Raw genomic sequence first — 57671 nt, 5'->3', positions numbered from 1 at the left:
GCCGCCGAGACGAAGCGGGTGCCGATGCCGGTGGCCAGTGTCCTCCACGATGCCTTGCTGGAATCGCTCAATCGCGGCGATGGCGATATCGACTGGGCGGGGCTGGCCCGCGTGGCCGCGGCGCGGGCCAACCTGAAGGATTGAAGCGTTAGGCCGTTTTTACGCACGTCTTCACAATCGCTTGGCCGCCGGGTTGGCGACAATCGGGAAGCACGCTGTTGTGCGGCTTCCCAGGCGAGAACAATGACCGCAAGCTGGAAAACGGTGTACGAAGGCCAGCACGAGGGCCGGGCGGTGACGGTACGCGAATCGCAGGATGGCACCTTCAAGGTGCTGACGAAGCAGACCGTCCACGATGAAGGCATCGCTTACCAGGACGGCCACCGCTTCGTCCATGTCTCGCCCGCCAGTGTGGGTGAGCAGGTGGAGAGCGAGGTGAATTCCCGTGATTCGCTCGAAGAGGCGCTGAAGGAGCTGCATTTCTCCTCGGCGACTGTCTCGGCGATCGTCGAGGGCATGCACTGAGCCCGCCCATGCGTTGACGGCCCCCGCCGTCTATCTGCCATGATGGGGGCTCGTTCCCCCATTCAGGCGTGCTCCGTCCATGGCAGAAACGACCCCGACCTTCGAGCGCACGGTGCCTCGCATCCTGATGTGCGCTCCCACGTATTTCGAGGTCAGCTACGTCATCAATCCCTGGATGACGGGCCATGTGCACGACACCACGTCAGAGCGCTCCCAGCGCCAGTGGGATGCGTTGCGGGAGACCGTCCAGCGGCACGCCGACGTGGTGATCCAGCCGCCGGCGGAGGGTCAGCCGGACATGGTCTTTGCCGCCAATGCCGGCCTGGTCTTCGGCAACAGCTTCGTACCCAGTCGCTTCCGTTATGACGAGCGCAAGGGCGAGGAGGCGCACAACCGCGCGTTCTTCACCCACCACGGTTTCGACATCGTCGAGCTGCCCGACGGGGTGTTCTTCGAAGGCGCAGGCGATGCGCTGTTCGACCGCGGCACCAGCCGCCGCCTCTGGATGGGCCATGGGCACCGCTCGGATCTGGAGGCTGCGCCGGCGCTGACCCGGCTGCTCGATATCGAGGTGTTGCCGCTCAAGCTCGCGGATCCGCGGTTCTATCACCTGGATACCTGCTTCTGCCCGCTGGTGAATGGCTACACCCTCTATTTCCCGGCGGCCTTCGATGCCGCCTCGCTGGCGCTGATCGAGCGCCATGTGCCGCCCGCGGAGCGCATTACCGTGGATGAGCACGATGCCGTGGCGTTTGCCTGCAATGCGGTGAATCTCGGCCGGGTCGTCATCCTCAACCGCGCCAGTCCCGGGTTGCGCTCACGGCTGGAGGCCGCCGGCTTCATGGTCATCGAGGTGGCCCTCGATGAGTACATGAAATCCGGCGGCGCGGCGAAGTGCCTTACCTTGCGCCTTGACGAAGCGATGGGCGCCTGAGCCCTCAGGCGTCGCGCCAGTCCACCACGCCATCAATGATGGTGTTGGTGCGGCCGCCGACCCAGACGTGCTCGCCGTCGATACGGATGATGATCCGGGCGTCGTGTCCGACCTCGCGGCCCTGGCTCACGATGTAGCCCTTGCTGAGTGTGCCGGTGGTGTCATGCGTGGCCACATAGGCGGCGATGAGGCCGTTCGCGGCGCCCGAGGCGGGGTCTTCGACGATGCCGACGCCAGCGGGGAAGGCACGCACGGCCAGGCCCTCGGCGGTGCGGGCGAACACGCACAGGCCCAGTGTGTCGGTGGCGAGGGCGAGGGCGCGGATCGCTGCGTGATCCGGGCGCCAGCCGCGCAGGGTGGCTTCATCCGCGAACTCCGCGACCCACCAGCGCCGGCCGCCTTCGACGCAGGCCGGCTTGAGGGCGCCGAGCGTGACGCCATAGAGCACGCTCGAAAGGCATTCGCCGCCCTTGGAGCCATCACCCACGACGCGAGCCTTCGGCGATTGCACGAAAAGTTCGCGATCGGGGCCGGTGCCTTCCACCAGGATCGGCAGTACGCCAGCGCCGCATTCCTGCCAGACCACGCCAGCGGCATCCGGGGTGATGAGCCCGGCATCGAGCGCCGCGTGGGCGCTGCCGATGGTCGGGTGGCCGGCAAACGGTATCTCCTTGCTCGGCGTGAAGATTCGCGCGCGGTAGTTCGCGCCTTCAGCGCGTGCCGGGAGCAGGAAGGTGGTTTCCACCAGATTGGTCCAGTGGGCGAAGCGCTGCATGCGTTCGTCCGACCAGCCCTCGGCGTCGATCACCACGCCAAGGGGGTTGCCGCCGCCGTGACGGGCGGCAAAAACGTCGAGCTGCTTATATCGGATGGGGGACATCGTCGGTCAGGAGCAGGGGGAGGTCGTGAATCATAGCCCTCCTTCGATGCCCGGCGGGGTTCACAATGCCGCACATTGCAGCCAAGATGCGCGCTGGCTCGCCGTTTCCAGGACGTAATCCCCGCGCATGACCACCACGATCCTCATTATCCTCGTGACCTGCGTGGTCTCGTTCCTCGCCCTGCAGAACCGAAAGCTCATGGATGACCTGGTGCTTTGGCCGCCAGCCATCAACCGCAGCCGTGAGTATTACCGGCTGATCAGCTATGGCCTGGTCCACGCCGATTTTGGCCACCTGCTCTTCAACATGCTCACGCTGTATTTCTTCGGCCGTGCGATCGAGGAGTTCTATACCTCGATCATGGGGCCGCTCGGCTTCGTCACGTTCTATATCGGCGGGCTGCTTTTTTCGATTTTGCCGACTTATGTCAAAAACCGGAAAAACGCGGGCTACACGAGCCTGGGTGCATCGGGCGCGGTCTCGGGCGTGCTGTTCGCCTTCGCCCTGTTTGCCCCGTGGCGGCGCATCCTGGTCATCATTGTCCCGATGCCGGTGATCCTCTACGCCATTCTTTTCGTGGTGTATTCGATCTACATGGATCGTCGTGGCGGCGATAACGTGAACCACGGCGCGCATCTGTGGGGCGCGGCCTACGGGGTCATTTTCACTATCGCCTTGCGCCCCGAAATTCTCCCGTACTTCCTCAGTGCGGTGACGCAGCCCGGACTTTCCTGATTCGGAACTGAACTTTTTCGACAAATTGATGTGACTTCCGCCAATACCTGTTACATCATCCACCTACCGGATCACTGACGATCATTCGATCATCCGGCATGCACGCGGGTTTCCCCGCTGGGGGGCGGTTCGCGTCGGCTACTACCGCAGGAGGAGTTAGCGCATGGCAACCACCCGTAAGTCTGCCGCGAAGAAATCCACGGCGAAGAAATCGGCGTCGAAGAAGTCGGCTGTGAAAAAGGCTGCCGTGAAGAAGGCGGTCGTCGCGAAGAAGGCGGCCCCGAAGAAGGCCGCGGCAAAGAAGGCTGCACCGAAGAAGGCTGCGCGCAAGGCCGCTCCGGCGGCCAAGAAGGCCGTGAAGAAGGCTGCGGCGAAGAAGGCGGCGCCGAAGAAGGCTGCTCGCAAGACGGTCGCCCGCAAGGCCGCCGTGAAGAAGTCGCCGGCGAAGAAGGCTGCCGCGCGCAAGGTCGCACGACCGGTAGCAAAGAAGGCCGCCGCCAAAAAGGCCGCGCCGAAGACGGCCGGCCGCAAGGCCGCCGCCAAGAAGGTTGTCGTGAAGGGTTCGCCGAAAACCGCGGCCGCCAAGACCGCGGCGAAGAAGGTAGCCGTTCGTCCGTCGCCGAAGACCGCTGCAGCGAAGACGGCGGCAAAGAAGGTCACGGTGAAGGCCTCGCCGAAGACGGCCGCCGCGAAGACTGCGGCAAGCAAGGCGCCGGCGAAGAAGGTCGCCACCCGTCCGGTGGCCGTGCCGAAGCCGGTAGCCGCGAAGCCGGCAGCAAAGCCCGCGTCGAAGCCGGTCGCACGTACAGCCCCGCGTCCGCGCCCCGCGCCGAAGCCGGCGGCGCCGGCCGATGAGCCGGTGCAGCACATCAGCCAGGAAGAAGCGGTGGCGCATATCCAGGCGCTGCTTGAAGCCAAGAAAGAACGTGATCGCCAGCCGCCGTCGTGGCCCGTCGGTGATCGCAGCGGTAATCCTGGGACGCAGGCGGGTAACGAGACGGCCGCTCCGAAGGTGCCGTCGCCGGAAGCCAGCTACGCCAACAATGCGCATGAGCGTGGTGATCAGCAGAAGAACAAAGGCTGATCCCATCGCCTGAATGGAGGGAAAGGGTCGCTTTCGCGGCCCTTTCTTTTTTAGCGCGCGTTCAAAGATGGCGGAGCAGTGTGGTGCTCACCTACACGAGGCCCACCATGCGCCGACTTTCGCTGTCATTGCTGGCTTTACCTGCCTGCCTTGCGCTTGGCGGGTGCTACTACGACCCGGGCTACGGCTACGTGCGTAATGGCACGGGCGGCGATGCCTATATCGGTACGGAAACGTCGACAACGGTCGTTTCCGGTGGCGGTTATTACGGCGGCCCTGCCTACGGTTACTACGACTACGGTCCGGGTTACTACGGACCAGGTTGCTGTTATGGCGGCACCACGGTGATCTATCGCGATGCGTATGGGCATCGCTATTACGGTGATCGTTATGGCCACGGGCGGCCGCCGCCGGGAGGCTGGAATAACCGGCCGCCGCCGCGCGGGGGCGATTGGCACGGTGGCCGTCCGCCGCCGGGTGGCGGGGGTGAATGGCATGGACGACCGCCACCGCCGGGTGGTGGTGACGGACACGGCAGGCCACCACCGCCGGGCGGCTGGGGTTCGCGTGGTGGCGATCATCGCCCGCCACCGGATCGGCCGATTCCGTCATCAGGCGGTTCGCGCTCGCCGTCCGACAACCGTGGCAACGGACGCGGCGGATACCACAACCGTAACGACTAGTGGTTGGTAAGCCCTACACAACGTCTTGGCTTTGCCTGACACGTTGCGTCGGGCCATTCCCTGGCATAGCCGACCTACGCTGACGGACCTCTTTCGTCGCTGCAGGTCGCCGTGTCGTTTCGCGCGCCCCCCATCACGTTATGCACGTTCGCCGTGGCCGCCCTGGTGGGCTGCGCGGTTGTGCAGGCATTCCCCGTGCTGCCCTCGTTACCGGTGCTCGGTGCCTCGGCATGCGGGGCGCTCGTCGTGTTCGCCATGCGTCGGTGGCCGTGGCTGAGGTTGCCAGCCATTGCCGTGCTGTTCGCATGCTGGGCATCGTTGCATGCGCTACATCGCATGGCGGCCCGTTTGCCGTCGGTATGGGAGGGCACCGATATGGTGCTCACCGGCCGCGTGGCTGACCTTCCCAGGCGTCGGGGCGCGGATGTTTCCTTCCTGTTCCAGCCGTTGCCGCGGGCGGGTGAGCCACGCCTGCGTGGGCCGGTGCGGCTCACGTGGTACCGCGCCCATGAGACCCCAGCCCCTTGCGAGACGTGGCGATTCAGCGCGCGTCTACGCCGCCCGCGCGGTGTCGTGAATCCGGGTGGCAACGATGCCGAGCGCGTCGCGCTCATGAAGAACATCGTGGCCACCGGCTACGTCCGCGCATCCGCCGAGAGCACGCGCGTCGCAAGCGGGCATTGCGTGGATGGCTGGCGCGATGCGATCGGCCAGCGCATGGACGGCATGCTCGGCGAGCGAGGGGCGCGGGTACTCAAGGCGCTGGCCATCGGTGATACGCGCGGGCTCGATGCGGCGGATTGGGATGTCGCCCGCGCGACGGGCACATCGCATCTGATCGCTATCTCCGGTTTTCACGTGGGCGTGGCGGCGGGTGGTGGCGTGCTGGTAGCGCGGGGCCTGTACCTGCTGCTGCCCTGGCTGGCGACGCGCTTGCCCCGGCGCATCGCGCAGGCGGTGCTCGCATGGGGCGTTGCGTGTGCTTACGGCATGCTCGCCGGCATGGGCTTGCCCACGGTGCGCACACTGCTCATGGTCGCCGTCCTGGTCATCGCGGCCGCCACGCGGCGGCGCGCGGGTGGTCTCTCGCTCCTGGCCCTGGCGCTTATGGCCGTGTTGGTGGTCGATCCGCTGGCTGTGCTGTCGGCGGGATTCTGGTTGTCCTTCGCGGGCGTCGCGTTCCTGATGGCCTGTACGGCGCCTGCCGCTGGCGGGTGGCGCGGATGGCTAGCGGCATTGCTGCGCACGCAGGCGGTGATGAGCCTGGCGCTGCTGCCGATGTCGCTGTGGCTGTTTGGTAGCGCGTCGCTCGTTTCGTTTGCAGCCAATCTCGTCGCCGCGCCGCTGGTGAGTTTCATGGTCATTCCGCTGACCCTCGTGGGTTGTGTCTGCCTGCCGGTGGCCGAGCTGGCCTCGCTGCCGTTGCGGGCGGCGTTATGGATCGTTGAGCGCCTGTGGGACATGCTCGCACCGATGGCGGCGTGGCCCGCCGCGCAACTGGCCCTGCCCGACGCAGGGCCGTTGCCCACGTTGTTCGCCACAGCGGGCGCCGCATGGGTTTTCGCGCCGCGCGGCGTGCCGTTGCGTGGCTTCGCCTTGCTCTGCTTCCTGCCGCTGCTATGTCCGCCACGTGTGGCGCCGGCGCACGGGGCGTTCCGCGCGTGGGTGCTCGACGTAGGGCAGGGGCTTGCCGTTGTCCTGCGTACGCGGACACACACACTGGTCTATGACACAGGGCCCGGGTTTGGCGCAGGCCACGATGCCGGGGCCGGCATCGTCCTGCCGTCGGTGACGGCGTTGGGCATCGCGCCGGTGGATGTGCTGGTGGTCAGCCATGGCGATAACGACCACGCAGGCGGTGCACGGGCCGTGCAGCGTCGCTATCCCTCGGCGCGCGTGTGGGCGGGCGAGCCTGGCCGCCTGCCGCTGCCATCCGCGGCTTGTGCCGGTGCACCACCGTGGTCCTGGGACGGTGTCCGCTTTCGGTTCATTCCGGTGCCACCTCCTGTGTCGGGCAAGATCAAGGCGAACGATCGCTCTTGCGTGCTCGCCGTGGAGGGGCAGGGCGGCCGCCTGCTGCTTACCGGTGATATCGGTGCGGCGGCGGAAGCGAGGATGGCCGCGGGTGATCTCGTGTCGCCGTTGCCTACGGTGACGACCCTGGCGCATCACGGCAGCCGGCATTCGTCGTCGGCCGCGTGGCTGCGCAAGGTGCGGCCAGCGTTCACTGTCGCGGGCGCCGGCTGGCGCAACCGGTTTGGCCACCCGCATCCGCTGGTCATCGATCGGCATGCTGCCATCGGCGCCCAGGTGTACGACACGGCGCGCAGTGGTGCGGTCCGCATCGATGTGCCGTCGCATGGGCCGCCTCAGGTAAGCCGCGAGTGGCGGCGTCCGCACGGGCGCTACTGGCGGGAGTAGCAAGGCCCTCCGCCTCCGGCCATGTGTTGCACTGCGGTTTGACAAGATCGATTTAGAACGATTTAAATCCACGATTCATACCAAATAGGGGAACAGCGCGTGACCGAACCGAAGCTGGGATGGAGCAGGGCGGCGCTTGCGCTCGCGATCGCATCGATGGTGGTGCCGGCCGGTGTGCTGGCCGCGACGCCGGGCTTCCACAGCTCGTTCGAAGCAGGTGATCCCGCGCTCGCCGCGGCGCCGTTTGGCGGCCTGGACGTCCGTATCGCCGGTGGCCCGCCGAAGGAGGCGGTACTCACGGCCAAGCCCGATGTTGGCTTCACCGGTATGCACTCACTGCATTACGCCGGCACGTCCACGGGCGCGCCCCTCACCGCAAAGCTGTTCGACACGGCCGTGGCCGTCGGCGACGACACCACGCTTTCGTGGCTCGTGTTCCCGCGATCCAACGGGAACGACCTGAGCAACCCCTCCAATTACGTCAGCGTCGATGTCGTCTTTGACGATGGCTCGAAGCTCTCCGCCACGGGTGCCGTGGACCAGCACCGTATCCCGGCCACGGCAAAGGGCCAGGGCCTCGGCCGCGTGCTCTATCCGGACCAGTGGAACTACGTCAGCGTCGACCTGGGCAAGGTGGCCAAGGGCCGCAAGGTCAAGTCGATCGAGCTGTCGGCCGATGCCCCGGCGGGCAAGGCGTTCGAGGGCTGGATCGACGATGTGCGCATCGCCGCGCAGCCGGCGTTCGAGAGCAGCCACCCCACGGATTACGTGGATACGCGCCGTGGTTCCAACGCCAACGCCAACTTCTCGCGCGGCAATAACTTCCCGGCCGCTGCCATGCCGCACGGCTTCAATTTCTGGACGCCGGTGACCAAGGCCGGTTCGAACTGGCTCTACCAGTACCAGGACAGCAACGGCGACGATAACCGCCCGCGCATCGAGGCCTTCCAGGTCTCGCATGAGCCGAGCCCCTGGATGGGCGAGCGACAGACCTTCCAGGTGATGCCGGCCCAGGTGGAAAGCGGCGCCCCGGCGCTGAAGCGCGAAACCCGCGCGCTCTCGTTCACCCATGCCGAGGAGACGGCGCACCCGGATTACTACGGTGTGCATTTCGATAACGGTATCCGTACCGAGATCACGCCGACGGATCACGCGGCGATGTTCCGGTTCACCTTCACCGGCAAGCGCGCCCAGCTGGTGTTCGACAACCTCAACGACAAGGCCTCGGTCACCCTCGACCCGGCCGGCCGCAGTATCCATGGCTGGTCCGATGTGAAGAGCGGCCTGTCCACGGGCGCGACCCGCCTGTTCTTCTACGCCGAGTTCGATAAGCCCGTGGCCGAGAGCGGCCGCCTCACCGGCGAGAAGCGCGATGCCGCTTCCGCGTGGTTCGGCTTCGACACAGCGAAGAAGGGCGGCAAGCAGGTGACGATGCGTATCGCCACCTCGCTCATCAGCGTCGACCAGGCCAAGGCCAACCTCGGCCAGGAAATCGCGGCGACTGACACCTTCGACAGCGTGCGCGAGCGTGCCCGCAAGGCCTGGGACGACCGCCTCGGCCGTTTCCAGGTGGAAGGCGCAAGCCGCGACGAGCGCACCATCCTCTATTCGAACCTCTACCGCCTGTTCCTTTACCCGAACCAGGCGTACGAGAACACCGGGACGAAGGACGCACCGAAGTGGCAGTACGCCAGCCCGTTCTCCGCGGCCGCCGGTGAGAACACCGATACGCACACGGGCGCGCGCATCGTCGATGGCAAGCCGTATGTGAACAACGGCCTGTGGGATACCTACCGCACGGCGTGGCCGGCCTACACGCTGTTCACCCCGACCGAAGCCGGCGAGATGATCGATGGCTTCGTCCAGCAGTACCGCGATGGCGGCTGGATCGCCCGCTGGACCTCGCCGGGTTATGCCGACCTCATGGTGGGCACGAGCTCGGATGTCGCCTTCGCCGATGCCTGGCTGAAGGGGGTGCATAACTTCGACGTCGCCAACTTCTACCTGTCGGCGATCCGCAATGCCTCCACCGTCAGCACCGACGTCAAGGGCGCGGGCCGCAAGGGCATCGAACGCTCGATCTTCAATGGCTATACCGACGACAAGGTGCACGAAGGCCTGTCGTGGTCGACCGCGGGCTACATCAACGACTTTGGTATCGCCAACCTCGCCGATGCACTGGCGAAGGACAGAGCGCATGGCGGTGGCTACAAGAGCTACGCCGATGACGCCCAGTGGTACCGCGGCCGCGCGGTGGGCTACACCAACCTGTTCAATCCGGAAGCCGGCTTCTTCATCGCCCGCGATCCGACGGGCAAGTGGCGCTGGACCGCGAAGGAGTTCAACCCCACCCGTTGGGGCGGCGACTACACCGAGACGAATGCCTGGAACATGGCGTTCGACGCCCCGCAGGATGGCGCCGGCCTGGCCGGGCTCTACGGCGGCCGCGAGCAGCTGGGTGCCAAGCTGGATGCGTTCTTCAATGCGCCGGGCAACTTCGACGTGGGCGACTACGGCGATGTGATCCACGAAATGCTCGAGGCGCGCGACGTGCGCATGGGCCAGTACGGCCACTCGAACCAGCCCTCGCACCACATCATCTGGATGTACGACGAAGCGGGCCAGCCGTGGAAGACCCAGGACAAGCTGCGCGATGCCATGTCGCGCCTCTATGTCGGCAGCGAGATCGGCCAGGGTTACCCGGGCGATGAAGACAACGGCGAGATGTCGGCGTGGTGGATCTTCGGTGCTGCGGGCTTCTATCCGCTGCGCATGGGTACGCCAGAATACGTGATCGGCGCGCCGTACTTCCCGCACATGAGCATCAAGCTCGAGAACGGCGCCACGCTCGATATCCGCGCGCCGGGCGTGAGCGATACCAACCGCTTCGTGCAGTCGCTGAAGGTCAACGGCCAGCCGTGGACCAAGCTCACGCTGCCGCACGAACTGCTGGCCAAGGGCGCGACGCTGGAGTTCACCATGGGCCCGGCGCCGTCGAACTGGGGCACGGGTGCGGAGAACCTGCCGGGCTCGATCACGCCGGAAGGCGCGAAGCCGGCGCCCTTCCACGATGTGCTGCAGGCGGCCGATCTCACGCTCGATGGGAAGAAGGGCACGGGCGCCTCGCTCGCCGCCGCGGTGGATAATGACTCCTCGACCGAACTGGCCCTGCCGACCGGCAAGGCGGTGATCGTCGATCGCCTGGCCAAGCCGGCCACGGTGGCGATGTACACCATCAGCTCGGGCGCCTCGGCCGCCGTGCCGGGGGCGTGGAAGCTGGAAGGTTCGGCGGATGGCAAGCACTGGCAGGTCCTCGACCAGCGCCAGGGCGAAACCTTCCCGTGGCACCGCCAGACCCGCGCGTTCGCCATCGCCACCCCGGGCAGCTATGCGCACTACCGCCTGACCCTCGACGGCAACGGCCCCGCCGCCGTGGCCGAACTGGAGCTGCTGGCCAGGTAATCGGCCGCACCCACCGTAGGAGCCCACCCTGTGGGCGACATCTTTCGCGAAAACGCCACGGGACCCGTGGCCGGATTGCGAACGGCGTCGCCCACAGGGTGGGCTCCTACGGTCTTGCGGACGGGGCTGTCCGCAAACCCCTACGTTCAGTCATTGTGAAGGCTGACTCAGTCCCCCAGCCGGGCCCTGCTATCATGCGGGCCTGACTGATAAGTACCCTTGGGGTTCACGTGCTCGAGATCCTTCTTGCCGGCGGTTGGGCGCTCCTGCCCATCCTCATCTGCTCGTTCGTCGCCCTCGCCATCGTGCTCGAGCGTTTCTGGGCCTTGCGCCGCGCGGCCGTGCTGCCGCCGGGCCTGGGTGCCGAAGTGCGCGAGTGGGCCCGCTCCTCGCAGCTGGATGCCTCGCATCTCGCCGCGCTCGAGAAGGGCTCGCCGCTGGGTGAGCTGTTCGCCGGTGCCCTTGCCGTGCGCGACCGCCCGCGTGACATCATCAAGGAGCGCATCGAGGACACCGGCCGCCATGTGGTCCACCGCATGGAGCGCTACCTCAATACGCTCGGCACCATCGCCCTGATCGGCCCGCTGCTCGGCCTGCTCGGCACGGTCATCGGCCTCATCCGCATGTTCATGAACGTCATGGCGGGTGGCATCGGCGATCCGACCAAGATGGCCGGCGGTATCGGTGAAGCCCTGATCTGCACCGCGTTCGGCCTGGTGGTGTCCATCCCGGCCTACGTGCTGCACCGTTACTTCCGCTCCAAGGTCGGCGGCTACGTCGTCCAGATGGAAAAGGAAGCCACCGCGCTGCTCGACGACCTCTCGGCCCGTGCCCCGGCACCGCGCCGCCGCGCCACCGATGCGCAAGCCCCGGCGCAGGTCGGCTGATCCATGCGTATTGGTGCACGCCGCGAGGACGATTTCGAGATCAACGTGATCTCGCTCATCGACGTCCTGCTTACCCTGCTCATGTTCTTCGTGCTCAGCACCACGTTCGTGGAGCATTCGCGCCTGAAGGTGAACCTGCCGAAGTCCGACGCCGAGGCGCGCGATTCCACGGATAACGCGCTCACCGTCGTCGTCGATCGCGATGGCCATTATTCCGTCGGCAGCGACGAAGTGATGGGCGAGGGTATCGAGCCGCTCAAGGCCGCCATCGAGCGTTCCGGCGGCGACAACCACGATCGCCTCGTGGTGATCCGTGCCGATGCCATGACCCCGCACCAGAACGTCGTGCGCGCCATGGATGCGCTGGGCCAGGTCGGTTACACGCGCCTGTCGATCGCCACCACCCCCACCGAGACGGCGGGCGCCCAGTGAGCGCCCAGCCCAAGAAAGTCTCGGTCTGGGATGCCCGGACCTGGGCGACCTATAAGCGCTTGCTGGGTTACACGAAGCGGTTCCGCTCGGCGGGTTACATCGCCATCATCGGCATGATCGTCGACCCGATCTGCCTGTCGGTGTTCACCGGCCTGCTGAAGCCGATGATCGACAACCTGTTTGTCGAGAAGAACCCCGAAACGATCTTCTGGATGCCGATCTGGATCATCTGCATCTTCCTCGTGCGCGGCGTGGCGTCGTACGTCACCGACTACGGCATTGCGTACGTCGGTCGCAACGTGGTCCAGGCCATGCGCATCGACGTGTTCGCGGCGTACCTGCGCCTGCCGTCGGCGTTCTTCGCCCGTGAGCCGTCCGGGCAACAGATTTCGCGCGTCACGTATACGAGCGAGCAGGTCGCGGCGGCTTCGGCGGATTCGCTGAAGGTCGCGATCACCGAGGGCTTCACCGTCATCGGCATGCTCGGCGTCATGCTGTTCTACAGCCCGTACCTGACGCTGGCGCTGCTGGTGCTGGTGCCGTGCGTGGTCGCGCTGGTCACGGTGATCAGCCGCCGCTACCGCAAGATCAGCAAGCGTATCCAGGGCAACATGGGCACGGTGACCAGCGCGGTGGAAGAAGCCGTCGCGGCCAACCGCGAGGTGCGCATCTATGGCGGGCAGGGCCGCGAGGCCGAACGCTTCGCCGAGATCGCCGAACGCCAGCGTCGACTCAACCTGAAGGTGTCTGCCACCAGCGCGGCCTCGGGCGCCACCATCCAGACGGTTGGCGCGATCGCGCTCTCCGTACTGGTGTTCCTGGCCACGCGCCCGGATGTGCTCTACACGATCTCGCCCGGTATCTTCACCTCGGTGCTCACCGCCATGGGCGCGATGATGCCCTCGCTGAAGCGCCTGGCTGGTATCCAGGCCAGCCTGCAGAAGGGCGTCACGGCGGCCGAGGATCTCTTCGAGATCATGGACCAGCCCGCCGAGACCGACACCGGCACCGAGGTGCTGGAGCGCACGAAGGGCGATATCCGCTTCGAAGACATCCACCTGGTGTACGAACGCAACCAGCACGTCGCGCTACGCGGGGTCGACCTCGCGTGTGCACCGGGCACGGTCACCGCATTGGTTGGCCGCTCGGGTAGCGGCAAGTCCAGCCTCGTGAGCCTGCTGCCCCGGTTCTATGAACCGACGAAGGGCCGGATCCTCATCGATGGCCGTGATTACACGCAGTACACGCTGCCGTCGCTGCGCAAGCAGATCGCGTGGGTCGGGCAGCACGTGGTGCTGTTTGACGACACCGTAGCGGCGAACATCGCCTATGGCGAAATGGCCGAAGCGTCGGAAGCCGACATCATCGCGGCGGCGCAGGCAGCGAACGCCATGGAATTCATCGAGCGCCTGCCCGACGGGTTGCAGACCCGCATCGGCCAGGGCGGCAACTCGCTGTCCGGTGGCCAGCGCCAGCGCATCGCCATTGCGCGCGCCATCCTCAAGAACGCGCCGATCCTGGTGCTCGATGAAGCCACGAGCGCACTGGATACGGAGTCGGAGCGCCTGATCCAGGACGCGCTCACGCGCCTCATGCGCGACCGCACGACACTGGTCATCGCCCACCGCCTGTCGACCATCGAACACGCCGACCAGATCGCCGTGATGGAGCAGGGCCGGGTGATCGAGCTCGGTACGCATCGTGAACTGCTCGACAAGGGCGGCCAGTACGCGGCCCTGCATCGCATGCAGTTCCACGAGCAGGCCGCGGCGGGCTAAGCGTGGCGCTGGGGGCGTCGTTACAGCGGCGGTGGTATGGCGTGGGGCGTCCCCCCTTGTGGACGCGCCCGCTGGAAGCCCTGTATGCCCGTGTGGTGCGCAAGCGTGCCGAGTCGTTCCGCAGCGATCCGTCCCAGGTAGTGCGGCTGTCGGTGCCGGTCGTTGTCGTCGGCAACATCACCATTGGCGGCACGGGTAAGACGCCGCTGATCGTGGCGCTGGCGCAGGCGATGACCGAGCGTGGTTTCCGCCCCGGCGTCGTGAGCCGTGGCTATGGCGGCAGCGAGCGTGGACCTTATCTGCTGACGGAAGACGACGCGCCTTCGAAGGTTGGCGATGAGCCGTCGCTGATCCGGCAGAGCGGGGTGCCTGTCGCGATCGGCCGCGAGCGTCCTGAAGCGGCGCAACTGTTGATCGATGCCGGTTGCGACCTGGTCCTGGCTGACGACGGCCTGCAGCATCACCGCCTCGGCCGTGATGTCGAAATCTGCGTGATCGACGGCGAGCGTCGTCTCGGTAACGGCCATCTTTTGCCGGCCGGGCCGTTGCGCGAACCGGCCTCGCGCCTGGGCAGCGTGGACGTCATCGTCGTGAACGGCGGCTCGCCGCAGGCGAATGAAGTGCTGATGCGTCTGGAAGGCGGTGTGGCGGTGAACATGGACGACCCGGCGCTTACGGCTCCGCTGTCAGATTTCGCAGGGCGTCCTGCGCATGCCGTGGCGGGTATCGGCAATCCTGCGCGTTTCTTCGCGAGCCTGGCGGCGCATGGCATCGCGGTCGATGGGCATCCTTTTGCGGACCATCACGCGTTCACCCGCGATGACTTCACCTTCGCCGACGGTTGTCCGGTGTTGATGACGGACAAGGATGCGGTGAAGTGCCGCGAGTTCGCGCGCGCGAACTGGTGGCGCGTGCCGGTGCGTGCGGTGATGCCGGAGTCGTTCTGGGATGCGGTGGCGGCCAAGGTCCGCCGTGTCCGGGACGGACGCTGAAAGTGTCCGCGGACACGTGCCCGGCACGCGCATGCCGCGCCAAGCCCCTGTGGCATGATCCCTGCTTCGATGCAGGCTAGTGCCACGGTGGGGACCGCGGCGGGAACCAGGGGAGAGACGGATGCTCGGCGGTTATTACTTGCGGCTCGCGTTGACGAGCATGCGGCACAAGCCTGTGCTCGTGGCCATGATGATGCTGGCGCTCGCCTTTGGCGTGGCGATGAGCATGTCGGCGTATACGATCCTGCATACGATGGCGCGGGATCCGATTCCCGAGAAGTCGGCGCGGCTTTATGCGGTGCAGATCGACAACGGCGGTCCGCGTAGCCGCAAGCCGGGCGATGACGAACCGCCGGTGCAGGTGAGCTGGCGTGATGCGTCGGCGCTGCTGGCGATGCATCGCGCCACGCATGAGGCGGCGATGTTGCAGGTGGGCTTCAGCATGAAGGGGCCGGCCGATGCCGCAAAACCTGAGCACGTCGCCGGTCGCGCGACCTCCGCGCCCTTCTTCAGTATGTTCGATGTGCCACTGCGCTATGGCCGTGGCTGGACCGATGCGGAAGAGGCGGACCGTGCGCGAGTCGCCGTGATTTCCGCCGGTCTCAATGACCGGGTATTCAATGGCGAGAACAGCGTGGGTCGCACGCTCGTGCTGAATGGCGACGCCTGGCGTGTCATCGGCGTGGCGGGCCCCTGGGATCCGCGGCCGCGCTTCTTCGATGTCGAGGGCGGGCAGGCTTTTGATGAGGGCGAGGACATTTATGTTCCGCTGAAGACCGCCGTGAGCCTGGAGATGTCCACGGCGGGCTATGAATACTGCGATGCGGGCCCGCGAGGCCAGACCTATGCAGATCTCCTCGCCTCCGAATGCGTGTGGCTGCAGTACTGGGCGGAACTGCCCACGGCGGCTGCGGCGACGTCGTATGCCGATGGCCTGACCGCGTATGCCGAGGGCCAGCGCCGTGCGGGCCGATTCGGCTGGCCGGCGAACGTGCGCCTGCGCAACGTGCCCGATTGGTTGGTGGCGCGGAAGATCGTAAGCGATGACGCCCGGCTTTCAGTGATCGTGGCCTTTGCGTTCCTCGGCATCTGCATGGTCTGCGCTCTGGCGCTCATGCTCGCCCGCTCGCTGGACCGCTCGGGTGAGTACAGCTTGCGTCGCGCCCTGGGCGCCACCCGGCGCACGGTGTTCTTCCAGGCCGCCACCGAAGCGGGCCTCATCGGTACCGGCGCCGGCGTGTTGGGACTGGTGTTCACTCTGGGCTCGCTCGCCGCCATGCGAAGCCTGTTTCCAGGCGACCTCGCGCGTGTCGCGTGGATCGACGGGCCGTTGCTCGCAGGCACGATCCTGCTGGCGGCGGCCTCCGCGGTCGTCGCCGGCGTTTATCCCGCCTGGCTCGCGATGCGCACCACCCCTGGCCTGCAGCTGAAGGGAGGCCTGTGATGTTCAACGATATCGCTCCGATTTTCGCCGCGCTGAAGCGTGGCCGCCTGGGCGCCGGTTTGCTGGTGCTGCAGATCGCGTTGACGCTCGCCGTGGTGGGTAACATCGTCTACATCATCGGCGTGCGTACCGCGCACCTCACGCGCTCCACCGGTATCGACGAGCGCGACATGTTCGCGATCGGGTATCGCCTCGATGCGCCCGACGGCGGGCGTGGCCAGCGCGAGACCGATCTGGCGGCCTTGCGGGCCTCCCCCGCGATCGCTGACGCCGTCAGCAGCAATAGCTACCCGTTGCGCGGCAGCGCCTGGACCGAAGGCGTCAGCCTGCATGCCGGTTCCACGGATATCCAGTCGCAGCAGGGCAACGTCGACGTATATGCGTTTGACGAGCGCGGCGTCAGCGGGTTGGGGCTGCGCATCGTCGAAGGTCGTGACTTCCAGCGTGATGACGTGGCCGATGGCAACTTCAATCGCGCGCCGTTGCCACCGGTGGTGCTCATCACCCGATCGCTTGCCGAACGGCTTTTCCCCGGCCGCTCTGCACTGGGGCAGGTCGTTTACCTCACTCCAGAGCCTGACCATCCGCTGCGCGTGATCGGCGTGCTGGATCGCCTCCAGACGGGCAATGCAGCGAGTACGGCAGACATGTCGGCAGCGGAAGATTCAGTGGTGCTCCCGATGGTGGATCACGGCCCACACGGGTTGTATCTCGTGCGTGGCCGGCCAGGCCAGATCGGTGCGGCCATGGCTGCCGCCAGCGAGGTGCTGCGCAAGGCGAACGCGGGGCGCCTCTTTGGCAAGCCCCGTCCCCTGAGCGAAGTGCGTGCCAGCGCATACGAGCGCGACCGCGCGATGGCGATCAGCCTGACGGCGATCTGCGCCATCCTGGTCTTCGTCACCGCGCTCGGTATCGTCGGCCTCACGGGCTTCTGGGTTGAACGGCGTAAACGCCAGATCGGCATCCGTCGTGCGCTGGGCGCGACGCGTATCGCGGTGATCCGTTATTTCCTCATCGAGAACGCGATGCTTTGCGGGGCCGGCGTGGTGTTCGGCGCCATCGCCGCCTGGGCCTTCAACGTGTGGCTCGGCGACCGCTACGGCGTGCCCGCCATGCCTGGTTGGCTAATCGCCACCAGTGCGGTGGTGATCCTGGCACTAGGCCAGGTGTCCGCGTCGTTCCCCTCAACACGGGCAGCGCGCGTCGATCCCGCCAAGGCGATCAGGGCCTGCTGAGGCAAGGATGACCCCTATGGCGACCGGGTGTGATAAACGTTCGTGGACGGAGAGCATCGCGAGCAAGCTCGCTCCTACAACTGCACATCGTCGCAGGGTATAGCGCGTTTGTAGGAGCGCGCTTGCGCGCGATGTACTTGCCTCACCAGGAAAGCAATGGACCAGGTCAAAGTGTTCTTCGCGCTGGAACAAGATGAAGACGGCTGGCCGGGCGTCGGCGCGGAGTCGGTATGGGCGTTCCCGACGGATGACCCCGATGAGTGCATCATCGACAACGTCCCGTTCTACACGTTCGACGCGACGGTCGAGGATACCGTTCGGGTGACGCGGGACGCGGATGGCGTCCGCTGGTTTGCCCAGGTAGTCCGTGAAGCAGAGCGTTCGCTGCTGCGCGTTATCGTGATGGATGCGCGCCATGGGGCAGCCACCCGGGCGGCACTAGAGGCGCTTGGCTGTGCCACGGAGGGCGCCAACGAGAAATTCTTCGCGCTCGACGTGCCGTTCTCAATTGATCTGGGTTCGATCCACGCCTGGCTGGATGAGCGGCTTGCCCAGGGCTTGCTTGAATACGAAGACGCTATCCTGCGGCATCCGGCGGTCTGAGCGCGCTCAGACCGCAAACACGAACAACAACCCCGCCATGATCTGAAGCCCGATCGGCAGCACGCACTGCCATGCGTAGCGGTACTGCCTGTTCTCCCGAGTCTCGCCGAAACGAACACAGGCCAGGTAAGCGATCAGGGCGATATAACCCACGCCACCCATCACCGCGCCGATGCCCATGGCGATGACGATCAGTCCGAGCGCGGCCCCGAAGTCGAGCTGGGCGTGGGGCGCGTAGAGTGCGAGAAGCATGATCTCGGCAGCCAAAACCCAAAGGCAGGTCAGGGCGATCCGGCCCAGTACGCGTTCGCGGGTGGTGTTCAAAGCATCTCCAGTTCATGGCCCACTTGAGCGGCCATAAAAAAGGCCGGGACAAGCCCGGCCTTTCCAAGCAAAGCAGAGTGCGGATATTACTGCACGCGCTGCACGTTGCCCTGGTCGTCGATCACCACGATATCGCCGGTGCGGATGGCCGAGGCATCCTTCACCGTGACGTTGGCGTAACCGCCGGTGCCCATCTTGACGCGCAGGGTGTAGCTCTCGCCGCCGCCGCCCTTGCCGATGGCATTACCGGCGAAGCCGCCGCCCACGGCGCCGCCGACGGTGGCCAGGGCCTTGCCCTTGCCCTTGCCGACCTGATTGCCGAGCACGCCGCCGGCGATGGCGCCGATGACCGCACCGGCCGTGCCATGGTCGCGGCCCTGGGTGATGTTGGTTTCAATGCTCTGCACCACGCCGCACTGCTCGCAGCGCACGTAGATGCCATCGCTGCGGGTAAGCGTGGCCGCTGCGGCCGGCGTGGCGACTGCCGTGGCGAGCAGGGCAGCCATGGGGATGCCGAGGATGGTCTTGATATTCATGGGTCTCTCCTTTCGTTCGCGAGGTCGGGCAGGGATAAGGACCGCGCGTGCGCACAGTCTCAAACATTCAGTCTGAATGGATGTAGATCGGCATCCGCTTTTCACCACACAACGTGGATACTACGCCGATGACTACCGCTATCGTCTGGTTCCGGCGCGACCTTCGTCTTGCAGATAATCCCGCCCTCGTCGCGGCCGCCGAGGCGCACGACAAGGTCATCCCCCTGTATATCCATGCCCCGGACGAGGAGGGGGAGTGGGCGCCGGGGGCGGCCAGCCGGTGGTGGTTGCATCATTCGCTGGAGGCGTTGGATCGGGGGCTTGGGCGGCATAAGGGGGGCTTGCAGGTGGCGGTCGCGCGCAAGCGCGCTCCTACGGGAGCGTCGTTGGATGTCTTGCGCGAGGTTATTGCCGAGACGGGCGCGAGTGCCGTCTATTTCAACCTGCTTTATGACCCGTTGATCCGGAAGCGGGACGCGAAGCTGCGCAAGGCGCTGGAGGCGGATGGCGTGGACGTGGCCTCGTTCAATGCCAACCTCTGGTGCGACCCCTGGGAGATCGCCACCCAGCAGGACGAGCCGTACCGGGTGTTTACCCCGTTCTGGCGGAACCTGCGCACACGGATCGACGAGCATGGCCCGCTGGACGAGCCTTCGTTGCACCTGGCCAAGCTCAAGCAATCAGCCTCCCTGGCTGACCTGGAATTGCTGCCCGAGCTGGACTGGGCTAAAGGGTTCCACGAATGGATCCCGGGCGAAGCCGGTGCGCTCGAGATGCTCAGCCTGTTCGCCGACGACGCCGTGGGCCATTACACCGAGGGCCGCGACCTGCCGGCACGGCATGGCACCTCGCGGCTTTCGCCGCACCTGCATTTTGGCGAGATTTCCCCACGCCAGGTGGCCCAGCAGCTCCGCGACCATTTCGCCGGGAAGAAGAACGCCCCCGATATCGAGCCGTACCTCCGCCAGCTCGGTTGGCGCGAATTCGGCCACCATTTGCTCTGGCATTTCCCGGATACGCCGAAGAAGAACTTCAACAAGAAGTTCGACGCCTTCAAATGGGAGAAGAAGGACGCCTACGCCCTGCGCCGCTGGAAGCAGGGCAAGACCGGCATCCCCATCGTGGACGCGGGCATGCGCGAACTATGGGCCACGGGCTGGATGCACAACCGCGTGCGCATGCTGGTCGCCAGCCTGCTCACCAAGAACCTCCGCCAGCACTGGCTGCTGGGGGAAAAGTGGTTCTGGGACACCCTGGTCGATGCCGACCTGGCGAACAACGCCATGGGCTGGCAGTGGGTAGCGGGCAGTGGCGCCGACGCCGCGCCATATTTCCGCATCTTCAACCCGGTGACCCAGTCGGAGAAGTTCGACGTCGATGGCGCGTACATCCGCCGCTGGGTACCCGAGCTGCGCGACGCCCCCGGAAAGCTGGTGCACGCGCCTTGGGAGGATCCGGCGTACCTGAAGCGCAGCGGGTATCCCAAGCCCATCGTCGACCTGAAAGCCAGCCGGGAAGATGCGCTGATGGCGTATCAGAAATCAAAAGCCTGACGGCTTTTCTTTCAGCAACAGTGCGAGGATCGGGGGCGTGACCATCGCGGTCAGCAGCGACATCGCCACGATCACAGCGTAGATGGTTTCATCGAACACCCCGGCGGCCAGGCCGAGGCTGGCGATGACCACGCCGACTTCGCCGCGCGGGACCATGCCGAAGCCCACGATGGTGGCGCCGCGCTTGCCGAGCTTCAGGGCGCCGAGGAAGCCGCCGGCCAGCTTCGACACGATGGCGATCAGGGTGACCACCAGCAAGGCCAGCAGCGCATCGCCCGAGGCCAGCGCGCCGAGGTTCACCTTCGCACCCGTCACCACGAAGAAGAATGGGGTGAGGAAGGCCAGCAACGGGGCGGTCTGTTCTTCCAGCTGATGCCGCTGGCGGGTTTCCGAGGCGATCATGCCGGCGAGGAACGCGCCGATGATCGCGGCCAGGTGGAAGCGCATCGAGAGATAGGCCAGGCCCAGACACAGGGCGAGCACGATGGTCAGTACGGACATGGGGTTCGAGGGCTTTTCCAGCCAGCCCGAACCACGCCGCATGACCCGCGTGCCACCCCAGCCGATGACCGCCACGAAGCCCACGGCGCCGAGCAGGGTGCCAACCAGGCTGCCCACGTCGACGTTGCCACCGCCCTGGAGCGAGGAGACGACGCCGAGCAGCAGCATGGCAAGAATGTCGTCGATCACAGCGGCGCCCAGGATGATCCGAGCCTCCTGGCGCTGCAGCACGCCCAGCTCCTGCAACACGCGCGCGGTGATGCCCGCCGAGGTCGCGACGAACGCCGCGGCCACGAACATCGAACGGATCCAGTCGAAGCCCGACCCATGCGCCCACAGCGCACCGAGCCCGAACGGGATGAAGACACCCAACACGCCGACCAGGAACGCGCTGGCGCCGACCTTCTTCAGATCGTCGAGCCGCGTTTCCAGGCCTACTGAGAAAAGGAGCAAGATCACGCCGATTTCGGCGAGCACATCGAGGGGTGTCCCGGTCGCGATATCGGGTAGGGAGACCCAGCCCAGGGCGCTCGGGCCGATCGCGCAGCCGGCGGCGATTTCGCCCACGACAGCCGGTAATTTCAGGCGTTGCGCGATCTCGCCACCGATCTGGGCGGCGACGAAAATCAGGAAGAGGGTGAGCAGGATGCCCGCGGAGTCGTGCATGGAGATCGGCCTTGATCAAACGCCGCCGGTAAGCGCGGCCTCCCGAGCGTAGCCGCTATGGGGTCGCGGTGGCGACCCTGGGTTCACGCGTCTCGCGCAGGCGGCTGAACACCCAGCTGGCCGCCAGGGTGATCAGGCCCATCACGATGACCGACCAGCGGAACGCCCACACGTAGGGGTGCCGGTCGGAGGAGCCGAGGAAACCGGCCATCAACAGGGTGGCCAGGGCGATGCCAAAGCTCATTGACAGGTACTGCGCGGTCGAGGCCATGGACGAGGCCATCGAGGCCTGCTTCACGTCCACGTCGACATAGGCCAGCGTGTTCATCGAGGTGTACTGCACCGACATCACCATGCCGTACACATAGACGAAGGCGGCGATGATCCAGGTGGGTGTATCGGTATCGAGTAACGCAAACGCGCACAGTACGATGCTGACCAGGATGGTGTTACCCAGTAGCAGGCGGCGGTAGCCGAAGTGGGCGAGCAGGCGGTGGATGAACGGCTTTACCGTGATCGAGCCGAGCGCCTGCGGGACCATCATCAGGCCGGCCACGAGGGGTGACCAGCCACAGCCGATCTGCAGGAACAGCACCAGCAGCAGGTACATGCCCGACACGCCGAGGCGCGTGAACAGGTTGCCCGCCAGCGAGACCCATACGCTGCGGATCTTCAGCAGCGAAAGATCGCTGACCGGAAAGGCCGTGCGCCGGCTGTGCCGCAGATAAAGCACGGCCAGCGCCACAGCGCCGGTCGCGGAGGCCACGACCCACAACGGGTTGCCGTGGCCGCCCAGGGTTTCCGCCACCAGCAGGGCCATGGCCGAAGCCCCCGCGAAGAGCAGGAATCCGAGCGTATCGAAGCGGTTGGCGCGGTCCAGCCGGTATTCGGGCATCTCGCGTCGGTTCAGCCACACGCCCACGAGGCTCACTGGCACGTTGATCAGGAAGATGAGGCGCCAGTGGGTGTACTCGACGATAGCTCCGCCCAGCAGGGGCCCGAATACCGAGCCGAGCAGGCCGAACGTGGCGACGGTGCTCATGGAGCTGACGAACTCGCGCCGGTCGATACTGCGCACCAGCACATAGCGGCCCACGGGCATGAGTGCGGCACCGCCCAGGCCCTGCACGATGCGCGCGGCGACCAGCTGGGGCAGGGACTGCGCGATACCGCAGAGCAACGAGCCCAGCGCGAAGACCAGGATGGCACCGCCATAGACCTTGCGCGTGCCAAAGCGGTCGCACAGCCAGGGGCTCATGGGAATGAAGATGGCCAGGGTGAGCACGTAGCTGGTGAGCGCCGTGCGCATGCTGAGCGGGGTGACATCCAGGGCGTTCGCGATCGACGGCACGGCCGTGTTCACGATGGTGGAATCCAGCGCCTGCATGAAAAAGCCGGCGGCCACGAGCCAGATGAGGCCGCGGTAACGGGCCTGGCTGGAGGGTGCCGCGGGGGCGAGGGCCGGGGTATCGGTGGGTAAGGCGTGGACGTCGGGGATCGTGGGGTTATCGATGACGTCGTCGGCGGGCATGGCCAAGCCATTATAGCGGAATGGGGATATCCTTTACGGTCGCGTTCGGCAACGCGTTCATCATCACGGATCCTGCACATGTCCCAAGCCATCGCCCCCATCGAAGCCGCCGCGCGTGCCAGCGAGCTTCGCCGCCTCATCGAGGATGCGAACTACAAGTACCACGTGCTCGATGATCCCGACCTTGCCGACGCCGAATACGACAAGCTCATGCGCGAGCTTGAAGCGCTGGAAAGCCAGTACGCCGACCTCGCCACCGATGACTCGCCGACCCGCCGCGTCGGCGCTCGCGCCCACGGTGGCTTCGCCGAAGTGACGCACGCTGTGCCCATGCTGTCGCTGGGCAATGCGTTCGAAACCGAAGGCGATACGGACCGCGAGAAGTATCGCGAAGTCGCTGATTTCGAGCGCCGCATCGAGCAGACGCTCGGCCGTGCCAAGCCGGTGTTCTCCGTGGAACCCAAGCTTGATGGCCTCGCCATCAGCCTCCGCTACGAGAACGGCGTGTTCGTGCAGGGCGCGACGCGTGGTGATGGCGCGGTGGGTGAGGATGTCACGGCCAACCTGCGTACGGTGAAGGCGATTCCGCTGCGCCTGCGTGGGGAAGGCTGGCCGCGTGTGCTCGAAGTGCGCGGTGAAGTGATCATGCCGCGCGCGGGGTTCGAGGCCTTCAACGAGCGCGCGCGTGCGACCGGCGAAAAGCCCCTGGCCAATCCGCGTAACGGCGCGGCGGGTTCGCTGCGTCAGCTGGATCCCGCCATCACGGCGAAGCGCCCGCTGGCATTCTTCGCTTACGCCGTGGGCCGCGTGGAAGGCGGTGAGCTGCCACAAACGCATTCGGCCACCCTGCAGCAGTTGCGTGCATGGGGTTTCCCGGTGTCGCCGGAAGTATCGACGGCATCCGGTTTCGACGGCCTGATCGCTTATTTCCGCAAGATCGGTGAGAAGCGCGACAGCCTGCCGTACGACATCGATGGCGTGGTCTACAAGCTCGATGACTACGCCGGTCAGGAAGAGATGGGTTTTGTTTCCCGTGCGCCTCGCTGGGCCATCGCGCACAAATACCCGGCGCAGGAACAGATGACGACGGTGGAGGCGATCGAGATCCAGATCGGCCGCACCGGCGCCGCCACGCCTGTCGCACGCCTCACGCCGGTCTCGGTCGGTGGTGTCACCGTCACCAACGCCACGCTGCATAACGCCGACCAGGTCGCGCGCCTCGACGTGCGCGTCGGCGATACGGTGATCGTGCGCCGCGCGGGCGATGTCATTCCCGAAGTGGCGCGTGTGGTCGAAGACCGCCGTCCCGAGGGCACGGTAGCCTGGCAGATGCCGACGCATTGCCCGGTGTGCAACTCCGAAATCATCCGGGAAGAGGGTGCCGCGGCGTATCGCTGCTCGGGCGGCCTGATCTGCGCCGCGCAGCGCAAGGAAGCCCTCATCCACTTCGCATCGCGCCGTGCCATGGATATCGACGGCCTTGGCGATCGCTTCGTCGATGCGTTGGTCGAATTCGACATGGTGAAGACGCCGGCCGATCTGTATGGCCTGACCGTGGAGAGCTTCATCGACATGAAGCGCCGCGCCGACGAGCGCGATGGCTCCACGCCAGAGACGGTGAAGCAGGGCAAGGTCGCCACGAAGTGGGCCGAGAACCTGGTCGAATCGATCGAAGCCAGCAAGCAGTCCACGCTGCCGCGGTTCCTGTTCGGCCTGGGCATCATGCACATCGGCGAAAGCACAGCGAAGACGCTGGCCTTGTGGCTCGGCTCGCTGGCAATGGTCCGGCGCACGCCGGCGCCGGTGCTGCGCGTGTTGCCCGATATCGGTGACGAAGTCGCGACCTCCATTGCCGCCTTCTTCGGGCAGGAAGGTAACGAGAAGGTCGTCGACGCGTTGCTGGATGCAGGCATCACCTTTGCGGACGAGGGGGCGCCGTCGCCGAAGCTGCGCGATCGCCTGGGCCTCGATGTGCTGCTCGATTCGGCCCGCGTGGCGAAACTCGGCCCCAAGAGCACCGCCTTGCTCAGCAAGCAGTACGGTTCGCTGGAAGCGCTGGTGAAGGCCAGCGAGCACCAGTGGATCGTGGCGGGCGTACCGCAGGCCGCCGCGTCCAATCTCACGGCCTACCTCGCCAATGAAAAGAACGCGGCCGAACTGGCGCGCACTGATTGGGCGATGCGGACGCTGCTGGAGGCGCTCCCGGCGAAGTCTGCGGCGGCGCTGCCGCTGGAAGGGCACACCTACGTGATCACCGGCACCATGGAGACGCTGAAACGCGACGATGCCACCGAGCGTCTTGAGTCGCTCGGCGCCAAGGTGGCGGGTTCGGTATCGAAGAAGACCACGGGCGTTTTCGCTGGCGAGGCGGCGGGCTCCAAACTCGACAAAGCCAACGAACTCGGCATCCCGGTGCATACCGAGGCCGACCTCATCGCGCTGCTGGAGACACACGGAGTCGCGCCGTGAGCGTCGACCTGAAACACCTGCGCCTGCGCGCAGCGACGTACGCCCGTATCCGGGCGTTCTTCGCCGAACGCGGCGTGCTCGAAGTGGAGACGCCGATCCTCTCGGCCGCAGGCAACACCGACCCGAACATCCAGAGCTTCCACACCCGCTTCAGCGGCCACGTCGACGCGGGCCCTGCACAGCGCTGGCTGCGCACCTCGCCCGAGTTTCCGCTAAAGCGCCTGCTCGCCGCCGGTCTTGGCGATTGCTATGAGCTGGGCCGGGTGTTTCGCGACGGCGAGGCGGGCGGCCGCCACAATCCCGAGTTCACGATGCTCGAGTGGTATCGGGTGGGTTGGGGCGACGCGAAGCTCGCCCGTGAGGTGATCGATCTGCTCGAGAAGCTGCTTCTCGAAGCCGGGCGTACGTTCGATATCGTTGAGACGACTTATCGCGGCTTGTTCCGCGATGCGCTGGGTATCGATGCACTGACCGATCCGGTCGAGGTGCTGCAAAGCGCGGCGGCCGACATCCACGTTAACGGTGAGGGCCTGACGCGCGACGACTGGCTCGACCTGCTGATGACCCACCGCATCCAGCCGACCTTCACCCGCGACCGTGTCACCGTGGTGTCGGATTTCCCGGCCTCGCAGTGCGCGCTGGCCCGTATCCGCCACGACGATCCGCCGGTGGCCGAGCGCTTCGAGGTGTACGTCGGCAAGTACGAAGTGGCCAACGGCTACCACGAACTCAACGACCCGGCCGAACAGCGCGCCCGCTTCGAGCGGGATAACACCGTGCGCGGCGAGCGCGGGCAGCATGACGTGCCGCTCGATGAAAACCTGCTCGCCGTGCTGGGCGGGATGCCGGATTGCGCAGGCGTGGCGCTGGGTGTTGAGCGCCTGCTGATGGTGCTGGCCGATACCGACCGGATCGCCGACGTGCTCGCTTATCCGTTCAACGAGGCGTGAGCGAAGGCATGCTGAAGTCTATTCACCACGTTGCGATCATCTGCTCGGACTACGCGCGGTCGAAGGCGTTTTACACCGAGGTGTTGGGGCTGAAGGTCATCCACGAGGCGTATCGTGAAGCGCGCGATTCGTGGAAGCTCGATCTCGAGGTGAGCCCAGGCGTGCAGATCGAGCTGTTTTCGTTTCCGTCGCCACCGCCGCGCGTTTCGCGCCCTGAGGCTCAGGGTCTGCGTCACATCGCGTTCGCTGTCGACGATATCGATGCAGCGGTGACGCGCATCACCTCACACGGCGTCGCGTGCGAGCCGATCCGCGTAGACGAATACACCGGCAAGCGCTTCACCTTCTTCGCCGACCCTGACGACCAGCCGATCGAGCTCTACGAGAGCTAACCGGTTCATTCGCTGTCGCGAATGCGTGTGACCAGCGGCTTACACCGCCTCGCGCTCGGGCGCCTCCGGAAAGAGGCCTTGGGGCCCACTCTCGCGGCCCAGACAGGTCCCCCGCCCCGACGCCGTTGTAGGAGCCCACCCTGTGGGCGACATCTTTCGCCTCGACGCCCAGGCCCTGGCTCGCATTACGACCGATCGAGGCGAGACGCCGCAAGATCTGTAGGGTGGCGCGAACGGCGTCGCCCACAGGGTGGGCTCCTACAGGGGGTGTTAGAACTCTAGTTCCTGGGCGGCGCAGAGGTAGTCGACCATCGGGGCCAGGCGCTTGAAGTTATCGATGACGAACGGCAGCAGTTCCGTCGAGCATGCCATGGCTTCGTCGAAATCCTGGCCCGCGGCGAAGTTCTTCCGTTTCAGATCCTCGATCAGTTCATGGTTCGGATCGAAACCGCGCGGCGGGCGGGTCAGGCTCTCGCCCCACCATGAGTAACGCTCTTCAAAGGCCTTCGTATGCGTGGCCTTCTTCCACGAACCCGGGTTATCCGCCAGGAACTCGCGCAGCTTCTTCAACACCGGCGGCTCCGGATGCCACATGCCACCACCGACGAAACACTCGCCCGGCTGGATGTGCAGGTAGAAGCCCGGCGCCTGGATTTCATGCCGGCGCTCATGGAAGAAGCGCGAGCCCTGCCAGTTCTTGTACGGCTGCTTGTCGTTCGCGAAGCGCGTATCGCGGTGGATGCGGTACAGCGAGCCACCGACCTTGCGCGGATCGGCGCGGAAGTGCGGGCTGATCTTTGCCAGCGGTGCCTGGATATCGGTAATCAGCGCAGTGAACGGCTCGCGCACGTGGCGCTCGTAGTCGTCCTTGTGTGCCTGGAACCATTCGCGGCTGTTGTTGCGGGCCAGCGCCTTGAAGAACTTGAACGTGGCAGGGGTGAAGTAGGCGGTATGCGGCATAAGGGGCTCAGAGCAGGGTTTCGCCCCATGCCTCCAGCTCATCGAGCAGGGGCAGGGGCGCGCCGGGCAGCAGGCGCAGGGTGGCGAGTTCGGTGGTGTAGTCGGCGAGGGTCAGCGTGGTGAGCGGGCCCTGGCGGGTGAGGCGGTCCACGCGGAACGCTTCCCAGCGCTCGTGTTCATCGATGGTCAGGGAGTCGGGCCAGTTGCGCGCGCGGTAGCGGAACAACAGCTCGGCGTAGCGCGGATCGCGGAAGTTGAATCGGCCGCTGCCCAGCTGTTCCGGCGGGGTGGCGCGCACTTCGGCCAGCAAACGGCGGTCGGCATCCGGCAGGAACCCGCCGTACAAGGCAAGCTCGGGATCCCCGGCCGGCGGCAGCTCGGCGGCCTGGCCGTAAACCTGGCGCAGCTTCTCGGCGAGCCCGGGGGCTTCGCGCAGGCGCAGAAGGTTCGCCTCGACCACGGCCATATCCAGCCCGAGCCGTCCGTGATCCACGCCCTTCAGCACGGACAGCGGGGCCAGCGCCGGGGCGTGGTTCGCGCGGATGGTGCGCAACGCGATCCGCTCCACGCCTTCCGGGAGGTCGGCGCGTGAGGTGAACACGCGATCGGCGATGTCGCCGGCTTCGAGGCTCAGCAGGTCGGTGGGGTCCACCGTGAGGTCGTACACGATGACCTCGCCCGCGCGAGACGGGTGCGCGGCCAACGGCACGACCACGGTCAGGCACTGCCGGCTGGCCGGGTAGCGCGACGAGACATGCACCACCGGCGTCATGGCCGCCACGTCGAGCAGTTCGAAGACGCGTTGCTTGCGGCGCAGGCCGAAGTACCAGTCCCACAGCTTCGGCTGGTGCGTGCGGATCAGCCGGGCCAGCCCGATCAGCGCCTCCACGTCGGAGAGGGCGTCGTGTGCGCGGTCCTGCTTCAGGTGGTTGGCGGTGGCCAGGTGCTCCAGCTTGAAGCTGGGCGTGCCGTCCTCGCGCAAGGGCCACTCGATGCCCTCGGGCCGTAGCGCCTGGCACAAGCGCACCAGATCGATCAGGTCCCAGCGCGAATTACCGTTTTCGTATTCGCGCCCATAGGGCTCGTAGAAATTGCGATACAGCAGGTGCCGGGTGAACTCGTCGTCGAAGCGCAGTGAGTTGTAGCCCACGCCACAGGTACCCGGCATCGCCAGCTGCTCATGCACGACGGCGGCAAACTCCGCTTCGCTCAGCCCCTCGCGCTCGGTGAGCTGCGGCGCGATACCGGTGATGAGGCAGGCGGCCGGTTGCGGGGGCATATCCCGCGGCGGCTTGCAGTACACCATGACCGGCTCGCCGACGATCTCGAGATTGGCGTCGGTGCGGATGCCGGCGAACTGGCTGGGGCGGTCCCGCCGCGGGTCGGCGCCGAAGGTTTCGTAGTCGTGCCAGAAGAAGGTCGGTTCGGCCATCTGGCCATGATCGCATGCGAGGGATGGGCGAGGTAGACTGGCCAATACACAAAGGAACCCCCATGACGGCAGCGCACGAAGACAACCTCATCTGGATCGACCTGGAAATGACCGGGCTGGACACGGACAACGACTCCATCCTGGAGATCGCCACCGTCGTCACGGACAAGGATCTCAACGTGCTTGCCGAGGGTCCGGTCTTCGCGATCAGCCACGCCGATGCCCGCCTCCAGCAGATGGACGCGTGGAACCGCAACCAGCATGGCCGCTCCGGCCTGTGGGGCCGGGCCGTCGAGTCCGATGTCAGCGCCGAACAGGCGGAGGAGGCGACCATCGCCTTCCTGCAGCGCTGGGTGCCGGCCGGCAAGTCGCCCATGTGTGGCAACTCGATCTGCCAGGATCGCCGCTTCCTGCATCGCGAGATGCCGAAGCTCGAGCGCTTCTTCCATTACCGCAACCTCGACGTCTCCACCTTGAAGGAGCTGTCGCGCCGCTGGTCCCCGGAAATCGCGAAGGGTTTCTCGAAGGATTCCGCGCACACCGCGCTGTCCGATATCCGCGATTCGATCGAGGAGCTGCGTTACTACCGCGGCTTCATGGGCCCCATCGGCGGCAAGCCGCAGGGCTAAGGCCATGGTCGCCAATCTCTTCGCCACCTCGCTCGATTGCAACGGCCGCGCGCTGGTGCTCGACCGCCCCCGCGTCGCGGGCATCGTCAATGTCACGCCGGATTCTTTCTCCGATGGCGGCAAGCACGACACGCTGGAAGCGGCCTACGCACACGCCATGCGCCTGGCGGAAGAGGGTGCCGACCTGTTCGATATCGGCGGTGAATCCACGCGCCCTGGCGCCGACGATGTGTCCGCCGAGGAAGAAATCCGCCGCGTCGTCCCGCTGATCGAGCGCCTCGCCGCGGCGACCACGCTACCCATTTCCATCGACACCTCGAAGCCCGAGGTGATGCGCGCCGCCGTCGGCGCGGGTGCGGGTCTCATTAATGATGTATTCGCGCTGCGCCGTGAAGGCGCGCTCGATGCCGCGGCCGACCTGCGCGTGCCGGTGTGCCTCATGCATATGCAGGGCGAGCCGCGCGGCATGCAGGATGATCCGCAGTACGACGACGTCGTCGGCGAAGTGCATCGCTTCCTCACTGATCGCCTGTTTGCCTGCGAGCTGGCTGGCATCGATCGCAAGCGCGTCCTGGTCGACCCGGGTTTCGGCTTCGGCAAGAACCTGGAACACAACCTGGCGCTGCTCCGTGCCACCGCGCGGTTCGCCGAACTGGGCGCGGGCGTGTTCATCGGGCTCTCGCGCAAGAGCATGATCGGCCAGCTCACCGGCCACGCCGAGCCGGCCGCCCGCGCGGCGGGTTCCGTCGCCGCGGCGCTGATCGCCGCCCAGCGCGGGGCGGTCATCGTCCGTGTCCACGACGTCGCCCCCACGGTCGATGCGCTGAAGGTCTGGGACGCCGTGAAGGCCGGCGACACCGCGCCCCGCGTAGACAAGCCCGCCATGCCCCGCTGGCCCGACGACGAATAAACCCGCCATGCCCCGCTGGCCCGGCGACGATTGACGCCCGTAGGAGCCCACCCTGTGGGCGACGCCTTTCGCCGCATGGCCACAGGCCCTGTGGCGGTCCCGCGAAAGATGTCGCCCACAGGGTGGGCTCCTACATCGTTCGGCGAGGGTTTCCGCGGGCCCCGGCGGGGGTATGATCCCCGTCCCAGGAAGGAGTTAGCCCCATGAGCGAACGTAAATACTTCGGAACCGACGGTATCCGCGGCCAGGTTGGGTCCTACCCGATCAGTGCCGACTTCATCCTCCGCCTGGGCCGCGCCGCCGGTGCCGTGCTGGCGCGCCGCCGCGCCGCCGACAAGCGCCCGTCGGGCACCGGTCCCGACCGCCGCGACCACTCGCGCAAGGTCGTAGTCGTTATCGGCAAGGACACCCGCGTTTCCGGGTACATGTTCGAAGCCGCCCTCGAAGCCGGCCTGGTCGCCTCGGGCGCCGACGTGCGCATGCTGGGTCCCATGCCTACCCCGGGCGTGGCCTACCTTACCCGTTCCCTGCGCGCCGATGCCGGCATCGTCATCAGCGCCTCGCACAACCCGCACCAGGACAACGGCATCAAGTTCTTCTCCGGCCAGGGCGAGAAGCTCGATGACGAGCTGGAAGCCGAGATCGAGGCGGAACTCGACGCTGATTTCGCCACCGTGCCGTCCGAGTCGCTGGGCAAGGCCAAGCGCGTCGACGATGCGGTGACCCGCTACGCCGAGTTCTGCAAATCCACGGTTTCCGACGAGTTCTCGCTCAACGGCATGCGCATCGTGCTCGATTGCGCCAATGGCGCCACCTACCAGGTCGCGCCGAAGGTATTCAGCGACCTCGGCGCGGAGGTCACGACGATCGGCGCCGAGCCCGATGGCCTGAATATCAACCGCGGTGTCGGTTCGACCTCGCCCGAGAAGCTGGCAGAGGCGGTGGTGGCACAGCATGCCGATCTTGGCATCGCCTTCGATGGCGACGGTGACCGCGTCCGCATCGTCGATAAGGACGGCACCGTCACCGATGGCGACGACATGCTCTATGTCATGGCCCGCCACTGGAAGCGGAAGGCTGCGCTACCGGGCCCGGTGGTCGGTACGCTCATGAGCAACTACGGCCTGCAGCGCGCCCTGAAGCAGATGGATATCCCGTTCATCCGCGCCAACGTGGGCGACCGCTACGTGCTGCAGCAATTGAAGGAGCATGGCGGCGTGCTCGGCGGCGAGACCTCAGGCCATGTCCTGTGCCTTGACCGTTTCACCACCGGCGACGGCATTGTCGCCGCGCTGGCCCTGCTCGAGGCGCTGACCGAAACGGGCGAAACCTTCGCCGAGGCCCGCGCCGGGCTGGTCAAATTGCCGCAGACGATGGTCAACGTCCGCGTCGAAGGCGCCAAGGCTGCACTGGGTTCTGACACGGTGAAGCAGGCCCTGGCCGAGGTGGAAGCGGCGCTGGAGGGCAGGGGCCGCGTGGTCCTGCGTGCTTCGGGCACCGAACCCCTGGTTCGCGTGACGATCGAAGCCGCTGACGCCGCCGAAGTCGAACGGCTGGCGGGACAGCTGGCAGACGCCGTAAAATCAGCAGCCCAGGCAGTCGCCTGAGCCCAAATCACGCCTCCGGCCGGCGCGGTCACCCCGCGCCGGCTTTTTCATGCCCGAAAGCAGGTCACACCGATGAAGAAGGTCCCCACCCTCGATATCCGCCGTTATGAGACGGACCGCGACGCGTTCGTTGCCGAACTCGGCGCCGCCTACCGCGAATTCGGTTTCTGCTGCATCAGCGGCCACGGCATCCCCAAGGAAGAGATCGACGCCGCCTACGAGGCCTTCCAGGCCTTCTTCGCCCTGCCGGACGACGTGAAGCGCAAGTACCACATCCCCGGCGGTGGCGGTGCGCGCGGCTACACCCCGTTCAAGGTCGAGACCGCCAAGGATTCGAAGTTCGCCGATCTCAAGGAGTTCTGGCACGTCGGCCGCGAGATCCCGCGTGATTCGAAGTACGCCGACGTGATGCCGCCCAACGTGTGGCCGGCCGAAGTGCCGACCTTCCACAAGACCGGCTACGGCCTGTACGAGGCGCTGGATAACCTGGGTTCGCGCGTGCTGCGCGCCCTGGCGCTGCACATCAACCTGCCGGAGCACTTCTTCGACGACAAGGTGAACAGCGGCAACTCGATCTTGCGCCCGATCCACTACCCGCCGATCACCCAGACCGACGTGCCGAACGTGCGCGCCGGCGCCCATGAAGACATCAACTTCATCACCTTGCTGGTCGGTGCCAGCACGGCGGGCCTCGAGGTGTTCAGCGAAGGCGAATGGCTGCCGATCACCAGCGAAGGCGATGCCATCGTCGTGAACATCGGCGATATGCTGCAGCGCCTGACCAACCACGTGTACCCGTCCACGACGCACCGCGTGACCAACCCGGCCGGCGACGCCGCCCGCAAGCCGCGCTACTCGGTGCCGTTCTTCCTGCACCCGAATCCGGATGTGGTCCTGGACGTGCTGCCCTCGTGCATCACCCCGGACAACCCCAAGCGTTACCCGGAGCCGATCACGGCGCATGAGTATCTGCAGGAACGCCTGCGCGAGATCAAGCTGATCTGACATCCCCTTAGCGGGTTTTTCACCGGGAGGGCCGCACAGTCGGCCTTCCCGGCAGTCGTTCCCCCGGAGATTCCCGCCATGCCTTCCCGCCCGCGTCCGCAGGCCAAGCGTTCGTCACCCCGAAAAAAAGCGTCGGGCCGCTCCGCTGCCCAGCGCGCCCGCCGCGCCCGCACCATGAAAGCCCGCGGCCGGGCGTAATCGCAAGCGGCCGTCTCATCGCACCGTGAATCGCGCGCAAGCGCGCTCCTACAGGGCCGCGTGGTCGTATCGCTCGTTCGCATTGCTCTTGTAGGAGCGCGCTTGCGCGCGATTCAAGGCACGACAATATCCGAGGGGGCGGCTGGCTCGCCCTTATGCAGGAACGGATGCGCAAACACCGCGCCCAGGATCACCGCGACACCCAGATAAAACGCCCAGCCCAACTCACGCTGCTCACCGAGCAACGGAATGGCCAGCACGATCGCGTACACAGGCTCAAGGTTCGTCACCATCTGCGTGGCGAACGCCGAGAGGTGGCGCAACGCCGACAAGGCCAGCGCGAATGGCAGCAGGGTGCAACCGAAGGCGAGCACCACCATCAGCACGGCATCGTGCGCATCCGGCACGACGAACGCGGCCCCCGGCATGAGTGGCGCCACCAGCGTAAGAAACAGCGTGCCCGCGCCCAGTTCCACGCAGGTCACGGTCAACGAATCCGCATGCTCGATGTAACGCTTGTTCAGCGCCCCAAAGAAGGCCACGAACAACGCCGAGAGTACGCCGATCGCCAGGCCAAGCCGCATATCCCCCGGCAACCCACCCGCGACCAGCGCCACGCCGGGCACCACGGCCGCGCCGAGGAGCAGCTCGCGCGCCTCAAACGGGCGCTTCGCGATCCAGGGCTCGACCACCGACAGGAAGGCCGGGCACATCGCGATGCACGTCGCAGCCACCGAGGCGTTCGCCAGCTTGATCGCGCCGTAGAAGGTCAGCCAGTGCAGCGCCACGACCACGCCGATCCCGGCGTAGATCAGTAGCAGTCGCGGTGGCATGGCCCGCAAGCCCCGCCACACGCGCGGTACGCAGAGCAGCGCCGCGGAGACAAGCAGCATGCGCCACCAGACCAGGGGCAGGGCGGGCAGGGTGATCAACTTGCCGAGGATGGCGGTGAAGCCCCACAGCAGGACACAGAAATGGATCTGATAGAGGGCTTTGCGGGTCGGCGACATGCGCGCACTTTACCCGAGCCGGGCCTTTGCGTCGGCTTCCACCGGGCGAGCCGGCTCGCCTCCGGCCCCGCGGCACCGCTGCCAACGCTAGAACGCGGCCGTAGGAGCCCACCCTGTGGGCGACATCTTTCGCCACGACGCACAGGACCGTTGGCGGTATGGCACTACCCATCGCGCGGCTGCGCGCGATGCTCTAGCCGGGCGTTAAAGACCCCGGGCGTTGTCGCGAACGGCGTCGCCCACAGGGTGGGCTCCTACGACAGCCTGCTCGACCTCATGAACCTTCAGTGCCTCAGAGCGCCGACGCGAAGGCTAAGGCGAGCCCTCTCGCTTACTTCGCGTTGGTCTTCCCGGGCGGCGGGGCTTTTGGCGGGGCGCTCTTCAGATCATCAAGCAGGGGCTGGCAGGTCACGGCGTTGGCCTTGCCGCTCTCCGGCACCATCAGCGGTGCAAGCGCGGCCACTGGTGCAGCGAAGAACAACGCCACCGCGCCACCGCCACGCAGGATCAGCGGGCCCGCATGCACGCCCGGCGACGGGTTGGCGAACGTGCCATGCACGTACAGCGGCGAACGCAGCGAGAAGATACGGAAGCCCTTCGTATGCGGCACGATATCCAGGTTGAGCTTCTCGTCCTTGAAGTTGATGTCGCCATTGACGTTGATCAGCGCCTTCTCGGTATCCAGCGCAAACACCTTCGATTCCATGACGCCGTTGGTCGAAACAAGGTCCGCCGCCATACAGTTGATCTTCACCACATCGTCGCCGAAGAACCTACCGACGACGTAGCTGCCGACATTGAGGCCCGCCAGCTCGAGCAGCGACGAACTCACCGCACCATCATTGATCAATAGCTTCAGCTCGCCGTTGGAACTGCCAAGCAGCGCGGCAGGTGAATTACCGACCGCCGTAAACGACGCATCACCATTCATCTCGCCGAAGCTCGTCTGCATCGGCGCGAACGTGGGGAAGAGTTCCTTCAGCTTGAGGTGGCGTGCACCGAGGTTGAGCCGGCCCTTCAGCGGCTCAGCCGAACCGTCCAGGCGGATGTTGCTGCCGACGGTGCCGCCGGCCACGCCAAACTTCAGCGGATCCAGCGTGAGCACCGCATCCTTCATGACCAGGTGCGTTTCCACGTTGCTGATCGGCAGGCGTTCGCCGTGCACGATCTTCGCGCCGACGAAATGCACGTCGGCATCCATCGCATTCCAGCGATCGGTCTTGAACGGTTCCACCGGCAGGACCTTTCCGTCGGGTTGCTTCTTCACGTCGCCGCGCTCGGCCTTCTCCGCATCGGAGCCGCCGCCCACCAGGGGGGCTAGGTCGCTGAAGAGCAGCTGGTTCGACTTCAGGTTACCGGTGAGGCTGGGCCGCGCGCCGCCCGTGTTGAAGGTGAGGGTGCCACCCAAGTCGCTACCACCCACCTTGCCGGTGAAGTTCTCATACACGAAGGTGCTGGCGTTCTTCTTCAGGTTCGCCTTGAGGTGGCCCTCGGTCGCGAACGGCGGCGTATCCGGGAGCGTCACGCCCGTCAGGTCGTACAGGTGCGACATGGTGGTGCCCGAGAACCACAGGCGGATATCCAGGGCGCCCAGGTTGATCGGGTCGGTCAGGGTGCCGACAAAAGCGATGTGGGTGTCACCGAAGCGGGCATCGGCCTGGACGGGGAAGGGCTGGTTGGCGTCACGCAGGGCAAGCACGCCGCCCGTGCGGGCCTTGGCCGCGACGGTGGACTTCTTATAGGTACCCTTGGCATCCCATGCGAAGTAGTAGACCTGCTTCGTCTTGGTCGCATCCTGGCGGTCGTTCTCGTCGGCCTTGCTCTTCGCCATCTGCTTTGTCGTGGCGCCCGTGGTCTTGCTGGCCTGCGCGCGGGAATCCTTCTCCTGCTGCGCCATGATCTCGTCGAACGGGATGCCCTTGCCGAGCGGGGTGACGTCGATGCCCATGTTGATCTGCATCTGCGCGTCGTTGAAATCGATGTGGCCCTTGTCGAACGCGATGGCATTGAGTTCCAGCTGCCATTCCGAGGGCCCGCTGCTCTCGGGCAGCTTGAAGGTCCAGGTGTTCGTGCCGTCCTTCTGCCGCTCCAATGCGATCGCCGGCTGGCCGAGGCGGATCTCGGGCACCACGATGCGGTGGGCGATGAGCGGGAAGGGCGCCAGGCGGAAGTCGATCGAATCCAGATGCGCGAAGCGGTTGTTCTTCGCCCAGCTCGGATTAGTCACCACGATGTCGCGGGCCGTGAAATGCGGCCAGGGGATCAAGCTCACCAGTCCGCCCTGGCCGGGCTCGCGCGCCCAGTGCGCACTGATGTCGCCCTGGATCGCGAAGGGACGGCCGATCGCCTCCGTGACCTTTTCATTGATGGTCGGCTTCAGCCGGTTCCAGTCGAAGAACGCGATGAAGAGGATCACGGCGACGATCAGCAGCACAAGGATGCCGAGTACCCACGCCAGGATTTTCCTGCCTCGCCGCATTGTCCCTCTCCGTATTAGTGCATCTGCGCCCTTGGTAACGCGATAAGCGCCAAGGTTATGTGTTCGCGGCACCCCACGATTAAGCAACGTATGTGCCGTGTGAGGACGGCGCATGCAAAAGCTTGCCTTATTGGCGCATAGCAATGCCTCTTTCGTGCACCGGTGTCGTGCTACCGCTGCCTAAGCTGCCCCCCAAACCACCATGGACATGGCAGGGGTGAATCCAATGAGCCAGCGCGCAGCGCACGTACGTCGTCTTCCACGCCACAAGGGGATCTACCTCGCACTGGCCGCCCTACTCGCCGCACCGATCCTGCCTGGCACCGCAATAGCTACCTGCACACTGGTATCACCCGCCGTCACTTGCTCGGGCGTATCCGCCACCAACTACGACTTCAGCTCGACCAATAACGTCGTGGTCACGATTGATAGTACCGCGCAGGTTACGGCGCCCCTGCTATCGGGTGGGCCGTTGCTGACGCTCGGCGGTAACGGCGTTACCGTGTCGAACTCAGGCACGATCGACCCGTCGTTGCTGGGCGCGCTGGCCTTCTCGTCGGGCGGCATCGTCGCGGGCAACGCGTCGTCGAACACGGTAAGCATCACCAACCAGAACATCGGCATCATCAAGGGCCAGTTCAATCTCGGTAACCTGCTCGGCGGGGTGACGGGCCAGGCCATCAAGGTCCAGAACGGTGCCACCGGCACCACCACCATCGTGAACAACGGCACCATCGACATGACGGCGCTGGGGCTGGGCGCGCTGACCCTTTCGGACACCACCGCCATTCTTTCGTACGGTGGCGCGCAGACCAACTTCACCAATACCGGCTCGATCCGTGGCCGTATCGGCTTTGCCGCGTCGGCGACCGCCAATCACGGTAACACCTTCATCAACGCGGGCAGCATCAGCGGCAGCGTGTACATGGGTGATACGGCCACCGGTAATACGTTCACGGCGGTGTCGGGCTCCAGCGTCCTGAACGAGGGCACGGGCGTCAATCTCGGTATCGCCAGCATCAGCGTGAACCTGGCGGGTGCGGGTACGGTCGATGGTGGCCTAGGCGCCAACAATTATCTTGTGCTGCAGAACCTGGCGACAGGGCCCGGCTCGGGTACGACGGGTGCCATCACGAATATCGACGGCGCGCAGTACCTCCACTTCCAGCACCTGACCGTCAACAGCGGTACCTGGAACCTGTTCAATGCCGTCGCCAGTACGGATACGACCATCAACGACGGCCTGGTCAATTTCGCCGGGGCGAACAACTTCGGTGGCTCGCTGATCGCGAATGGCGGCACCATCGCTGCGGCATCGGGTGGTCTCGCGCTCACCGCTGGTGTCACGCTGAACACGGGCAAGTCGTTGACGCTCGGCGGCGGCAATGCCTTTGCGCTCAACGGAGTCGTCAGCGGCGCGGGTAGCCTCAATGTCAGCAACACAGCGGTAGTCACGCTTGGTGGCGCCAACCTGTTCACAGGTGGGGTGAACCTCAACGCGGGCGGCCTGCTGCTCACGAACGCCGGTGGCCTGGGTACTGGCACGCTGACGGTCGGCGGGACGGCATCGCTGGATACCTCCGCGGCGAACTTCAACCTCATCAACAACATCATCGTTAACCCCAGTGCCACGCTGAACCTGCTCGGTAGCCAGGCGCTGGCCCTGAATGGCACGCTGTCCGGCGCGGGTAACCTGACCAAGGGCGGTGCAGGCACGCTGACCCTCGGAGGCGCCTACGCGTTGACCGGCGCGTTCAACGTCACCGGTGGTGGGGTTGCGCTGGGGGCGGGTGGCTCACTGGCCGCGAGCACAGCGCTGAACCTCAGCGCGGGCACCACCGTGGATCTTTCGGCGGCCACCAACCAGACGATCGGTTCCCTGGCGGGTGGCGGTGGCTCAGTGACCCTCGGTTCCAAGACGCTCACCCTGGGCGGCCTCAACTCGAGCACGACCTACTCGGGCACGCTGTCGGGGTCCGGTGGCCTGGTCAAGGTGGGGTCGGGCATCCTCACGCTTAATGGCAACAACTCGACCCTCACCGGCGGCGTCGCGCTCAACGCGGGCGGCCTCGTGTTGGGTAACGCCAACGCGCTCGGTACCGGTGCGTTGTCCGTCGGTGGTGCGGTCAGCCTCGATACCAACACGGCCCTGACCCTCAGCAACAACGTCGTCCTCGGCGCGGGCAGCAGCCTGAATCTGCTCGGCGGCCAGCCGTTGGTCTTCGGCACCGGCGTCATCAGTGGCACCGGCAGCCTGGTGAAGAGTGGCGCATCGCTGCTCACCCTCAATGGCGCGAATACGTACAGCGGCGGCACGACGACGCTGGGCGGCGGCCTCGTGGTCGGCACCAACGCGGCCCTGGGTACGGGCGCGCTGAACGTCAATGCGAATACCACCATCGATGCGTCGGTGGGCGGGATCGCGCTGGCCAACGCCGTCAACCTTGCAGGTGGTGCTTCGCTCAATGTGCTCGGCGGACAACCCCTGACCTTCAATGGCGTGATCGCGGGTACGGGTGGCTTGCAGAAGAACGGCGCATCCACGCTCACCCTTGGCGGGGCCAACACCTTCACCGGTGGCCTCACGATCAACGCAGGCACCGTCGCGCTCGGCGTGGGCGGCCGCCTGGCGGCCTCGGGGCTCGTTAACCTCACCACGGCGGGCGCGGGTTTTGATATCTCCGCCGCAGGCAACCAGGTGATCGGCGGCCTTGCCGGTGTCACCGGCACGACCGTGGCGCTCGGCGCGAACACGCTGACGTTCGGCAGTGACGGCGTGAGCCGCACGATGGACGGCGTCATCTCCGGCTCAGGCGGCCTGGTGAAGACGGGCGCCGGTGTGCAGACGCTCGGCGGCGCGAACACCTTCACGGGTGGTGTCACGCTTGGCGCTGGTGGGCTCATCCTTGGAAATGCCGGGGCGCTCGGTACCGGCTCGCTCACCGTGAGTGGTGCAAGTACGCTCGACACCTCTGGTGCCTACACGATCACCAATAACGTCAACCTGGGCGCTGGCCTGACACTGCCTGGTTCATTCAACACGACCCTTGGTGGCGTCATTTCGGGTGCGGGCAGCCTTACGAAGAATGGCGCGGGCACCACGTTGACGCTGGGTGGCGCGAACACCTTCACCGGTGGCGTGAACCTCAACGCAGGCACACTGCAGTTGAACAATCCGGGTGCCCTGGGCACGGGTGCGCTGAATGTCGGCGGTAGCGCCACGCTGGGTTCGACCGGCGCACTCAACCTCACCAATGCCGTGAACCTCGGTACGGGCGCGGTCCTTACGCTGCCCGGCAACACTGCCACGACGCTCGGCGGCGTGGTCGCGGGCACGGGCGCGCTCACGAAGACGGGCACGGGCCTGCTCACGCTCAATGGCGTGAACACGTTCAGCGGTGGCTTGAACGTCAGCGGCGGCGGCCTCGTGATCAACAACAGCAATGCGCTGGGTACCGGTGCGCTGAATGTCAGCGGCGCTTCGACGCTCGACAGCACGGCAGCCGTCAACCTCGCGAACAACGTGAATCTCGGCGCGGGGCTCAACCTGCTCGGTAGCACGAACGTGGCATTGGGTGGCGTCGTGTCGGGTACGGGCGGCCTCACCAAGAACGGCGGGTCGGTGCTCACGCTCGGTGGCGCAAATACCTTCAGTGGTGGCGTGAACCTCAATGCCGGTGGCCTGGTCCTCGGCAACGGTGGTGCGTTGGGTACCGGCTCACTCAATGTCGGTGCCAGCGCCACGCTCGACAGTGCTGCGGCGGTGAACACGACCAATAACGTGGCCCTTGCCGCGGGTGCCAATCTCAACGTGCTCGGCAGCAACGCGCTCACGCTTGGCGGTGTCGTCTCGGGCACGGGTGGCCTTACCAAGAGCGGCAACGCCACGCTGACGCTGGGCGCCGCCAATACCTACTCCGGCGGCACGACGATCGCAGGCGGAACGCTCGCCCTCGGCGCGGGCGCGAGCCTCGCCAACACGAGCGACGTGAACCTCGCCAATGCGGGCGCCTCGTTCGATATTTCGGGCAGTGGCGGGAACCAGACCATCGGCTCGCTCAGCGGTGTTGCCGGTACCACGGTAAGCCTTGGTAGCCAGGTCCTGACGTTCGGTAATGCGACCAACCAGACGTATAGCGGCATCTTCACCGGCACCGGCGGCATCGTGAAGGTCGGTTCCGGCGTAGAGACACTCAACGGTGCCAGCACCTTCAGTGGCGGCACCTCGCTCAACGCGGGCGGGCTGATCGTCGGCAACAACAGCGCACTGGGTACGGGCACGCTCACGGTGGCGGGCGCTACCACACTGGATAGCAATGGCCCCGTCACCCTGGCCAATAACATCGCGCTGAACTCCGGGCTCACGGTGCTTGGCTCCAATGCGCTCACCTTGAACGGCGTGCTGAGTGGTACGGGTGGACTGATCAAGAACGGTTCGTCCGTGCTCACCTTGAACGGTGCGAATACGTATACCGGTGGCACCACCGTCAACGCAGGTACGCTGGCACTCGGTGCGAATGCCAGCCTCGCGTCCAGCGGCATCCTCAACCTCGTCACCGGCACCACGCTCGATCTCTCGGCCGGTAACGGTACGCAGAGCTTCGGCACGCTGGTGGGCGGCGGCACCATCAACCTCGGCGCGAACACCGTCACCCTCGGTGGCCCGACCGACGGCACGTTCAGCGGAGCGATCGCGGGAACGGGCGGCCTGATCAAGCAGGGCGCGGGCAAGGAAACGCTCACGGGCGCCAATACCTTCACGGGCGGCACGCTGATCAACGCGGGCACGCTGGCACTCGGTACCGGCGGCAGCCTCGCCGCCACTGGCGGGGTGAACCTCACGGCGGCGGGCACGGGCTTCGACATCAGCGGCGGTGGCAACCAGACCATCGGCGTGCTGAACGGTGTCACGGGCAGCACCGTGACCCTCGGCGCCAATACGCTCACCCTCGGCGGTGTCGCCAATGGCACCTACAACGGTGTGATCGGCGGCAGCGGCGGGCTGGTGAAGAACGGCCTAGGCATCCAGACGCTGGGTGGCGCGAATACGTTTAGCGGTGGTGTCACGCTCAACGCCGGTGGCCTGGTGCTCGGCAACAACAACGCGCTGGGTGGGGGCACGCTGACGGTCGGCGGCTCGGCGTCGCTCGATTCGAATGCGCCCGTGACGGTGGGTAATGCCATCGCCGTGGCATCCGGCGCGGCGCTCGACCTCGCGGGCAGCAATGCCATGACGCTCGGTGGCACGATCTCCGGCGCCGGCGCGCTGGTGAAGGATGGTGCCGCGACGGTCACGCTCACCGGCACGAACACCTACACCGGCGGCACCACGATCAATGCGGGCACGCTGGCGCTTGGCGCCGGTGGCAAGCTCGCCGCCACGGGCGATGTGAACCTCACGACGGCCGGTGCGGCGTTCGATATTTCCGCCAGCGGCGCGAACCAGACGATCGGTTCGTTGAGCGGCGTGGCCGGAACGACGGTAGGCCTGGGTGGACAGACGCTGACCTTCGGCAACGCGACGGACCACACGTACAACGGCGCCATCACCGGCACCGCGGGCATCGTCAAGGTCGGTGCGGGTGTGGAGACGCTCGGCGGCGCAAGCACCTTCAGTGGTGGTACCGTGCTGAATGCCGGCGGCCTGGTCGTGGGCAACAACAGCGCCCTCGGTACGGGCGCGCTTACCGTCGGCGGTGCGGCCACGCTCGATAGCAACGGCCCCGTGGCGCTCGCGAATAACGTGGTGCTCAACGCCGGCCTGACCGTGCTCGGCAACAACGCGCTTACCCTCGGTGGCGTGATCAGCGGCAACGGCAGCCTGACCAAGAACGGGTCGGCCACGCTGACCTTGACGGGTGCCAATTCGTATACCGGTGGCACCAACATCAACGCCGGTACGCTGGCGCTTGGCGCCGGTGCGAGCCTGGCATCGAGCGGCACGGTGAACCTGGCAAGCAACGCCACGCTGGATGTTTCCGGTGGCACCGGCACGCAGACGGTCGGCACGCTGACGGGTAGCGGCAACGTCGCGCTCGGTGCGAACAGCCTCGCGCTGGGCGGTGGGGCCAACGGCACCTTCGGGGGTTCCATCGGTGGCACCGGCGGCCTGGTGAAGCAGGGCGCCGGTACGCAGACGCTTACGGGCGCCAGCACCTTCACCGGCGGCACGACGATCAACGCCGGCACGCTCGCCCTTGGCGCGGGCGGCAGCCTGGCCGCCACGGGTGCGGTGAACCTCGCCACGCCGGGTACCGTGTTTGACGTGAGTGCCACCAGTGCGCCTGCCATCGGCGCACTCAATGGCGCGGCGGGCAGCGCGGTCTCGCTGGGTTCCAACACGCTTACCCTGGGTAATGGCAACGGGAACGGCACGTTCGGCGGAACGATCGGCGGCACCGGCGGGCTGGTGAAGAACGGCACCGGCACCGAAGTGCTGAGTGGCACCAACACCTATACCGGCGGCACGACGATCAACGCGGGCACGCTGGCCCTCGGCGCAGGCGGAAGCCTCGCGTCCGGCACCGATGTGAACCTCACCACCGCAGGCGCGGGCTTCGATATCTCGGGCAGCGGTGCGAACCAGACGGTGGGTTCGCTGTCCGGCGTCGCAGGGACCAACCTCAACCTCGGCAGCGAGACACTCATCTTTGGTAACGCAGCCAACCACGCCTTCGACGGTGTGATCGCGGGCGCGGGCGGCCTGGTGAAGAATGGCGCGGGCATCGAAGAGCTGGGCGGCGCCAACACCTTCACGGGCGGCATCACGCTCAACAACGGCGGCCTGCTCGTCGGCAACAACAGCGCGCTGGGCACGGGTACGCTGACCGTCGCCGGTGCCGGTTCGCTGGATAGCACCAGTCCGGTGACGCTCGGCAACAACATTGTGCTCAACGCCGGCCTGACCGTGCCGGGCACGAATAACCTGACCCTCAATGGCAACCTCTCCGGTGCCGGCAGCCTCGTGAAGAACGGTACCTCGCTGCTCACGTTGAATGGCGCGAATACCTATACGGGCGGTACGCAGATCAACGCCGGCACGCTCGCCCTGGGGGCCAACGCCAGCCTGTATGCCAATGGCGTCGTCTACCTCGCCGATGGTGCGCTGTTCGATCTTTCAGCCGGCAACGGCACGCAGACTTTCGGCACGCTCGTCGGTGCCGGCATGGTCAATGTCGGTGGCAACAACCTCAACGTCGGCGGAGCGGCGGACGGCACCTTTAGCGGCTCCATCGCGGGTACGGGCAGCCTGACCAAGCTCGGCACCGGCACGGAGACGCTCACCGGTACCAACACTTACACGGGTGGCACCTTCATCAACGCGGGCACGCTCGCGATCGGCGCGGGCGGCAGCCTCTCGCCGCAGGGTGCCGTGACGATCGCCGCGCCGGGCGCCGCTTTCGATATCACGGCGGCGGGCAACCAGGCGGTGGGTTCGCTCAACGGCGTGGCCGGCAGCATCGTTTCGCTGGGCGGGAATACGCTCACCATCAACGGCAATGCGAACGGCACCGTCGCGAGCACCATCACCGGGTCGGGTGGCCTGGTGAAGGATGGCGCGAGCACGCTGACACTGAACGGTGCGAACACGTTCTCCGGCGGCGTCACGCTCAACCAGGGCACGCTGGCCGTCGGGAACAGCGGCGCGCTCGGCACCGGTGCGCTGACCGTGGCGGGCGCAGGCACGCTGGATGCGTCCACGCAGACAACGATTGATAACGACATCCTGCTCAATGCCGGCCTGACTTTCGCCGGAAGCAACGCGCTGACGCTGGGTGGCGTGATGTCGGGCGCCGGTAGCCTCACCAAGAACGGCGCGGCCACGCTCACGCTGACCAATGCGAACACCTATACCGGTGGCACCACCGTCAATGGCGGCACGCTGGCGATCGGTGCGGGCGGCAGCCTCGCTTCCACTGGCGCGGTGAACGTCAATGCGGGGGGCACGTTCGATATCTCTTCCGGCGGCAGCCAGTCGATCGGGTCGCTGGGCGGCACGGCGGGCAGCAACGTGACCCTGGGCGGTAACTCGCTCACGCTCGGCGGTGCGAGCAACAGCACGTACGACGGCGTGATCACGGGCAGTGGTGGCCTCATCAAGGATGGCGCCGGCACGCAGACCCTCAACGGTGCGAACACCTTCACCGGTGGCGTCACGCTGAACGATGGTGGCCTGGTGCTTGGTAACAACGCGGCGCTGGGTACGGGCACGCTCACCGTCGGTGGCGCCTCGACGCTCGACACGAATACCGCGGTGACGCTCGCCAATAACATTGTGCTGAACGCCGGGCTCGATGTACTGGGCAGCAACGACCTGACCCTCAACGGCAACCTCAGTGGCACGGGCAGCCTGTCGAAGGATGGCGCGGCCACGCTCACCCTGAATGGCGTCAACACTTACACCGGTGGCACCTACATCAATGCGGGCACGCTCGCGCTCGGTGCCGGTGCCAGCCTCGCTTCCACCGGCATCGTCAATCTCGCCAGTGGCGCCACGTTCGATCTCTCGGCCGGTAACGGAACGCAGCAGTTCGGCACGCTGATCGGCAATGGCACCGTGAACCTCGGCAACAATGCACTCGTCGTGGGCGGGCCCACCGATGGCACGTTTGGCGGCTCCATCGCCGGCACCGGCAGCCTCACCAAGGTGGGCACGGGCACGGAGACGCTGACAGGAGCCAGCACGTACACCGGCGGTACTTTCATCGACGCGGGCATCCTGGCCCTCGGCGCGGGTGGCAGCCTCTCTCCTGCAGGTGCGGTGACTCTGACGGCCGCTGGCACGGGCTTCGATATCAGTGGCGCGAACAGCAACCCGGCGATCGGTTCGCTCGCCGGTGTCGCTGGCTCGGCCGTGACGCTGGGCGCCAATTCGCTGGTGCTCAATGGCGTCGGCAACGCTGACTTCGAAGGTGCTGTCAGCGGCACGGGCGGCCTGGTGAAGAACGGTGCTGGCGTGCAGGTGCTCGGTGGCGCGAATACCTTCAGTGGCGGCGTCACGCTCAATGCCGGCACGCTGGTCGCGGGTAATAACGCGGCGCTCGGCACGGGTACGCTCACGGTCGGTGGCAACGCCACGCTGGATACGTCCATCCCGGCGCAGCTCGCCAACAACGTGGTGCTCAACGCCGGGCTGACCGTGGCCGGCAGCAACGATGCCACGCTCAGCGGCGCGATCACGGGCGCAGGCAATCTCACCAAGAACGGTGCGGCCACGCTCACGCTCACCGGCGCCGATACCTATACCGGCGGTACCACGATCAATGCGGGAACGCTCGCCATCGGCGCGGGCGGCAGTCTCGCGCCGACCGGCACGGTGAATCTTGCCGGCACGGGTACGTTCGATATCAGTGCCGCGGGCAACCAGGCGATCGGTGCGCTCAGCGGTGTCACGGGTAGCACCGTCGCGCTGGGTGGCAACACGCTGACCCTCGCAGGGACGGCCGATGGCACGGTGAACAGCACCATCACCGGCACCGGTGGCCTCGTGAAGAACGGTGCGTCGAACCTGACGCTCGGCGCAGCCAACCTGTTCAGCGGCGGTGTCACGCTCAATGCCGGCGGACTGGTGCTCGGCAACAACGATGCACTGGGCACGGGTACGTTGACGGTAGGCGGCGCGGCCTCGCTCTCCGGCGTGGGCCCGCTCACGCTCGCCAACAACATTGCGCTGAATGCCGATCTCAATACCGCGGGCGATGATCCGCTGACCCTCGACGGTACGATCAGCGGCGCAGGGCGCTTGTTCAAGCTCAACCTGAAGGTGCTCACGCTCAACGGCAACAACACCTATACCGGTGGCACCACGGTCGATGGTGGCTCGCTGGTGGTGGGTAGCAACGGCGCGCTCGGCACGGGCGATCTGTCCATCAACAACGCCACGCTGCAGGCTGGCACCTCGGTAACCCTGCCGAACACCGTCAGCGTCGGGGCCAATGGCGTGACCGTCGACGGGTCCAATGACCTCACGCTCAACGGCGCACTGTCGGGCACCGGCATCATCGACAAGGAAGGCACCGGCACGCTCACCCTGGGTGGCTCGCTCGCAGGCTATACCGGCGGCCTCAGCGTGAACGCGGGCATCCTCAACGCGACCAACAACTACACCGGCGGTGTGTCGGTGGGTTCGGGTGGTACGGCCAACCTCGACGGCACCGGCAACAACGTGACCGTCACCGGCCCTGTCGCCGGTACGCTGAACACCGGCGGCGGTGACCTCAACGTCTCGTACGGCAACCTGCCGGGTGTCACGGGGACGGTCAACGGCACGCCGGGCACCACGCTCAACATCACCGGCACGGGCGAGGGCACGCTGCCGAACGGCGTGTACAACGGCATCGGTAACCTCACCACCACGGGTGGCACGCTCTCCATCGGTACAGGTACCAGCGTCACGTTCAGCGGTGGCAGCACCATCGGCGGCAATATCGTGGTCGACGGTACCCTGGGCGGGCCGGTCACGGTGGGCAGCGGTGGCAGCGTAGTGGGCGGCGGCACCATCAATGGCCCAGTCACCGTGGGTGACGGCACCATCGCTCCCAGCGGCGTTCCGGGTGCGACGGGTGCGGCCGCTGGTTCGGGTACGCCGGGTACGGTGTTGACCACCGGCAGCCTGAACCTCGGCACGGGATCCACCACGGTGATCCAGGTGACGCCGTCGGGCACGAGCGACAGCATCGTTTCCACGGGTCCGGCCACGGTAGGTGGTTCGCTGTCGACCCACCCGACCGGCAGCGGCAGCTACGGCTCATCGACGATGTATCCGATCGTCAAGTCAACGGGCGGCGTGAGCGGCAGCTACTCGAATATCACCAAGCACGGCTTGCCGTTCATGGATGAAGGCGTGACGACCGATGGCAACAATGTCTACCTGTGGCTCACCCAGGCGGGCACGGGCGGACCGGTGAGCCCGGGTGGCGAAGGTGTTCCGTTCAACCAGTTCCCCGGCCTTACCAACAACGAGACGAGCGTGGCGAATGCTTTGCAGAACGCATCGCTGTCCGGCAACAACGCACTGCCCACGTTGCTCGGCTACGTGCGCGGCCTGAACGAAAACCAGGTGCTCAGTGCCTTCAACTCACTCACCGGCGAAACCTACGCCTCGGCGGCGCAGGCGGAACTCACCGGGCAGAGCCAGTACCAGGACACGCTGTTCTATCGCCTGAAGCTGGATCGCGACACGGGTGAGCGCGGCACGGCGGTGTTCGCCGAGCCGTATACCTCGAGCAGCGATCTCTCGAGCAGCGCGAACGTAGCCCGTGCGGACTACCGGATCCACGGCATCATCGTCGGTACGGATACGGATATCTCGCCGGACTTCCGCGCCGGTGTGCACGCCAACCTCGCCAACGCCCGTACCGAGGTCCATAGCCGCGGTGACTACACCGACGTGGACCAGGCGGCGATCGGCCTGCATGCGCTGTACTTCAACGACCAGCAGTTCTGGATCCAGGGCCTGGCATCGTACGGCTGGCACGATGCCGACAGCCGCCGTCGCATCGCGGTGGGCTCGTACACGCCTGAAGCGCGCGGCGACTACGATGGCAAGGCGACCAATGGCGCCATCGAAACGGGCTTCCGCTTCAACATGGGCCAGGACCTGCATCTCGAGCCGTTCGTCGGCGCTTACTACAGCAAGGTGAAGTACGACAGCTTCACCGAGAAGGGCGCGGGCGATGCGGACCTGAAGGTGGGCAAGGCATCGGCGACCAGCATGCAGTACGGCGCCGGCCTGCGTTTGTCGGGTGATGTGGATCTGGGCGTCGCGGGCACCAAGCTGCACCCGATCGCGATGGTCCGGTACCTGCACAACACGAAGGACGACAACGTCTCGGTGAACAACAGCTTCGCCGGTGCGCCGACGGATAGCTTCGTGATCGACGGTTCGCGCCCGATGAAGAACCACTGGCAGGGCGCGGTCGGCGCAAGCTTCGACTTCACCCCGGCCGCCAGCGCCTTCGTGTACTACAGCACCGACCGCGCGACGCACACGCGTAGCGATGCGGTGAACCTGGGCGTGCGCTGGAACTTCTGACCGCACCGCCCATCGCGTGCAAGCACGCTCCTGCAAAAGCTTCTGTAGGAGCGTGCTCGCACGTGATGCGTGCGCAGCACGCTCAAGCCTGCCAATACCCCGTGGCCTTGACCCAGTCCTTATCGATCCCGCGTGTCTCGACCAATAGCGAACGCAACTCGCGCGCACGCTTCGACTCGGTCGCCACCCACCAGAACGTATCGCCCGGCGGAATTGCCAGCGCCGCCAACGCGTAATCCAGCGACGGCGATTCGCCGCGGATGAACCACCGCGCCTCACGTGCCAGAGCCTGTTTCTCTTTCACTGACGCAATCTCCGCCAGCACGGTCACCTTCGTGTGTTTCGGCATCTCTTCGAGCCACCGACCGATGGCCGGCAGCGCGGTTTCATCACCGACGAGCACGTAATGGTCGTAGTCGGACGGCACGATCATCGAGCCACGTGGGCCGCCGACGCCGAGCTTGTCGCCGACCTTCGCGGATTCCGCCCAGGTGGAAGCGGGGCCATCGCCGTGGATAACGAAATCCAGATCCAGCTCGAGCGCATCCGCACGGAAGGCGCGTGGCGTGTAGTCACGCGCGGGTGAGGGCGGCTTGCCTTCGGGATACACCGGGCCGTCCGGCGTCATCTGCGGCAGGTTGAATCCACCATCGGTCGCGGGGAGGAACACCTTCACGTGGTCGTCGGGCGAGGCGGAGGGGAAGCCGGCCAGCTCGGGCCCGTGCACGGTGATGCGCACCATGTGCGGGGTGAGCTGCTGCACGCGGGTGACAGTGAGGATGCGCATGCGCACGTCATGGCGCACGCGTTGGATCGCGTGTTTTTCACTCATCCCTGACGCTCCGCGATCTGGCGTGCGGCGGCTTCCACGATGGCGGCGACGCGCTTGGTCTCAGCCTCGTCCCAGCTCTTGTGGTGGTTCATGAGCTGGTGCTTGAGCACGTGCATGGCGTCACGCACGCCGCCCGGGACGGTCATGCGGCGCATGTGGCGTGACATGACCTGCAGGCGCTCGGTCAGCGCGTCGAGGGTGTCGCGGTTTTCGGTGAGGAAGGCTTTGCCTTCGTCGGTGATCGCATAGAGCTTCTTGCCGCCGGTTTCGGCCTCGACCCGGGCGTAGCCAAGCTCTTCGAGCATGGTCAGGGTGGGGTAGATGGCGCCGGGGCTGGGGCTGTACTGGCCATCGAACATCTCTTCGATGGTGCGGATCAGCTCGTAGCCGTGGCGGGGCTGTTCTTCGATGAGCGCCAGGAGCAGGAGGCGCAGGTCGCCGGTGCCGAACATGCGGCCACCGCCGCCTCCGAAACGGCCGCCGCGTCCGCCGCGCATGCCGCCGCCATCGCGGTCGTCAAAGCCAAAGGGACCGCCGCCGCCAAAGCGGCCGCCGCGGCCCATGGCGGCGAAGTGGTCGTGGAAGCGCTGGTGCATTTCTTCGCGGAAGTGGCGCTTGGCGTGGTGCCAGAAGTGCATGGGTTTCTCCGATATATCGTACGTAGTGAACGTACGATATATCTTAAGAAACACTCTTTCAAGCCTTCCTGCGATATATCTTTGCAGGCCTTACCCGAAGGTGAAGGTAAAGGCGTGGAAATTGGCCTTGGGGATCTTGATCGTCAGCACGTGATCTTTGTACCCATCACCGTCGAACAGGGTATAGAGCTGCGAGGCCTGGACCGTGACCGGGGCCTGCGGCTTGCCATCCACCGCGATCTCAAGGGTCACCGGATCGTTGGCGCTGGCCACCATGTGCACCTTCTTCGCCTTGAAATGCAGGCGGATCTCACCGTTCGGGGTCACCAGGTTCGCGCTCTGCCGGGCGATCTCCCAGCGGCCCACGAGGGCAAACTGGTTCAGTTCCAGGCGGCTCGGCGCCGTGAAATCACGGGTACCCGTGCGCGCGCCCTCGGGGCTGGCGTTGTTCTGGCTGCGGTCGCTGCCGAAATACATCTCCGGCGAACCCAACTGGGTGAAGTCGGGCGCGTCCTTATCCATTTCGCCCTTGGCATCGGCCAGGCGCGGCAGGCCCAGCAGGGTGCGGATGGCGTTTTCCATCTCCGCGTAATTGCCCTCGCCGAAGTGGTGGGCGATCACGTTGCCGCGCTGGTCCACCAGGTATTCCGCCGGCCAGTACTGGTTATCCCAGGCGTCCCACGTGGCCAGGTCGTTGTCCTGGGCCACCGGGTAATGGATGTTGAACTTCTTGATGGCGTCGCGGACGTTGCCTTCCTGCTTCTCGAACGGGAACTCCGGCGAGTGCACGCCGATCACGACCAGGCCCTTGTCCTTGTACTCGTCGTACCAGCGGGTGACGTGGGGCAGGGTGCGCAGGCAGTTAATGCACGAGTACGCCCAGAAATCGATGAGCACCACCTTGCCGCGCAACTGGCTCATTTTCAGGGGCTTGGAGTTCTGCCAGGCGGCGATGCCCTCGAACTCGGGGGCGGTCTGGGCGGCGGCGGCCGGGCGGGCGAAGCCCACGGCGGCGGCCACGAAGGCCAGGGCGAACAGGGCGGTGCGGAAGCGGAAACGCATGGGAACTCCGTGAGCGGGGTGTACCGATATCTGGACCGGGGAAAGCCCAGCCACCTTACACCCGCCAAGCTGGGGTAAAATTGGTGTTTTGCCAGCCTCACGAGCCAGCGGTAGCACCATGACCTCGATCAAGCAGGACGACCTCATCCAGAGCGTCGCAGACGCCCTCCAGTACATCTCGTACTACCACCCGGTGGACTACATCCGGAACCTCTCGGCCGCCTATGAGCGTGAAGAGAGCCCGGCGGCGAAGGATGCGATCGCCCAGATCCTGATCAACTCGCGCATGTGCGCCGAGGGTCACCGCCCGATCTGCCAGGACACCGGCATCGTCACCGTCTTCCTCAAGGTCGGCATGAATGTCCGTTGGGACGATGCCACCATGAGCGTCGAAGACATGGTGAACGAAGGTGTCCGCCGCGCTTACAACCACCCGGACAACAAGCTGCGCGCTTCGGTGCTGGCCGATCCGGCGGGCAAGCGCATGAACACGCGCGACAACACGCCGGCGGTGATCAATGTCTCGATCGTGCCGGGCGATAAGCTCGACGTGACCGTGGCGGCAAAGGGCGGTGGTTCGGAGGCGAAGTCGAAGTTCGCCATGCTCAACCCGTCCGATTCCATCGTGGATTGGGTGCTGAAGACCGTGCCGACCATGGGCGCGGGCTGGTGCCCGCCGGGCATGCTCGGCATCGGCATTGGTGGTACCGCTGAAAAGGCGATGCTCCTGGCGAAGGAATCGCTGATGGAGCCGATCGACATCACCGAGCTGCAGGCTCGTGGCGCGTCGAACCGTGCCGAAGAGCTGCGCCTGGAGCTGTACGAGAAGGTCAACGCGCTCGGCATCGGTGCGCAGGGTCTCGGTGGCCTCACCACCGTGCTCGACGTGAAGGTCAGCGATTACCCGACCCACGCGGCGAACCTGCCCGTGGCGATCATCCCGAACTGCGCCGCGACGCGTCACGCGCACTTCGTCATGGATGGTTCGGGCCCCGTCATGCTTGAGCCGCCGTCGCTGGAAGACTGGCCGAAGCTCACGTACGACTCGTCGAAGGGTCGCCGCGTGAACCTCGACACGATCACCCGCGAGGAAGTGAACAGCTGGCAGCCGGGTGAGACGATCCTGCTCAACGGCAAGCTGCTTACCGGCCGCGATGCAGCGCACAAGCGCATGATCGATATGCTCAACCGTGGCGAAACGCTGCCGGTCGATTTCACCAATCGGTTTATCTACTACGTGGGTCCGGTGGATCCGGTGCGTGACGAAGTGGTCGGCCCGGCTGGCCCGACCACCGCGACGCGCATGGACAAGTTCACGCGCCAGATGCTCGAAACCACCGGTCTGCTCGGCATGGTGGGTAAGAGCGAGCGTGGCCCCACGGCGATCGACGCGATCCGCGACAACAAGGCCGTGTACCTGATGGCCGTAGGTGGCGCGGCTTACCTGGTGTCGAAGGCGATCAAGGCGTCGCGCGTGCTGGCCTTCGAAGACCTGGGCATGGAAGCGATCTACGAGTTCGAGGTGCAGGACATGCCGGTGACCGTCGCTGTCGACAGCGCGGGTACCTCGGTGCACCAGACCGGCCCGAAGGAATGGCGCTCGAAGATCGGCAAGATCCCGGTCGTCGTCGAGTAATTACTCGTTCCCGGACGGGCTCGCCTTCGGCATCGCTGGGGCGGGCTCGGCCTTCGGCCATCGCGTTGGCGCTCGGCGCCGGACGTCCAGGATATGGGCGGATGGCCCTGCTGTTGTAGGAGCCCACCCTGTGGGCGACGCCTTTCGACTCACCGCCACAGGGCCTGCGGCGCGTTCGCGAAAGATGTCGCCCACAGGGTGGGCTCCTACGAGACAGGTGCGAGCTGCGCGGTGTGTCTCGCGATCTGTGCATCCTCTTCCGTGGGAATAACCCGGCTGTTGAAATCGCCTAGCCACTGCAGGCCGGCGAGGATCGCGTCACGGGTAACGGCATCGTTCTCGCCGATGCCGCCGGTGAAGACCAGCAGGTCGAGCCCGCCCAGCGAAGCCACCATCGCTGCAATGTGTTTGCGTGCCGTGTGGACGAACACATCAAGCGCGAGTCGGGATGCTTCATCGTTCGCCGCGTGCAGCTTGCGCATGTCGCTGGTGCCACCAGACAGCCCCTTCAAGCCTGACTCGCGATCGACGAGCTTCTCCAGCCGCTCGGCGTCGTAGCCCTTCTCACACATCAGGTACAGCAGCACACCGGGATCCAGGTCGCCGGGGCGGGTGCCCATGACGATGCCGCCGGTGGGTGTGAGGCCCATCGTGGTGTCGACCGATTTGCCTTCGCGGACCGCGCACAGACTTGCGCCGTTGCCCAGGTGGGCGATGACGACGCGTGCGGGGATGTCTGCGCCCAGCTGCCGCACGATGGATTCGTACGAGAGGCCGTGGAAGCCGTAGCGTTCGATGCCGCCTGCGCGCAGGTCGGCGGGCAAGGGCAGGGTCTTCGCCACCAGGGGCATCGTCTTGTGGAACGCGGTGTCGAAGCAGGCGACTTGCGGTGCTTTGGGAAAGGCTTCGCGCGCGCGTTTCACCATCTCGACGGCGGCCGGGACGTGGAGCGGTGCGTACGCTTTGGCTTCCTCCAGGTGAGCCATCAGGGCATCGTCGATCAGCGCGTGGTCACGGATGTTCGGGCCGCCATGGACGATGCGGTGGCCGATGGCGTCGGGTTCCGGCAGATGCTTCGCATGTAGTGCGTCGGTAATTGCCTTCACCGGGTCGGCATCGCGCCGAGGTGCATCGGTCTGGTCAGCGTACAGTGCTTCTACCGCATCGCCCTCGACACGATAGAGCCCGTATTTCAGGGAAGATGAGCCTGTATTCAGTGCAAGCACATACATGTCAATTCAAACCTCCTAAAGGAGCGCGCGATCACGTTTTCGGCGAACCGCCACCGATTCGGCTCAACGCTCTTGTAGGAGCGCGCTTGCGCGCGATCGCACGCAAGCGCGCTCCTACATGGCCATCGGCGAATCAGGCACCGATGTCGGTTGCAGAGGCAAGCGATATCACGCGGGCTTCCACTGCCAGTTGCGGACTTCGGGCAGGTCCTGGCCGTGTTCGCTGACGTAGAGCTTGTGGCGCTGGATGTCGGCCCAGTAGCGCTGCTCGGCCTTCTCTCGTTCACCGGCGAAGCGTGGGACGCGGTTGATGACGTCGAGGGCCAGTTGGAAGCGGTCCATGTTGTTCAGCACCATCATGTCCAGCGCCGTCGTCGTGGTGCCTTCTTCCTTGTAGCCGCGTACGTGGAAGTTATCGTGGTTGTGCCGGCGGTAGGTCAGCTTGTGCACGATGCCGGGGTAGCCGTGGAAGGCAAAGACCACCGGGCGATCCTTGGTGAACAGGTCATCGAAGCGGTCGTCGTCCATGCCGTGTGGGTGTTCATCGGGCGTCTCGAGTGACATCAGGTCCACCACGTTGACCACGCGGATGCGGATATCGGGCACGTATTCGCGCAGCAGCATCACCGCGGCGAGCACTTCGACCGTCGGTGCATCGCCGGCGCAGGCCATCACCACATCCGGATCGTCGCCGCCGCGGCCAGCCCATTCCCAGATGCCGGCGCCCGCGGTGCAGTGGCGCACGGCGGTTTCCATGTCGAGCCACTGCCAGTCGGGCTGCTTGCCGGCGATGATCACGTTGACGTAATGGCGGCTGCGCAGGCAGTGGTCTGCCACGGAGAGCAGGCAGTTGGCATCGGGTGGCAGGTAGATCCGTACGATCTCGGATTTCTTGTTCGCGACGTGGTCGATGAAGCCCGGATCCTGGTGCGAGAAGCCGTTATGGTCCTGGTGCCACACGTGTGAGCTCAGCAGGTAGTTCAGTGAGGCGATCGGCGGCCGCCATTCCATCTTGCGCGTGGTCTTCAACCACTTCGCATGCTGGTTGAACATGGAGTCGATGATGTGGATGAAGGCTTCGTAACACGAGAAGAAACCGTGGCGGCCGGTGAGCAGGTAGCCTTCGAGCCAGCCCTGGCATTGGTGTTCGCTCAGCACTTCCATCACGCGTCCGTCGGGCGCGAGGTCGATATCCACGCCTTCATACTCGGCGAGCCAGGTCTTCGGGCTTGCTTCGTAGATGGCTTCCAGTCGGTTCGACGCGGTTTCGTCAGGGCCGAACACGCGGAAGGTGTGCATGTTCTGGCGCATGACGTCGCGCAGGAAGCGGCCGAGCACGCGCGTGGCTTCGGCCTTGTGGTCGCCCGGCGTTTTCACGTCCTCGGCGAACGGTGCGAAGTGGGGCATGTGCAGCGGTTTCAGGAGCAGACCGCCGTTGGCGTGGGGGTTCATGCCCATGCGCCGCTGGCCCTTCGGCGCGAGCGAGGCGAATTCCTCGCGGAAACGGCCTTCCTCGTCGAAGAGTTCGTGGGCGTCGTAGCTCTTCATCCAGTCTTCGAGCTGCCTGACGTGCTCATCCTTGTCGAAGTTCGACAGGGGCACCTGGTGGGCGCGCCACGTGCCTTCGACAGGCTTGCCGTCCACTTCCTTCGGCCCGGTCCAACCCTTGGGGCTGCGCAGGACGATCATCGGCCAGCGCGGGCGGCGGGCGTTGTCGGCGCTTTCTTCGCGCGCTTCCTTCTGGATGCGGCGGATAGCGTCCAGGCAGGTATCCAGTGCGGCGGCGAAGGCCTGGTGCATTTTCTCCGGTTCGTGGCCCTCGACGAAGTGCGGCTCATAGCCGTAGCCGCGCATCAGGTCGCGCAGTTCATCGGGCTCGATGCGTGCGAGCACCGTCGGGTTGGCGATCTTGAAGCCGTTGAGGTGCAGGATGGGCAGCACGGCGCCATCACGCACCGGGTTGAGGAATTTGTTCGAGTGCCAGCTGGTGGCGAGCGCGCCGGTCTCGGCTTCGCCATCGCCGACCACGCACGCGACGATCAGCTCGGGGTTGTCGTAGGCCGCGCCGAAGGCGTGCGAGAGCGAGTAGCCGAGTTCGCCGCCTTCGTGGATGGATCCCGGTGTCTCCGGTGCCACGTGGCTGGGGATGCCATACGGCCACGAGAACTGGCGGAACAACTCACGCATGCCGGCCTTGCTGCGGTCGATGCGCGGATAGATTTCGGTGTACGAGCCTTCGAGGTACGTGTGGGCAACAGGCCCCGGGCCGCCGTGGCCGGGGCCCATCACGTAAATCATGTTGAGGTCGCGCTCGACGATCGCGCGATTCAGGTGGGTGTAGATGAAGTTGAGGCCGGTGGTCGTGCCCCAGTGGCCGAGCAGGCGGTGCTTGATGTGCTCGCGTTTCAGCGGCTCGTCGAGCATGGGGTTGTCGCGCAGGTAGATCTGGCCGACGGTGAGGTAGTTCGCGGCGCGCCAGTACGCATGCATACGGCGAAGCTGATCGGGATCAAGCGGCGTATCGGTCATGGGCAGGTCCAGGGAGCGGCAGGATTCGCTGCCCAGCCTAGGCCCGGGGTAATGGCAAACGCGTGAAAAAAAGCGCGTTATTGGTACGAACCCACCTCGCGGGTATTGCGTTCCATCACTTTCATGGCGTCTTCTGATTTCTTGCGGTTCGCGGCCGCTTCTTCTTCGCGGCGTGCACGTTCGCGTTCGGCCATTTCGTGCGCGAGGCCATCGTTCGCATCGGGCGCATTTGCCGGCGGCGGAAGCGTGGCGATCGGCGTGGTTGCGGGCGGTGTGGCAACGGTGGGCGGCGCCGCGGGAACGCGCGCAGGTTCTGCCGAGGCGGCCGCGATGGGTGAGGCGCCGGCCGAGCTCGCGGGGGCGTTGTCGTGGGTGCTCATCGCCCGCCATGCGAAGACGCCGAGCAAGCCGACCACCACCACGCCGATGAGGGCGGGCATCACTAGCGAGCGCGAGTTAC

The 57671-nt window shown here is 65.9% G+C and carries 40 protein-coding genes (2 of these 40 cut by a window edge); 25 read left to right on the top strand and 15 right to left on the bottom strand.

The features are described from left to right. From L2Y96_RS13375 to L2Y96_RS13365, 3 genes are all read left to right on the top strand, one after another. Positions 1-144, top strand: the 3' portion of a protein-coding gene (locus tag L2Y96_RS13375) for an NAD(P)-dependent oxidoreductase (RefSeq protein WP_247326720.1). The gene continues 735 nt to the left of window position 1, outside the view; 144 of the gene's 879 nt are visible here — the last part of the coding sequence; the start codon falls outside the window, past its left edge; it ends in the stop codon at positions 142-144. 99 nt (positions 145-243) lie between these two features. After that, positions 244-525, top strand: a complete 282-nt coding sequence (locus L2Y96_RS13370) for a hypothetical protein (RefSeq protein WP_247326718.1) — start codon at positions 244-246, stop codon at positions 523-525. Positions 526-604: 79 nt separating this feature from the next. Then, a complete protein-coding gene (locus L2Y96_RS13365) occupies positions 605-1459 on the top strand; it encodes a dimethylarginine dimethylaminohydrolase family protein (RefSeq protein ID WP_247326716.1) in 855 nt (284 codons plus the stop codon). Between the two features lie 4 nt (positions 1460-1463). Here L2Y96_RS13365 and L2Y96_RS13360 read toward each other — a convergent pair whose 3' ends face one another. Beyond that, on the bottom strand, positions 1464-2339 hold the full coding sequence (locus L2Y96_RS13360) for a PhzF family phenazine biosynthesis protein (RefSeq protein ID WP_247326713.1): 876 nt from the start codon (positions 2337-2339) through the stop codon (positions 1464-1466). 127 nt (positions 2340-2466) lie between these two features. On the opposite strand from L2Y96_RS13360, the gene L2Y96_RS13355 reads away from it, so the two are divergent. From L2Y96_RS13355 to L2Y96_RS13300, 12 genes are all read left to right on the top strand, one after another. Continuing rightward, on the top strand, positions 2467-3075 hold the full coding sequence (locus L2Y96_RS13355; RefSeq protein WP_247326711.1) for a rhomboid family intramembrane serine protease: 609 nt from the start codon (positions 2467-2469) through the stop codon (positions 3073-3075). Between the two features lie 163 nt (positions 3076-3238). Next, positions 3239-4159, top strand: coding sequence for a hypothetical protein (locus tag L2Y96_RS22970; RefSeq protein WP_283248840.1), 921 nt, complete (start codon positions 3239-3241; stop codon positions 4157-4159). Between the two features lie 107 nt (positions 4160-4266). Continuing rightward, the gene (locus L2Y96_RS13345) at positions 4267-4842 is read left to right on the top strand and encodes a hypothetical protein (protein WP_247326710.1); all 576 of its coding nucleotides are present in this window, start codon (positions 4267-4269) and stop codon (positions 4840-4842) included. 195 nt (positions 4843-5037) lie between these two features. After that, on the top strand, positions 5038-7263 hold the full coding sequence (locus L2Y96_RS13340) for a DNA internalization-related competence protein ComEC/Rec2 (RefSeq protein WP_247326696.1): 2226 nt from the start codon (positions 5038-5040) through the stop codon (positions 7261-7263). 156 nt (positions 7264-7419) lie between these two features. Then, positions 7420-10725, top strand: coding sequence for a GH92 family glycosyl hydrolase (locus L2Y96_RS13335; RefSeq protein ID WP_247337032.1), 3306 nt, complete (start codon positions 7420-7422; stop codon positions 10723-10725). Positions 10726-10955: 230 nt separating this feature from the next. Further along, positions 10956-11612 (top strand): MotA/TolQ/ExbB proton channel family protein, encoded by a 657-nt coding sequence (locus tag L2Y96_RS13330; RefSeq protein ID WP_247326694.1) that lies wholly within the window; start codon positions 10956-10958, stop codon positions 11610-11612. A gap of 3 nt (positions 11613-11615) precedes the next feature. Then, the gene (locus tag L2Y96_RS13325; RefSeq protein WP_247326690.1) at positions 11616-12044 is read left to right on the top strand and encodes an ExbD/TolR family protein; all 429 of its coding nucleotides are present in this window, start codon (positions 11616-11618) and stop codon (positions 12042-12044) included. Further along, positions 12041-13822, top strand: coding sequence for a lipid A export permease/ATP-binding protein MsbA (msbA, locus tag L2Y96_RS13320; RefSeq protein ID WP_247326687.1), 1782 nt, complete (start codon positions 12041-12043; stop codon positions 13820-13822). Before L2Y96_RS13325 ends, msbA begins: the two co-directional genes overlap by 4 nt. 41 nt (positions 13823-13863) lie before the next feature. Further along, positions 13864-14814 carry a tetraacyldisaccharide 4'-kinase gene (gene lpxK, locus L2Y96_RS13315; protein WP_343218413.1) on the top strand — a complete coding sequence of 317 codons (951 nt, stop codon included), beginning with the start codon at positions 13864-13866 and terminating at the stop codon, positions 14812-14814. Positions 14815-14974: 160 nt separating this feature from the next. After that, a complete protein-coding gene (locus tag L2Y96_RS13310; RefSeq protein WP_247326679.1) occupies positions 14975-16258 on the top strand; it encodes an ABC transporter permease in 1284 nt (427 codons plus the stop codon). After that, complete coding sequence (locus tag L2Y96_RS13305; RefSeq protein WP_247326677.1) at positions 16258-17493, top strand: ABC transporter permease; 1236 nt, start codon at positions 16258-16260, stop codon at positions 17491-17493. Before L2Y96_RS13310 ends, L2Y96_RS13305 begins: the two co-directional genes overlap by 1 nt. Positions 17494-17649: 156 nt before the next feature. After that, positions 17650-18096: a DUF4265 domain-containing protein gene (locus tag L2Y96_RS13300; RefSeq protein WP_247326675.1), complete on the top strand. Its 447-nt coding sequence runs from the start codon at positions 17650-17652 to the stop codon at positions 18094-18096. A 6-nt stretch (positions 18097-18102) separates the two neighbouring features. Here L2Y96_RS13300 and L2Y96_RS13295 read toward each other — a convergent pair whose 3' ends face one another. Together L2Y96_RS13295 and L2Y96_RS13290 are read right to left on the bottom strand one after the other, a co-directional pair. Beyond that, complete coding sequence (locus L2Y96_RS13295) at positions 18103-18420, bottom strand: hypothetical protein (RefSeq protein ID WP_247326673.1); 318 nt, start codon at positions 18418-18420, stop codon at positions 18103-18105. An 86-nt stretch (positions 18421-18506) separates the two neighbouring features. Next, a complete protein-coding gene (locus L2Y96_RS13290) occupies positions 18507-18956 on the bottom strand; it encodes a glycine zipper 2TM domain-containing protein (RefSeq protein ID WP_247326670.1) in 450 nt (149 codons plus the stop codon). Between the two features lie 128 nt (positions 18957-19084). Here L2Y96_RS13290 and L2Y96_RS13285 point away from each other — a divergent pair, with 128 nt between their 5' ends. Beyond that, the gene (locus L2Y96_RS13285) at positions 19085-20509 is read left to right on the top strand and encodes a cryptochrome/photolyase family protein (RefSeq protein ID WP_247326667.1); all 1425 of its coding nucleotides are present in this window, start codon (positions 19085-19087) and stop codon (positions 20507-20509) included. Here the strand turns inward: L2Y96_RS13285 and L2Y96_RS13280 are convergent. Both L2Y96_RS13280 and L2Y96_RS13275 read right to left on the bottom strand, forming a co-directional pair. Next, positions 20498-21676 carry a cation:proton antiporter gene (locus tag L2Y96_RS13280; protein ID WP_247326664.1) on the bottom strand — a complete coding sequence of 393 codons (1179 nt, stop codon included), beginning with the start codon at positions 21674-21676 and terminating at the stop codon, positions 20498-20500. The two genes, L2Y96_RS13285 and L2Y96_RS13280, sit on opposite strands and share 12 nt — an antisense overlap. Positions 21677-21731: 55 nt before the next feature. Further along, positions 21732-23207, bottom strand: coding sequence for an MFS transporter (locus L2Y96_RS13275; protein ID WP_247326652.1), 1476 nt, complete (start codon positions 23205-23207; stop codon positions 21732-21734). 78 nt (positions 23208-23285) lie between these two features. On the opposite strand from L2Y96_RS13275, the gene ligA reads away from it, so the two are divergent. From ligA to gloA2, 3 genes are read left to right on the top strand one after another with little or no spacing between them, the layout of a single operon-like run. Beyond that, positions 23286-25676, top strand: a complete 2391-nt coding sequence (gene ligA / locus L2Y96_RS13270) for an NAD-dependent DNA ligase LigA (protein WP_247326650.1) — start codon at positions 23286-23288, stop codon at positions 25674-25676. Further along, positions 25673-26626: an EF-P lysine aminoacylase EpmA gene (gene epmA, locus L2Y96_RS13265; protein WP_247326648.1), complete on the top strand. Its 954-nt coding sequence runs from the start codon at positions 25673-25675 to the stop codon at positions 26624-26626. The genes ligA and epmA overlap by 4 nt, the downstream gene beginning before the upstream one ends. Before the next feature lie 8 nt (positions 26627-26634). Then, positions 26635-27018, top strand: coding sequence for an SMU1112c/YaeR family gloxylase I-like metalloprotein (gene gloA2 / locus L2Y96_RS13260; protein WP_247326646.1), 384 nt, complete (start codon positions 26635-26637; stop codon positions 27016-27018). A 270-nt stretch (positions 27019-27288) separates the two neighbouring features. On the opposite strand, the gene L2Y96_RS13255 is transcribed toward gloA2, so the two are convergent. Beyond that, the gene (locus tag L2Y96_RS13255) at positions 27289-27978 is read right to left on the bottom strand and encodes a DUF2461 domain-containing protein (RefSeq protein ID WP_247326645.1); all 690 of its coding nucleotides are present in this window, start codon (positions 27976-27978) and stop codon (positions 27289-27291) included. A 7-nt stretch (positions 27979-27985) separates the two neighbouring features. Then, positions 27986-29410, bottom strand: a complete 1425-nt coding sequence (sbcB, locus tag L2Y96_RS13250) for an exodeoxyribonuclease I (RefSeq protein ID WP_247326635.1) — start codon at positions 29408-29410, stop codon at positions 27986-27988. Positions 29411-29472: 62 nt separating this feature from the next. On the opposite strand from sbcB, the gene orn reads away from it, so the two are divergent. The 4 genes from orn (at position 29473) to L2Y96_RS13230 (ending at position 33561) form a co-directional block, all read left to right on the top strand. After that, the gene (gene orn / locus L2Y96_RS13245; protein WP_247326631.1) at positions 29473-30039 is read left to right on the top strand and encodes an oligoribonuclease; all 567 of its coding nucleotides are present in this window, start codon (positions 29473-29475) and stop codon (positions 30037-30039) included. A 4-nt stretch (positions 30040-30043) separates the two neighbouring features. Beyond that, entirely contained in the window at positions 30044-30949 is a 906-nt protein-coding gene (gene folP / locus L2Y96_RS13240) for a dihydropteroate synthase (protein ID WP_247326616.1), read from the top strand. 203 nt (positions 30950-31152) lie between these two features. Beyond that, positions 31153-32556, top strand: a complete 1404-nt coding sequence (gene glmM / locus L2Y96_RS13235) for a phosphoglucosamine mutase (protein WP_247326602.1) — start codon at positions 31153-31155, stop codon at positions 32554-32556. 72 nt (positions 32557-32628) lie between these two features. Further along, positions 32629-33561, top strand: coding sequence for an isopenicillin N synthase family dioxygenase (locus L2Y96_RS13230; protein WP_247326599.1), 933 nt, complete (start codon positions 32629-32631; stop codon positions 33559-33561). Between the two features lie 311 nt (positions 33562-33872). On the opposite strand, the gene L2Y96_RS13225 is transcribed toward L2Y96_RS13230, so the two are convergent. Together L2Y96_RS13225 and L2Y96_RS13220 are read right to left on the bottom strand one after the other, a co-directional pair. Next, positions 33873-34769, bottom strand: a complete 897-nt coding sequence (locus L2Y96_RS13225; RefSeq protein ID WP_247326584.1) for a DMT family transporter — start codon at positions 34767-34769, stop codon at positions 33873-33875. Positions 34770-35100: 331 nt separating this feature from the next. Beyond that, positions 35101-37248, bottom strand: coding sequence for an AsmA family protein (locus L2Y96_RS13220; protein WP_247326582.1), 2148 nt, complete (start codon positions 37246-37248; stop codon positions 35101-35103). Positions 37249-37474: 226 nt separating this feature from the next. Between L2Y96_RS13220 and L2Y96_RS13215 the strand changes: the two genes are divergently transcribed. After that, entirely contained in the window at positions 37475-49282 is an 11808-nt protein-coding gene (locus tag L2Y96_RS13215) for an autotransporter-associated beta strand repeat-containing protein (RefSeq protein WP_247326580.1), read from the top strand. 82 nt (positions 49283-49364) lie between these two features. On the opposite strand, the gene L2Y96_RS13210 is transcribed toward L2Y96_RS13215, so the two are convergent. From L2Y96_RS13210 to L2Y96_RS13200, 3 genes are all read right to left on the bottom strand, one after another. After that, positions 49365-50114, bottom strand: coding sequence for a siderophore-interacting protein (locus L2Y96_RS13210; protein ID WP_247326578.1), 750 nt, complete (start codon positions 50112-50114; stop codon positions 49365-49367). Beyond that, entirely contained in the window at positions 50111-50752 is a 642-nt protein-coding gene (locus L2Y96_RS13205) for a PadR family transcriptional regulator (protein ID WP_247326576.1), read from the bottom strand. Before L2Y96_RS13205 ends, L2Y96_RS13210 begins: the two co-directional genes overlap by 4 nt. Before the next feature lie 90 nt (positions 50753-50842). After that, complete coding sequence (locus L2Y96_RS13200) at positions 50843-51814, bottom strand: thioredoxin family protein (protein WP_247326575.1); 972 nt, start codon at positions 51812-51814, stop codon at positions 50843-50845. A 118-nt stretch (positions 51815-51932) separates the two neighbouring features. On the opposite strand from L2Y96_RS13200, the gene L2Y96_RS13195 reads away from it, so the two are divergent. Continuing rightward, the gene (locus tag L2Y96_RS13195) at positions 51933-53450 is read left to right on the top strand and encodes a fumarate hydratase (protein WP_247326572.1); all 1518 of its coding nucleotides are present in this window, start codon (positions 51933-51935) and stop codon (positions 53448-53450) included. A gap of 206 nt (positions 53451-53656) precedes the next feature. On the opposite strand, the gene L2Y96_RS13190 is transcribed toward L2Y96_RS13195, so the two are convergent. The 3 genes from L2Y96_RS13190 to L2Y96_RS13180 all read right to left on the bottom strand — a co-directional run. Continuing rightward, positions 53657-54682: an acetate/propionate family kinase gene (locus tag L2Y96_RS13190; RefSeq protein WP_247326570.1), complete on the bottom strand. Its 1026-nt coding sequence runs from the start codon at positions 54680-54682 to the stop codon at positions 53657-53659. A 168-nt stretch (positions 54683-54850) separates the two neighbouring features. Next, positions 54851-57211 (bottom strand): phosphoketolase family protein, encoded by a 2361-nt coding sequence (locus tag L2Y96_RS13185; RefSeq protein ID WP_247326567.1) that lies wholly within the window; start codon positions 57209-57211, stop codon positions 54851-54853. Between the two features lie 77 nt (positions 57212-57288). Continuing rightward, a protein-coding gene (locus L2Y96_RS13180) for a restriction endonuclease (protein WP_247326565.1) crosses the window boundary here: on the bottom strand, positions 57289-57671 show its 3' portion. The gene runs 487 nt beyond the window's last position; the window shows 383 of its 870 coding nt (coding positions 488-870); its start codon lies off the right edge, out of view — the gene reads right to left on this strand; it ends in the stop codon at positions 57289-57291.

Origin of the sequence: Luteibacter aegosomaticola (assembly GCF_023078475.1) — a bacterium.
In the GTDB taxonomy this organism is placed as follows: Bacteria; Pseudomonadota; Gammaproteobacteria; order Xanthomonadales; family Rhodanobacteraceae; genus Luteibacter; species Luteibacter aegosomaticola.
The sequence above is the reverse complement of the archived record's forward strand: the minus strand, read 5'-3'. Positions and strand labels throughout refer to the sequence as shown.

What these genes read in the sequence shown, in the direction of transcription:
- L2Y96_RS13370 (WP_247326718.1), top strand. Translation starts at nt 244, where the DNA reads ATGACCGCAAGCTGGAAAACGGTGTACGAAGGCCAGCACGAGGGCCGG.
- L2Y96_RS13365 (WP_247326716.1), top strand. Translation starts at nt 605, where the DNA reads ATGGCAGAAACGACCCCGACCTTCGAGCGCACGGTGCCTCGCATCCTG.
- L2Y96_RS13360 (WP_247326713.1), bottom strand. Translation starts at nt 2,339, where the DNA reads ATGTCCCCCATCCGATATAAGCAGCTCGACGTTTTTGCCGCCCGTCAC.
- L2Y96_RS13355 (WP_247326711.1), top strand. Translation starts at nt 2,467, where the DNA reads ATGACCACCACGATCCTCATTATCCTCGTGACCTGCGTGGTCTCGTTC.
- L2Y96_RS22970 (WP_283248840.1), top strand. Translation starts at nt 3,239, where the DNA reads ATGGCAACCACCCGTAAGTCTGCCGCGAAGAAATCCACGGCGAAGAAA.
- L2Y96_RS13345 (WP_247326710.1), top strand. Translation starts at nt 4,267, where the DNA reads ATGCGCCGACTTTCGCTGTCATTGCTGGCTTTACCTGCCTGCCTTGCG.
- L2Y96_RS13335 (WP_247337032.1), top strand. Translation starts at nt 7,420, where the DNA reads ATGGTGGTGCCGGCCGGTGTGCTGGCCGCGACGCCGGGCTTCCACAGC.
- L2Y96_RS13325 (WP_247326690.1), top strand. Translation starts at nt 11,616, where the DNA reads ATGCGTATTGGTGCACGCCGCGAGGACGATTTCGAGATCAACGTGATC.
- L2Y96_RS13310 (WP_247326679.1), top strand. Translation starts at nt 14,975, where the DNA reads ATGCGGCACAAGCCTGTGCTCGTGGCCATGATGATGCTGGCGCTCGCC.
- L2Y96_RS13305 (WP_247326677.1), top strand. Translation starts at nt 16,258, where the DNA reads ATGTTCAACGATATCGCTCCGATTTTCGCCGCGCTGAAGCGTGGCCGC.
- L2Y96_RS13300 (WP_247326675.1), top strand. Translation starts at nt 17,650, where the DNA reads ATGGACCAGGTCAAAGTGTTCTTCGCGCTGGAACAAGATGAAGACGGC.
- L2Y96_RS13290 (WP_247326670.1), bottom strand. Translation starts at nt 18,956, where the DNA reads ATGAATATCAAGACCATCCTCGGCATCCCCATGGCTGCCCTGCTCGCC.
- L2Y96_RS13285 (WP_247326667.1), top strand. Translation starts at nt 19,085, where the DNA reads ATGACTACCGCTATCGTCTGGTTCCGGCGCGACCTTCGTCTTGCAGAT.
- L2Y96_RS13280 (WP_247326664.1), bottom strand. Translation starts at nt 21,676, where the DNA reads ATGCACGACTCCGCGGGCATCCTGCTCACCCTCTTCCTGATTTTCGTC.
- L2Y96_RS13275 (WP_247326652.1), bottom strand. Translation starts at nt 23,207, where the DNA reads ATGCCCGCCGACGACGTCATCGATAACCCCACGATCCCCGACGTCCAC.
- ligA (WP_247326650.1), top strand. Translation starts at nt 23,286, where the DNA reads ATGTCCCAAGCCATCGCCCCCATCGAAGCCGCCGCGCGTGCCAGCGAG.
- gloA2 (WP_247326646.1), top strand. Translation starts at nt 26,635, where the DNA reads ATGCTGAAGTCTATTCACCACGTTGCGATCATCTGCTCGGACTACGCG.
- L2Y96_RS13255 (WP_247326645.1), bottom strand. Translation starts at nt 27,978, where the DNA reads ATGCCGCATACCGCCTACTTCACCCCTGCCACGTTCAAGTTCTTCAAG.
- sbcB (WP_247326635.1), bottom strand. Translation starts at nt 29,410, where the DNA reads ATGGCCGAACCGACCTTCTTCTGGCACGACTACGAAACCTTCGGCGCC.
- orn (WP_247326631.1), top strand. Translation starts at nt 29,473, where the DNA reads ATGACGGCAGCGCACGAAGACAACCTCATCTGGATCGACCTGGAAATG.
- folP (WP_247326616.1), top strand. Translation starts at nt 30,044, where the DNA reads ATGGTCGCCAATCTCTTCGCCACCTCGCTCGATTGCAACGGCCGCGCG.
- glmM (WP_247326602.1), top strand. Translation starts at nt 31,153, where the DNA reads ATGAGCGAACGTAAATACTTCGGAACCGACGGTATCCGCGGCCAGGTT.
- L2Y96_RS13230 (WP_247326599.1), top strand. Translation starts at nt 32,629, where the DNA reads ATGAAGAAGGTCCCCACCCTCGATATCCGCCGTTATGAGACGGACCGC.
- L2Y96_RS13225 (WP_247326584.1), bottom strand. Translation starts at nt 34,769, where the DNA reads ATGTCGCCGACCCGCAAAGCCCTCTATCAGATCCATTTCTGTGTCCTG.
- L2Y96_RS13220 (WP_247326582.1), bottom strand. Translation starts at nt 37,248, where the DNA reads ATGCGGCGAGGCAGGAAAATCCTGGCGTGGGTACTCGGCATCCTTGTG.
- L2Y96_RS13215 (WP_247326580.1), top strand. Translation starts at nt 37,475, where the DNA reads ATGAGCCAGCGCGCAGCGCACGTACGTCGTCTTCCACGCCACAAGGGG.
- L2Y96_RS13210 (WP_247326578.1), bottom strand. Translation starts at nt 50,114, where the DNA reads ATGAGTGAAAAACACGCGATCCAACGCGTGCGCCATGACGTGCGCATG.
- L2Y96_RS13205 (WP_247326576.1), bottom strand. Translation starts at nt 50,752, where the DNA reads ATGCACTTCTGGCACCACGCCAAGCGCCACTTCCGCGAAGAAATGCAC.
- L2Y96_RS13200 (WP_247326575.1), bottom strand. Translation starts at nt 51,814, where the DNA reads ATGCGTTTCCGCTTCCGCACCGCCCTGTTCGCCCTGGCCTTCGTGGCC.
- L2Y96_RS13195 (WP_247326572.1), top strand. Translation starts at nt 51,933, where the DNA reads ATGACCTCGATCAAGCAGGACGACCTCATCCAGAGCGTCGCAGACGCC.
- L2Y96_RS13190 (WP_247326570.1), bottom strand. Translation starts at nt 54,682, where the DNA reads ATGTATGTGCTTGCACTGAATACAGGCTCATCTTCCCTGAAATACGGG.
- L2Y96_RS13185 (WP_247326567.1), bottom strand. Translation starts at nt 57,211, where the DNA reads ATGACCGATACGCCGCTTGATCCCGATCAGCTTCGCCGTATGCATGCG.